This is a genomic window from Alienimonas sp. DA493, from assembly GCF_043951915.1.
Taxonomy (GTDB): domain Bacteria; phylum Planctomycetota; class Planctomycetia; order Planctomycetales; family Planctomycetaceae; genus Alienimonas.
Genome location: NZ_JBINJD010000027.1, coordinates 1 through 45,871 on the forward strand (window position 1 = coordinate 1; position 45,871 = coordinate 45,871).

The following is a 45,871-nucleotide window of genomic DNA, read 5'->3' on the forward strand; positions in this document are numbered from 1 at the left end:
CTCCACCCGTAGACCTCTCGACGTCAGACGGCGAACGTCAGCGCGTCCGCCAGCAGCCCGACCGCCGCGGGGCCCGCGGCGTTCAGGGCCGCCTCGCGGGAGGCGTGGCGGGTTTCGAAATCCGTCTCCACCGGCACGCCGCCGCTACGGAGTTTTTCGACCAGCAACTCCGCCCCGGGGAACCAGACCTCGCCGGGATCGCAGGCGACGTGCAGCCGTTTGGGGCGGGCGAGGGGGTTCACGTCCGTCAGCACCCCGGCGACCCGGGCCTGCTCCGCGTTCTCGAAGAGCCCGTCCAGCGTGCTGCCGCGGCCGTACACGGCGTCCAGCGCCACCGCCGGGGCGTATGTCCAGACCGCCGGCGTGCCCCTCGTTTTGAACCCCGCCCGCAGCGCCGCCTGCCCGCCGGCCCCGGCGCCGGCCCAGGCCAGCGGCCCGCCGCACCGCTCCGCCGCCCACGGGGCCAGCGCTTCCCGCAGCCAGCGCCACGCGGTCCAGCCGTCGTCCCCCTGAAACGCCGGGTCCGGCCGGTCGAGCCACCAAGTCGGCCCCGGCTGGGGGCAGACGACCTGCACGCCCCGGCGGCTCAGCGCCTCGGCCCAGCCGGGCAGCGTTTCGGGGATGAGGCCGTCGAAGTCCGCCAGCCAGACGACGCCCCCCGCCGGGGCCTGCGGCGGTTCGAACAGGCGGATCGCCGCGCCGGCGACGGTCTCCGCGGTCCAGCGGGCGGCGGGCGGCGGGGCGGGGGCCATGCGGGGCGGGGGTGGAGGAGGGCGGGGGCTCACTTTAGAGTGGACCCGCGGCCGTCGCGCCCGCCGTCGCCGTCCCCCGTTCCCCCGCTGTCGGGGACTTCGCCGTCCCCTCCGCCCCCACCGTGACGCCGCCGGTTTTGTGAAGACGTTGATTACGCAGGCCGAAATCGCCGAGGCCGTCGACCGCCTCGGCGCCCGCATCGCCGAGGACTACGCCGACAAATCGCTGACCTTGCTCGGCGTGCTGCACGGCAGCCTGCCGTTCGTGGCGGACCTGATGCGGCGGATCGACGTGCCGCACCGGGTCGGCCTGGTGCAGGCCAGCAGCTACCGCGGCACGGCGACCACGCCCGGGGAGATGCGGATCGACACGAACCTGCTGCCGGACATCACCGGCCGGGACGTGGTGCTGGTGGACGACATCTTCGACACCGGCCGCACCCTGACGGCGCTGATCGACCGCCTGGCCGCGGAGAACGTCAACAGCGTCCGCACCTGCGTGCTGCTGTGGAAGGACCGCGACCCGGCCGAGGGCGTGACGCTGACCCCGGACTACCACGCCTTCCGCATCCCGGACACCTTCGTGGTAGGCTACGGCCTCGACCACGACGACGAATACCGGCATTTGCCGTTCATCGGCGAACTGCCGGTGGAGTGAGGCGGCTCCGGCCGATCCCAGAACAGTTTCGTGCATCGGCGCGCCACTGGCGTCTCGCCAGTGCGGGCGACGCGGTTCGCGGTTCGGTCGTCGCTCAGTTCCGCAATGCCACACTGCACTGGCAGAATGGCAGTGTCACCCGCCCGCTGAAAAACAATGACACCAGCCACGAAAGCTGATTGGGAGGCGCACGATCTCCCGTCACGTAAGCAGACCGTCCGCCTGGATCGGATGTTTTCGCCGCAGGAGATTGAGCGGATACGACTAGGTCTGGTGCCCGGGCAGATGGAAGATAAATGGTTTATCTACTGGCAAGATGACGCTCTGTATTTTCATCGCAGCTGGACGGGCATCTGCGTTTACGTCGTTCGGTTCGAGATTGACGGCGATTCATACCGGATGTGCGAGGCTGACCTGAATCGGGAGCCGAGCCAGTACAGCCAAACGAACGACGATCACGACGCGGCGATGATCTCGTACCTGATCGACGTGCTTCTGCTCGAACGGGAGGCGGAGTTTCCCAGCGAAGCCGCTGACGAGGGGAAAGCCGCTCTTGAGCAGTGGAGCTCGGTCGGCCGTGCGATGCTCGACGAGCCCCGCGAGCAGTCTCTCGAGGAGTTTCGTTGGGCCTACGAAAACGGGCACGTCGAGTTTGGCCCCACCGTGGTGGCCACGGGCGAGCTTTACGAACAAGTTGCCTCCTCAAATACCGCGACGCAGATGGACAGCGAGACGTCTCTTCCGATCTCCTCCGGTCAAAGTGTCATCCTGAGCGAAGAGGATACGCAGCACGCTTCACTGTCCCTATCGGCTCTGCTACGCGGAGCTGGTTTGGAACCGTCCGAAGTCTTACTCCTTCGCCACAAAGACAATCGGGCGGCGAAAGGTCGTTCGCCGTACGAACTCTGGAGGGACGACCGCCGGCAGTTCCAAAGCTATCAGTCGGTGCAAAGAGTGAAATACCAGAAGATGTTCGGTAGACCCTACTGGGCCGCATTCGTTGTCAACGCCTTTGAGGAGGAGGTTTTTGCCGGCATCTGGAAGAGCGCACGGCAGTATACCATTAAAGAGGCGCGACCTGGCATATCCAACCCCCAGATTATCGACGCCCCCGAGACGTGTGACCAATATGACACGATTCTGACTCAACGTTTAAGCGAGTTGATTGGGAAGCTGATCATCGACTGGGGGCGAGGCAAGATCGCATGGGCACAATACGCGGACAAAAACGAGAAGAGGGTCCTGGAGATTCGCCAAAATGAGGACGATCCCTTTCCCGGCTTCACCAATTTCCGGGAGCCGCTGTGGCGAATCCCGCGTCTGCCGCAGACTTGGATTTCGGCTTTGGCAAATTGCAAAGGCGTTTACCTCCTGTCCAGCCCGAAGACGAACCAACAGTACGTCGGTTCTGCCAGCGGCGAATCCGGGTTTTTCGGCCGTTGGTCCGACTACGCAGCCAGTGGGCACGGCGGGAATGTACAGCTTAAGGATAAAGAGACTAGGGATTGGCAAGTAACGATCTTGCAGGTGGCTGGATCTGCGGATACCGAGTCGGACATCCTCGCATATGAGGGCCTTTGGCAGACTAAGCTTCAGAGTCACCGGTTGGGGCTGAATAGTAGTCTGGCCTCGACACCAGCTGCTTAGGTGGGTGGCCGGGGGCGGCCCGCTGGGGCGGGCGCTCGCGGGGGGGGCGTGGGGCAAGGCCGCCCCCGGGACGGGCGGGGGCGGTAGGATGGGGCGGTCCGATGTCCTTCGGGGAGTCTGGCCGTGAACCGCCCGTCGCGCCTGTCCCGCCTGTTTCGCTCCTACACCGCCCTGCGGGTCTGGGCGGTCGTCGGGATGCTCTGGACGGCCTTGGCGGCGGCCGTGGCCGTGTTCGTCGCCTCCGCGGCCCTTTGGCAGTACCTCAACCGGGTGGAGTACGTTTACGTCCCGCCGGGGCGGCCGTCCTTCCCCGAGGCGTCGCCGAGCCTGCGGGAGTGGGTCGAGGCCGCCCCGCCGCCCGGCGTCGACGTGCGACAGACGGGCAGCGGGGCCGGCGGCGGCGGCGGCGGCAGCCGGGACGTCACGCCCCCGGGGGCCTGGCACACGGTGATGCTCCAAATGGAGGAGAACCACGCCCACGGCAACTTCACCCTCCGCGGTCCCGCCGACCGCGCGGCGTTGCGGGCGTACTACGACGGGCCTTTCCGAGACGCCGTGCAGGCCGCCCTCCGGGCGTGGGAGCCGAACGTCGCCGTGACCCCGCTGGACGACCCGGCCCGGCCCGACCGCGCCGCCCTTCCGGACGACGCCGACGCCGACGTGTGGGGCGCGGCCTACGCCGCCACGCGGGCGGGCGTCGTGTCCGAGGGGACCGTCGTCTGGTCGCTCGCCCCGTCCCGCCGAACGGTCCGACCCGGCGATCCGGACGAACAGCAGTTCGACCTGACCGTCGAGGCGACCGAGGAGCGCTGGGCCGACCGATAGCCGGAGGTCCGCGGCCGGGCGGCCGGTTCGTATCCGGAACCTTTAGGGCGGCAACGGGTTCGGACAGAATAGGTCCCGGACCCGCCTAGGGTGAGGGTCCGACCGTTCGCCGTCCGCACCGGACGCGGGCGGCGGTCGGGCCTCTCGCGGGGCGACGGGGAACGGCCGACGTTGGTGACGGACGCCGCTCCCCCCGCCCCCGCGCCGGTTTGGCGCGGGGGGCGAACGGCGACGGGCCGTTCGCCCCCCGCACGCGCAGCCGAGCGGCGCGATCCGCCCCCCGCCCGTCGGCACGGACGCCGACCCCGCCGCGCGACCGTCCGGGAGAGCCAACGAGCGTTCCGCTCGTCCGGCCCCGGGCGCCGCGGGCGGGCGCGACCCCGCGGCCCCGGCGAGCGCCGGACGCCCGTATTCCCCCCTCACTTCCCCCACCCCGGCGTACACCGGCCGGGCCGACGATCCGTCGGGCGGGGCGGCGACCGAACCGCGTGCGACGAGAACTCACGGCGACAACCCGAACCGGCGGCCCGTCCGCGAACCGTTCCCCGTTGGGGAGCCCCCGCGGTCGGGTTCGCCGCTGCGCGGTCCGCCGCACGGAGCGGGGGGCGTCGCTTCCCCAGGCCCTCCGGCCCGCCGCGAAGCGGCGGGACGCGAATCGCTCCAGGGGCGTTACACTGCCCCGATCGCCTCACCCCCGGCCCGCCCCCGATGATCCGCGATTCCGCACCCCTGCCGACCGACGCCCGCACCGCGGAGGTGGACGGCGTTACGCTGCACCTCTCCCGGCCGGACGCTTCCGAGGGGAAGTGGATCGGGCAGGACGAGGTCCTCAAGCAGATCCACGCCTGTTGGCTGGTCGTCGGCGAGGGCGATCGGCCGCTGACGCCCCGGCTCGTCGGCACGCCGGGCATCGGCAAGACCACGCTGGCCGTCGCCGCGGCCCGGCAGCGGAACCAGCCGCTCTACATCTACCAGTGCACCGCGGACACCCGCCCCGAGGACCTGCTCATCACCCCCGTGCTGGCCGAGGGCGGGGGCATTAAATACCACGCCAGCCCCTTGGTCACCGCGATGCTGACCGGCGGCGTCTGCCTGCTGGACGAGGGGAACCGCATGAGCGAGAAGAGTTGGGCCAGCCTCGCCCCGCTGCTGGACCACCGCCGCTACGCCGAAAGCGTAATCGCCGGCGTGACCCTGCACGCCCACGACGACTTCCGCTGTGCGGTCACGATGAACGCCGACGAAAGCACCTTCGAGATCCCGGATTATATTCTCTCCCGGCTCCAGCCGACGCTGACCATCGGCCACCCGGAGCGGGAGGACGAACTGGCGATCCTCAAATATCACCTGCCGTTCGCCGACGACGAGGCGCTGGACCTGACGGTCGAGTTCCTGCAGAAATCCCACGAGTTGAAGCTGGACTTCAGCACCCGCGACGGTCTGAACGTGCTGCGATACGCGATGAAACGACTCGCCGCCGACCCGGAGCACCCGGTCGCCAAGGACGTGGCCTGGCGGGAGGCGCTGATCGCCTGCCTCGGCGAGGAGGCCGCCGACCTGGACGACCTGGCCGGCAAGAAACGTCGCAGCCTGGGCGGCGGGGCGGTGCCGATGGGTTTAGGAGACTTCTTCTTCGACCCGGACGACCCGCTGCACCCCGACGCGGACGACGAGGATGACGACGACGACTGACCCGGCCGGCCCCTCCGCCGACCCGTCGCTCTGGCGGGAGGCCGCGGCGGCGGGGGCGTTCGTGCTGGCCGCGGCGATCGCCGGCGGGGCGTTGGCGGGCGGGTTCACCGCGATTGCGGCGGGTTCGCCTCACGGTCAGGCGGCGGTCGCGGAGCAGTGGGAGGTAGAGACGTCCGGCTCTCGGGGGCCCCTGACAAGATATGCCCGCGTAGCCAATCCGCGGACCGGGTTCGCGCTGGGCGTTTGGCGGGGCGTTCGATTCGGCGCGGCGGCGGCGGGGCTGGCGGTTCTGTGCACAGCATTTCCCGGTCCGCCGCAGGTGCGGCTGTGGGGTGCCCTCCCGCTGATCGCCGTCGTCGCCGCAGGAACGGTCGTGACGACCGCGGCGGCAGCGGGCGTGGGTTTTGTCCTCGGGAGCACCATCCCGCGTACGAGTTTCAGCTACGTCGACGGTGCCTTCCGCCAACTAGACCGGGACGAAGCGGCGTCCGCCCTGTTCGCCGCGGCCGCCGTGGGGCGGGAGGCGCTGTTTTGGGGCGGCGTCGGCTGGTCGGCGTTCGCCGCCCTCTGGCTGCGGACCGCCGCCCGCCGCGGCGCCGACTGATGCGGCGCCGACGTTCAGATCGCCGGCCGGCCATCCGCCGAGTCGTAGGTGCGGACCTCCTGATGGGGGCCGCCGACCGGCGGCCGGGCGATCGAGGACAGGTGCACCACCCAGTACGCCGCGGCGACCAGCGGGCCGCCCAACAGCGTGGCCGCGATCCACACCCACGGCGGGACCAACTCCGTCCGCCGGCCGCTCGTCGCGGTCCACACGCCGACCGTGAACATCACGTGCACCACGGCCGTCAGCACGAACGTGGCGAGCACGTAGCAGATCATCACCGGGGCGAAGTCGCCGCCGAGGTTCACGTTCATCAATCCAAAATTCGGGCGGGGGAGCGAACGAAAAACGCCCCGGGCGCCGTGGGGCGGCCGGGGCGTCGGAGAGAGCGGCGAACCGCGGCGGCGGGGGGCTCAGACCTCGTAGTCGTAGCCGTCCCGCTTGGTGCGGGCGGTCATCGACTGGGCCTGATCGTCGCCGACGATCTTCTGGGCCTTGGGGTCCCACTCCAACTCGCGGCCCAAGCGGATCGCGATGTTGGCGAGGTGGCAGGTCGTCAGCGCCCGGTGGTGGCTGAACACGTCGGAGATCGGCTCCGCGTCGCCGTTGCGGGCGGCGAAGAAGTTCTCCATGTGGCTGCCGGCCACCGGCTGGTTTTTGTAGGCCCGCTCCAGGGCGCCCTCGGGCAGCGGGTTGTCCTTCAATTCCTCGACCGGCGTGCCGGTGAGGTCGCCGCGGGAGACGAAGATGCGGCCCTTCGTGCCCTCGATCAGCAGACCGTTCCGGGCGTCGCTGGAGATCACGACCTCCACGTCGTTCGGGAAGAAGGCGGTGACCTCGAACTTGCTGGCGGCGTTGTACTTGTCGTCCTCCACCGGCATGCCGTTCTCGTCCATCCCGGCCGGGTGCACGACCTTGTCCATGTTGGGGACGATCTTGGTCGGGCCCTGGCCCTCGCCGTTCTGGTCGAGGACCCACTGGGCGATGTCCACGTGGTGGGCGCCCCAGTCGGTCATCTTGCCGCCGCTGTATTCGTACCACCACCGGAACTCATAGTGGCAGTTGGTCTGGCGGCCGTCCTTGCGGAAGGGGACCTCGGGCGTCTGGCCGAGCCACTTCTCCCAGTTCAATTCCTGCGGCGGGTCCACCGCGGGGATCTCGCCGGAGGTGGGGGCGCCGCCGATGCCGCAGGTGATCTTCTTCACGTCGCCCAGGCGGCCCTCGCGGACCAGCGCCACGGCGGTGAGGAACTTGCGGCCCATCTCGGTCCGCTGCTGCGTGCCGACCTGCACGGTACGGCCGGTCTCCTCGACCGCTTTGCAGATGTCGATGCCCTCCTGAATGGTGAGGGTCAGCGGCTTCTCGCAGTAGACGTCCTTGCCGGCCCGCACCGCCTCGATCAGCGGTTTGGTGTGCCAGTGGTCCGGGGTGACGATGACGACGACGTCGACCTCGGGATCGTCGATCACCTTGCGGTAGTCGTCGGTCAGCTCTGGGTCGTCGCCGTACTTGTCCTTGATCTTCTTCGCCGCCGCCTCCAGGTGGCCGCGGTCCACGTCGCAGAGAATCTTGGTCGTGCCGCGGCTGGCGGCCTGCATGCCGGGACCGTTCCACCGGCTGCCGGTGCCGATATGGCCGATGACGGGCTTCTTTTCGCCGTCTTCCTGCCGGACGCGGGCTTGGGCGAAAGGGGCGGTGCCGGCGATCGCGGCCCCAGTGAGGGTGACCGCACCGGCGGTTTTCAGGAAGTCGCGGCGGTCGGCGGGGGGAGTGGCGGGGGCGCTCACCAGGCTCTCCGGGAGGGGGCGGGGTTAACGGGGGAACATAAAAAAACGCCGCCCGGGGTCGGGCGGCGTGGCGGGCGGTTACTTCAGGTTCTTGAAGGCGGAGAGCTTGTATTTCAGCTCGCCGAGGTCCGTCTTCTCGTCGGCTTTGACGTCCACCGTCAGCGCCCGGTCCAGGAAGCCGGCGGACTCCTGCCAGACGATGAAGGTGTGCTTGCCGACGGGCAGGCCCTCGATGGTGAACTCGCCGTTCTCGTCGGTGAGGGCGGCGTAGGGGGTGTCCACGACCAGCCAGTTGGCCTTCATCCAGGGGTGGAAGTCGCACAGGGCCGGGATCGGCACCCGCTGGGCCCGGTTGAACTGGACCTCCACGCCCTTGCCGCTGCCCGGGGGGGCGTTGGCCGGCACGGTCACGTTGATGCCCGGGTTGCCGAAGGAGGTAAACCGCACGTTGTGGGCCACCGGATCGGAGTTGAACATTTCCAGCGGCTGGCCGGTGCGGACGATCACCGCGTGCGGCTTGAACACGCAGCCCTTCTGGTCGAACACGATCGGGTCCTGCGGGGCGTCCTCCAACTCCGGCTTCGTGCCGCGGATCGGGCGGGCCGGGTAGAGGAACACGTTGGCGATGCCGTTCCCCTCGCCCACGACCAGGCTGAAGTTAGGCACCGCGTCGACGGAGCAGGTTGCGGCGTCTTTAACGGCGGCGCCCTTCTCGACGCGGGGCTCCAGCTCCGGCGCTTCGCCGTCCAGCACGACTTTGCCGGTCACGTCGCCGTAGTCGGCGGCGGAGGTCGGAGCGGGCGCCAGCAGGGCCGCGGCGGCGACGGCCGCGGCACAGGAGGCGAAGCGGATTCCAAGGCAGCGAGGCATCAAAACAATCCGGGCAGGGAAGGGAGATGGGGCGGGAGCGACGGCCGCGCACCCCTGTCGGGACCCCCGCACGGGCTGTCGGGACCCCCGCACGGGGAACGGCTCGCCGCCGGACCGTTCACTCTATCCACCCCCACCCCCCGCCGGAAAGCGGGCACGGATCAACGAGACGGAATGCTCGCCGCTCCGCCGGTCCCGGCCGCGGCGACCGCCTCTGAATCGCAAAAGTCTATGAAAACAGGGGGAACGCCGTCGGGGGCTTCGGCCGCCGTCCGGGCGGTCCGGGGCGGTCGTGCGAAAAATCGATCGACGTTTACGCAATCTCGACAGCCAAGTCGGTCCCATCGGCCGCCGTCAACGCGAGCACGCCCAAGCCGTAGAAGGTGTATTCGGCGTCGGCGTTCACATCCCAGGCGGCGCCGCGGAAGCCGCCGGTCGGCAGTTCCAACTCGGTTTCCACCCACCGCTTCATCGCCCCGGCCGGAAGCGGGGCCGGCAGGCCGAGGTCCCGGCACATCAGCAGCGCCGTGAAGGTGCTCAGCCCGTCGGGGAAGGGGATGCGGGTGTTGGCCCGCACCCCGCCGGCGGGGTCGGTCACCTCGGTGAGGAACCCCCGCAGGTCCGCTTTTAATTCGTCGTCCGCGTGCCCGAGCAATTTCAGCAGCACGGCCGCCGCCGCGGTCGGGTTCGTGCCGCTGCGTTTGACCGGGGCCAGTTCCACGAATCCGCCGTCGTCCCGCTGCATATCGAACAGGAACTGCGCCAGCCGCCCCGGGGCCGGCACGTCGCGGCCGATTAATTCCAACGTCAACGCCACGAGAAAGGACGTATACGTGCTGCCCGCGGCCCCGGCGGGCGTTTTGGCGTAGCCGCCGTCGGCGCTGCGGTTTTGTTCCAACCCGGCCGCCAGCCGCTCGGGCCAGTCGGGCGGGGCCTCGGCCAACGGGTCCCCGCCGCCGGCGGCCTGCACCACCACGGCGCTATAGAGCCAGCTGACGAGATCGATCGCTCCCAATCGCAGCGGGTCATGCGCCTTGAGGAACCGGGCCACCTCCGCGGCGGTCGGTTCGTCGAACGCCCCCAGCACCGCCAGCGCCCGCACGGCGAAGCCGGTGTAATAGAGATCGCCCGGCAGACCCTCGTTCTCCAAGTCGCGGCCGCGGAAGCCGCCGTCCGGCGTGCGTTGGGAGAGCAGAAAGTCCCGGTGCCGGGCCCGCCGCTCCGGGCTCAGCGACGCCACCCCCCCGGCGAGGCGGTCGGCGAGGGAGAGGAGGTAGGACAGGGGACGAGGGAGGGGGAAGGAGGGAGGGGGAAGGACGGGAGTCTACTCCTCCCTCCTCCCCCATCACCCCTTCCCGGACCTACCCGTCCGTGCCCGTGGCCCGGAGGGGGAGGATGTTGCGGCCGTCGTCGTCCTCGTCGTCGTCGGCGTCCTCGGCGACTTCGTCCGGGTCGAAGATCTGGCCGACCGAGGCGTAGTGGTAGGCGACCGGGTCCGGCTGGAAGCCGACGTCCCGCTTGCGGTCGGACTTGTGGTCCGCGGGATCGTACTGGTCGATCTCGTCCGCGTCGAAGTTGATCGCCCCGGGGTGCAGGCTGGGGGACCGCATCGGGCGGTAGTCGGGGCGGCTTTTCGCGACGGTCTTCTCGCGGCGGGGGGCGGCGTCGGGAAGACCGCCGTCGTCCGTCTGGGCTTCGTACAGGCTGCGGTAGGCGGCGTTGCTCTCCAGCAGCTCGGCGTGGGGGCCGACGCCCGCCAACTGGCCGTGCTCCATCACCGCAACGCGGGTGACCAGTTCCAGCAGGCTGCGGCGGACGGTGTGGGTGACGAGGAACACCGTGCGGCCCTCGGCGAACTCCTTGAGCGCCTCGTGCATCAGCTGCTCAGAGAGCGCGTCGACGGCGCTGGTGGCCTCGTCGAGGATCAGGATTTCCGGGTCCCGCAGCACGGCCCGGGCGAAGGCGACCCGCTGGCGCTGGCCGCCGGAGAGGTTCGAGCCGCCGCTGCCGACGATCTCGTCCAGCCCGTTGGGCAGGTCGTCGGCGAAGTCGACGACGCGGGCGGTGACGGCCGCGGCGCGGACTTCCTCGTCGGTGGCGTCCGGCTTGCCGAGGCGGATGTTCTCCGCGATCGACTCGTCGAACAGCAGGGTTTCCTGGGTGACCACGCCGATCTTCTCCCGCCAGGCGGCCGGGTCGAAGTCCCGCAGGTCGGTCCCGTTGATCTTCACCGCCCCGTGGGTCGGGTCGAAGTAGCGGGGGAGCAGTTTGAGCAGCGTGCTCTTGCCGGAGCCGTTCGAGCCGACCACCGCGACGACCTCGCCGGCGTTCACGGTCAGGTTGACGCCGTCCAGCACGGCGCCGCGGGCGGCGCCAGCGTAATGGAAGCCGATCTTCTCGAACTTGACCGTGTGGACGCGGTCCGGGACGGGGGTCGCGACGTCCGGGGCGGCGACGGCGGGTTCGCGGTCGAGGATTTCGAACAGGCGGTCGGCGGCGGCGGTGCTCCGCTTCAGCTTGGAGAAGACTGCGCTGAGCTTCCGCAGCGGGTCGAGGGTGCCGGCGAGGAAGCTGTAGAACACGGCCAGTTCGGCGAGGTCCAGCTGCCCGTTGGCCAGCCGCATCCCCCAGATGCTGTCGGTCTGGCGGAGCATCAGGTAGGCCGCCGGCAGCAGGGCGCCGAAGGCCGCAAGCATGCCGAGCGTTTCGGTGGTCGGGCTGGTCAGGGCGTCCACCCGGACGATCTTCATCGCCTTTTGCAGATAGGTGCGGTTCTCCTTCTGGAACCGCTCCGCCTGCCGGTCGCCGGCGTTGAAGGCGGTCACGACGGCGGCGCCGTCGAAGGTCTCCTCCATCGTTTTATAGAGCCGGGACATGCTCTCCATCGACCGGCGGCTGGCCTTTTTGAGGCTGCGGCCGATCTTGCCGAACACGTACGCCGCCAGCGGGGCCAGCACGAAGGCCAACAGCGTGAGCTGCCAGCTGACCAGCATCGCCCCGAAGATGCACGCCGCCGCCTTGAGCGGCTCCCGCACGACCTTCCCGCCCAGCAGCCGCAGGCCCCCGGCGAGCTGCTCCAGGTCGTTGGTAAACCGGCTCATCAGGTCGCCGGTGCCGCTGGCGTGCAGCGTTTGGATGTCCAGTTTGAGGGCGTGGGCGAACAGCGCCTCCCGCAGGTCCGCGACGGTCCGCTCGATCACCGCCCCGACCAGCACGTCCTGCGTCATCACGCACAGGCCCTTGAAGATCGTGGCGAGGAAGATCACGCCCAGAATGCTCGCCAGCAGGTCGAACTTGTCCTCCGGCAGGATCGGGAGGACGTACTGCTGCACCCAGTTCAGCGCCTCCAGCTTGCGGGCCGCCATGGAAAGCCGGTCCTGGGCCTTGGCGGCCTCGGCGGCGGCCTCCACGGTGTCGGACCGGCTGGCCCTGGGGTCGGCGGCGAGGCGGGCGGCTTCGGCCTCGGCGTTCTCCAGCTTGATCGTCCAGTGATCCTGATCGCCCCTGGCGACGGCGATCTCGTGCTCGACGTAGCCGGTCACGCTGTCGTCGCCGGCCAGCACGTTGATGACCGGCAGGATCAACCCCAGATTCGCCCCCCAGAACAGCGCCACCAGGACGGCGAAGCCGACGCTCCAGAACAGCGTGACCTTGTGCGGCTTGATGAACGGCACGACCCGCAGCAGGCCGCGGGCCCGGTCCGCCACCGGGGCGCCGGCTTTGACTTTCTCTCCCAGTTCCGCCGCGGACCCGCCGCGCGACGGGCGCTCCGCGATCGGGATCGTGGACACGGGGGGAGCGGCGGGAGGAGCGTCGGGCACGGCGGGGTCGTCATTGGTCCGGCGGTGAGGACCGGACGGTTTAGTGCCTGGGCGTGGCCGGGTCGAGGCGGGTTCGGTCCGGGGCGCACGGCCGCCGGGGGGAGCGTCGGGATCCCGCGGCGGCATCTTACCTTCGCCCCCGGCCCCTCGCACCCCTCGATAGGCCGCCGGCCGCATTGTTCGCCGCTCCGTCCGTGCTTCCGCCCCCCCGTCCCCGCCCCCTCCGAAATGCCCCACGAAATCGTCGCCGGCGACCTGCTCGATCAGCCGACCGAGGCGATCGTCAACGCCTGGAACCGCAATCTCATCCCTTGGTGGCTGCTGGTCCCCCACGGGGTGAGCGGGGCGATCCGCAAGCGGGCCGGGACCGCGCCGTTCCGTGAGTTGGCGAAGCGCGGCGTGCTCCCGCTGGGCGGGGCCGTCGTCACCGGGGCGGGGCGGCTGCCGCACCGGGCGATCGTCCACGTCGCCGGCCTCGGCCTGCTGTGGACGACCTCCGAGTTCGCCGTGCGGGAGGGCGTGCGGAACGCCCTGCGGCGGGCGACGGAGCGCGGCTTCGCCTCGATCGCCTTCCCCCGCCTCGGCGCCGGCGTGGGCGGGGCGAATCCGGAGCGGGTCGAGTCCTGGATGACGGAGGAGTTCGCCGCCGCGGACTACTCCGGCCGCATCCTGCTGGTGCGCTACGAACCGCTGAAATCCGCAAACCAGCCGCGGACCAGCCGGCGCCGTTCAGGTAATTCCTGACCCCGACGACCGTGCAAAGGAGGTGATTGATTCTTAAAAGCGGCGCGGCATCATATCGTCTTCTCTTGGTCGCCGGCATGACGGGCTCTCCGCCGGCGGCTTTCCCCTCTCGGCCCCGTAAGTTCCCCTGCATGTCCCGCCCTATGGGCCGTTCGGCCTCCGGCCGCGTCGGCTTCACGCTCATCGAGCTGTTGGTGGTGATCGCGATCATCGCGATCCTGGTTTCCCTGCTGCTGCCGGCCGTGCAGCAGGCGCGCGAAGCGGCCCGTCGGAGTCAGTGCCAGAACAACCTGAAACAGCTGGGGCTGGCGGCTCACAATTATCACAGCACGTTTAACGTCTTCCCGATGGGCGCCGGCGGACCCGGCGGACCGGCGCCGGCCGGACAGGAAAACATCAGCATGGAAGGCTGGCTCAGCTTCCTCCCCCCGCTGATGCCCTATATGGACGAGTCGGCCCTGTGGAACCAGATGAGCCGGCCCCTCGCCCAGTCGTATAACACCACGACCAACCAGTTGGAGCCGAAAAACCCGCCGTTTCCGGCATTCGGTCGGTACGACACCGCAACGTATCCGCCGGCCCGCCATCAGGTGACCAGCCTGCTGTGCCCCAGCGACGGCGCCCCCAGCGGGACGTACGGCGACACGAACTACGCCGGGAATTACGGCGACAACGTCACCGGCGTGAACGACACCAGTTCTTCGAAGAGCCGGGGGATGTTTATGCGGCGCCAGAACTTCGGGGTGCGGGACGCCCGCGACGGCACCGTCAACACCCTGCTGTTCGCGGAAATCGGCCGGCAGGAGGACCGCAGCTACCAGGGCGCCGTGATGCTGAACGTCTCGGCGATGAACTTCGTCGAGGCGACCGGCGTCTCGGCTCCCAGCGCCTGCGTCACGCAGGCCACCGACCCCAACAACCCCGGGTACTATCCCGCCTCCGCCACCCTGTTCAACCAGCGGGGGGATCAGTGGATGTACGCGGTCGGCCGTTACACCGGCTTCACGACCATCCTGCCGCCCAACGGTCCGAGTTGCAGCAGCGGGGCCTTCTCCCGTGAGAACGTGCTCGTGACCGCCGGCAGCTACCACACCGGCGGCGTGCAGGTCTGCCTGGTGGATGGCAGCGTGCGGTTCATCTCCGAGACGATCGACTCCGTCACCCCCAACCGCGCCAGCGAAGCGAACGTGGTCAGCGGCCGGAGCCCCTACGGCGTCTGGGGCGCCCTGGGCACCCGGTCCGGCGGCGAAGTCGCCGCCGACTTCTGAGCCTCGTTCCCATCGACGGCGTCTCGCACGCCCCGCCGGCCCAAAGCCGGCGGGGCGTTTTCGCGTCGTCCGGGACGAACCCCCCTCGGCGGCGGGCGTTCGGGCCGACGGACGGCTGAACCGCGAACCCTCGGGCGACGTTCCCGCCGGCGGGCCGGTAGACTGCGGCCGGCCCGCCCGCGTCGTTCTCGTTCGCACCCACGCCCGCCCCGCCGCCCGCCATGACCAAAGGCCGGATACTCGCCGTCTGTCTGATCTGGCTGGGGATCGTCGGGCTGGGGGCGGTCGCGTGGAAGGTCCTCGTCGCCCCCGCCCGGGAGCGGGCCGCCGCCGAGGCCCTCGCCGAACGGCAGCGCCTTCAAGAGGAAGCCGAGGCTCGCCAGCGGGCCGAACGCATCCGGGCCACCCGCGACCCCAGCCGCTACGACGCCTCCGTCACGCTCGCGCTGGACAGCTTCAGCGGGTACGCGGCGCTCCGCAGCGACCGGTTCCGACAGGAACTGGCCGACCGCGGCGTCCGGCTGACGTTGAAGGACGACGGGGCCGACTACGCCGCCCGCCTCGCCGCGCTGGCCGACGGCACGGCGCCGGTGGCGGCTTTCACGGTGGACGCGCTGCTCAAACACAGCCATTTGCGGGGCGACAGCCCGGCGGTGATCGTCGCGGTCCTCGACGAGAGCCGCGGCGGGGACGCGATCCTCGCCTATCGAGACGCCGTCCCCAGCCTCGACGCGCTCAACGACCCGGCGGCCCGGTTCGTCCTCGTGCCGGACAGCCCCAGCGAAACCCTCGCCCGGGTGGCGATGGCCCGGTTCGATCTCTCCGACCTGCCGCCGGACCCCTTCGAGCCCGTCGCCGACGCCGCGGAGGTGTTTCGGGCGTATCAAAACAGCCCGGCGTCGGCGAAGCGGGCCTATGTGGCGTGGGAGCCGCAGGTCTCGAAGATGCTGGAGAACCCCGCGATGCACCGGCTGTTCGACAGCGGCGTGCGGGGCTATATCCTCGACGTGCTGGTCGTCAGCCGGGACTATTTAAGAAAGAACCCGGAGACGGTGCGGAAGGTGTTGGAGGCGTACTTCACGGCGAACCACGTGTTCCGCAAGGATTATTCGGCGCTGGTCGCCGCGGACGCCGTCGCCGCCGGGGAGCCGCTGACCCCGGAACAGGCGGACGCCGTCGCGGACGGCGTGTGGTGGCACAACGCCGCGGAGAACTACGCCCGGTTCGGCCTGTCCGAGGACCGCGACGCCCGGCGGGTGCAGTATTTAGAGGACGCGGTGACGAATATCGCCGGCGTGCTGCGACGCACCGGGGCGACGGACGGCGACTCCTCGGGCGGGGACGCGGCGGCGTTCTTTTATTCCGGCGCGCTCAAGGCGCTGCGGGACGAGGGCTTCTCCCCCGGCCCGGGCGAGGAGACGGTCCGCAACGACGTCGCCGAACTGCCCCCGCTGCCGGAGGAGGGGTGGGCGGGGCTGCTTCCGATCGGGGAGCTGGACCTGCCGGACCTCTCCTTCGCCCCTGGCCGCTCCGCGTTGTCGAACCGCAGCGAACGGGTGTTGGACAATCTGGCCGAGACGCTGGCGGACTTTCCCACCGCCTACGTGACGGTCCGCGGCAACGCCGCCCGCCGCGGCGACCCGGAGGCGAACCGTCTGCTCGCCGAGGCCCGGGCGCAGGCGGCGGTCGAGTATTTGGTGCGGGCCGGCGTCTCTCCGAACCGTCTGCGGGCCGAGGGCGGCGAGCCGAGCGGCTCGCGGACCGTCTCCGTGCTCGTCGGCCGCCCGGCGTATTAAACGGCCCGCGGGGGCGGCTTGTTCGGCGGCGGGGCGGGGGATAGCGTCGGCGCTCCGCCGCCGGCGTCGTCCCGAGGCCGCCCCGCCGCGGTCCCGCCCCGCCTCCCCCGGAGTCGCCCCGTGAGCGTCCCCCGTCGCCGGTCCGCTCGACCCGGGTTCACCTTAATTGAACTGTTGGTGGTGATCGCGATCGTCGCGATCCTCGTCTCGCTGCTGCTCCCCGCGGTGCAACAGGCCCGCGAGGCGGCCCGGCGGGCGTCCTGCAAGAATAATCTAAAACAGCTCGCCCTCGCCTTTCATCATTACCACGGCACGTATCGCGCTTTCCCGATCGGGGCGGGGGGGACGAAGGACGCCCCGGGCGCGGACTCCGACCCGGACAACGAGTACCGCCTCGGCCCCTACGTGCCGCTCCTGCCCTATCTGGATCAGGGGGCGATGTGGAACGCCGTCCTCCGGCCGATGGACGGCTTCGATTATTCCGGGTCCACGCGTCACCCGATCACTTGGCCCCCGTACGGCCCGAAGCCGGACGAGGCCCATTATCCCCCCTGGCAAATCGAGATCCCCACGCTCCGCTGCCCCAGCGACGGCGCCGAGGGGGACGACCGCCTGGAGAACGTAAACTACGCCATCAATTGGGGCGACAACGGCCACGCCGTCCGGCAGGAGCTGGACGCAAAACGGGGCGTCGTCCGCGGGATGTTCGCCCGCGGGGCCAGCTTCGCCCTGCGGGACGTCCGCGACGGGACCGCCTCGACCCTGCTGCTGGCCGAGATCGGCAGCGACGGCGGGGACAATCTGTATCAGGCCTACGTGCTGGACGATGTCGGCCGCACGGACCTGCCGTGGAACGCCAACGTCGGCTACACCGATCCCGCCCGGTGTCTGGAGGTCGCCCTCGACCCGGACAACCCGGGCCGATACCCGTTCCCGGTCGGCTCCACGAAGCTCGACAACCGCGGCGAGCACTGGCCTGACGGCAACGGCAACGACACCGGCTTCGTCACCGTGCTCCCTCCCAACGGACCCAGTTGCACCGAGAACAAGTCGTACGAGGACGTGCTCGTCACGGCCGGCAGTTACCATGCCGGCGGCGTGAACGCGGCCCTCTGCGACGGCAGCGTGCAATTCCTTTCCGAGACCATCGACACCGGGAGCCTGAGGGATCCCGACAGGAACGCCGGCGTGAACTCCGGCCGCAGTCCCTATGGCGCTTGGGGCGGCTTGGGAACCCGCGCCGGCGGCGAGGTGGTGAGCGAGTACTGACCGCGCCCCGCACGCCGCACGCCGTTCGGGACGCGTTCGCGTCAGGACGGGACGCGTTCCGGGCGCTCAGGCGGCGCGGAGACGCAACGCGTCCTTCGTCAGACCCTTTTCCAGCGCCTGCGCCTGGGCGGCGCTGGCGTCGCAGGTGAGGGTCAGGTCGACCGCCCAGCGGCCGTCGGCCGGGACGATGAACTCCCAGTGCGGCACGACGGCGCAGCTTTGGAACACGCTCTCGAAGCCGGCTTCGCTGCCGGAGACGGTTTCGACCGGGTGCGTCCAGATCCCGCCGGGACCGCCGCTGCTGGCCGTGCCCAGCTCCAGAGCGGCGTCGAGGCCGAGCCACTCGTCGCACAGGCCCACGCGGTTCGTCGCCGGCAGGTTGAGGGCGGTGTCCAGCGTGCCGCGGCGGACGCCGTGGGCGTCGTAGAAGTACCGGTCCTCGGCGCTGCCGGCGAGGCCTGCGAGGTGCACGGCGGTGGCGAAGTGCACCGGCCGGCCGGCGGGCAGACCGCTGAACTGATAGCGGACCGACAGGGCGTTCGACCCGGCGGCCAGCGTGATCGTTTTGTGCATCCGCACCGCGAACCGGGCCAGCCGGGCGGTGCGACTCATCATCACCGTCGCGGCGGCGGCGGAGCGCTTCAGCGTCGTCTCGAACACGCCGGTCGGGCAGTCGGACAGCTCCCCGCGGCCGGCCCGGAACTCCTCGCGGGTCAGGCCCGGTTCGAGGAAGTGATCCACGAACGCCTTGGTCGGGTACAGGTCGTAACCGAGCTTCTGTTCGAGGTTCGGCTGTTTGAAGTGGACCAGATCGTGAATCGAGACGCTTTCCTCGCCGTCGTGGGCCGCCGCCGCGATCTGCGGGTTGGCGGCGTGGGCCAGGATGCGGGCGTGATACGGCTCCGGCCGGCGGTCGAGGGTGGCCAGCAGGTTGTGCCCGGCGCCGCGAACGTCCAGTTCGTAGCAGATCCCGCCGCGGCTGGGCTTGAGGTAGGCGATCAGCTTGTCGCCGGCCAGCCGGACCTCCTTGCGGGCGTCCAGGTCGTAGTCCTTCGCCGCGACCGCGCACCACCGGCCGGTGCGGCCTTCCAGCTCGTCCAGAATGCTGTCGGCGGAGATCAGGTGGTCGTAGACCGCGTTCCGCAGGTGCGGCAGATAGAGCCCGCCGAACGCCCCGTGCCAATATGGGCAGTTGCACTGGGCTTTATAGAGGTGCGTGCGGGCCTTGTCGAGCTTCGCTTTATCGAAGCCCTCGGCGGTTTGGGCGAAGGCGTCCAACCGGGCGGAGACCTCCGTCATCCGGGCGTACATTTCCCGGGCCTCGGGATACTTGGTGCGGAAGTTCCGCCAGTTGCCGCCGCGGATGTAGGGCTTCAGGGCGCTCCAATCCGCCTCGGGCGTTTTCGCCTCGACGAGGTCGTGCAGTTCGGTTTGACGCTGGGTGTTCAGCGCCCACTCGGTCATTTCGCGGTAGGAGCAGTCCGGCACGCTGACCTCGCCGGCGGGGGGCACCGCGTCGAGGGTCTCGCTGAAGGTGCTCGTCTGGAGCCAGTCGCCGTTCTCGACGAGGGCTTCGAAGAACTTCCGCAGCCAGCCGCGTTCGTAGACGGCCTTTTTGGTGCCGGGCCAGGTGCCGAACTTCTCGCCGTCGTCGCCGAACACCACCGCGGTGCCCTGCGGGGCGCCGGCGGCCTCGCGGGCGGCGGCGATGTGCTTGAGGTAGTTGATCGTCTCCTGCGGCGGCCGGAAGGGCATCAGGTAGCGCAGGTGCTCGTCGCCCGGGAACAGGGCGATCAGGCGGCCGTCGTCCTCGGTGAGGAAGTGGCCGTTGAGGTCCTCGTCCCGCAGGCCGGCGGCCCGCAGGTGGCCGTCGTCCAGCACGCAGTACTCCAGCCCCGCCTTGGCGATGTCCCCGGCGAACTGCTGCTCCCAGACCCGCTCCGGCAGCCACATCCCGCGGACCGGCTGGCCGAACAGGCTTTTCAGGTGGTGGGAGTACCGCGTCATCTGTCCGACGCGGTCGCGGCGGGGGATGCCGGCGAGGATCGGTTCGTAGAACGGCCCGCCGAGGATCTCCACACGACCGGCCTCCACCAGGTCCCGCACCCGCCGCAGGTACGCCGGGCGGTTCATCTCCAGCCATTCCAGCAAACTGCCGGAGATGTGCAGGGCGATCCGCAGGGACTCGAACGGCTCGAACTCGTCCAGGAACGGTTCGTAGCTGTCGCGGAAGGCGGCGGCGAACACGCCGTCGAAGTTGCCGACCGGCTGGTGGTCGTGCAGGCAGAGGATCAACCGCAGCCGCGGGCTGCCCACCGGAAACGCCCCCGGGCCCGGGGTCCCATGCCCGAAGGAGGACGGATACGGCGGGGAGGGCTGGGACATCGTGCGACGCGGCACGCGGCCGGGGCTGGGGGGGACGGGGGGCGGCCGTGCGAGCGGCGCCGTCGGCGGGGGTGTCGTTCAGAACGACGGTGGCGGTCCACCCCGAACCCGGCGGACGGAGCCCGCGCACGTTGCCGCGGAGCCCCGTGCGTGGGAAGCGAGCCGGCCGACGCCCTAGGATAAACGCCCCGCCGGTTCCCGTAAACCGGACGCGTCTTGCCTGATTCTTGCCTCTCCTCTACGCAACTCAGACTACCCAAAGTCCCGGCTCGAACGCAATCGACGACTTGGAACTCCCCGTGTCCGCCCCCGCGGCGACCGGGGCGTGGTCCGAGGCGGCGTTCGGCTGGGGCTTCACGGAGGACGGGCCGGACGCCCTCGCCTTCGACGGCGCCGGATTGGACGGCGGTTCGACCGCCGCCCCGTCGGCGAGCCGGGCGCCCCCGGGATTACTCCGCCGCGGCGGCGTGCAGCTTGGGGCGGTAGTGCCGCAGGTGGCCGGCGACCCGCAGGGTCCGGCTGCCGCGGCGGAGGCGCCGCAGGGCCTTGGCCCAGCGGCCCGGCTTCGGCCCGGTCCGCGGCTTCTCCAGGTAGCGGCCGCGGCCGTGACAGACGTATTCCTCCCCCTCGACCCAGCCGTCCGGACCGCCCGGGGCCTCCAGCCCGGAGGTGAAGTTCCATTGCGGATCGAGGTCGCCCACCGCCCCGGTCTTCCGGGCCAGATAGATGAAGTGGCCGTTCTCCCAGAGGTTGCGGTCCCGTTTCGGCAGCCAGACGGGCGGGACGTCCGCCATGCGACAGAGCCGACGGAAGAACGCCCGGGCGTCGTCCGCGGCCCGGACCAGCAGCACGCCGGAGTTGTACCGCCCGGTATGATCCCTCGCGGCGAGGATGGAGAATCCCGCGTCCGTCGGCGCCGCCGGGGCGTGCGGCCGCACGGTGGCGTCGGCGTCCAGAAACACGACGTGGGCCACCTCCGGCCGGTCGAGCAGCTCTCGGATTGCGAAGATTTTCAGCCAGGCAGACTCCGCCCCGTCGATGCCGCCCGGCGGGGCGCCGTCCAGCACGAGATAGGCGTAGCCGTGCCGGTCCGCCCAAGCCCGCTGGCTCTCCAGGCAGTCGGCGAAGGTTTGGTCGTAGCCGTTGGTGGCGACGGTGAACGCCACCGTCCGGCCGGGAGAGCCGTCCGCGGCGCCGTCCGGAGCGGCGGGGCGGGGCGGTTCTTCGCCGCCGGTCGACGGGGGGGCGGTCGTCACGAAACGAGTTCGGCTGGCGGTCGGCGGCGACGGGGGGAACCGGCCTGCGTGCGGGCCGGTTCGGAACGGGAGCGGGCTAGCGGGCGGCCAGCACGGCCTCGGCGGCGCGGCGGCCGCTGGCCATGGCGCCGTTGACGCTGGGATCGGTCCGCCAGTCGCCGCAGACGAAGTGGCCGTCGGCGGTCGTCGGCGGGATCTCCGCCGGCGGGGTCGTGGGCGGATCGTAGGCGGGCAGGGCCTTGGGAATCGCGATCGTCTTCAGGTGCTCCCAGCGCTCCGCCTGCCGGCCGAACCAGACGGTCGCCTGCCGGCGGACCGCCTCGACCAGCTTCGGAGTCTCGGCGGCCTCGCCGACGACGTTCACGCTGATCAACTCCTTCCCCCCGCTGGCGTAGGTCGGGCAGACGCGGGAGAGGAACGACAGGTTGTTGATCGGCCCCCCGCCGCCTTGGCCGGCGTCGGGCCCGTCGCCGTTGAGGATCAGGATCGGCTCGTTCACCGGCGCCCGGTCCGCGGTGAAGTACAGGCAGGTCGTGCCGTGCCACTGCGTCGGGGCGGGGCGGTCCAGTTTCACGCCCAGCGTCTCCGTCGCCTCTCCGCCGGCGGCGAGGACCACGGCGTCGAACGGTTGCGGCTCGGACCCTTCCACGGTCACGGAGGTCTTCGTCACGGCGGTCACGGTCTGCCGCAGTCGCACGGACCCGTAGGGCAGGCGGTCGGCGAGCTGCTTCGGCACGGCGCCCATCCCGCCGCCGGGCAGCGTCGCCTGGCCCTCGCCAAACATCCGGAACACGAAGTAGAAGAACCGGTTGCTGGTGGTCAGCTCCCGTTCCAAAAAGACCCCGGCGAGGAACGGCCGCAGGAAGCCGTTCAGCATCTCGTCGGAGAGCCCGGCGTTGTCCCGCAGCGCGGCCAGCGTGGTGCGTTCGGGCAGGTGGAACAGGTGATCGATCGATCCCGACAGCGCCGAGGCCCGCAACTGGCCGACCTTCAACTTATCCAGCGGCGAGCCGACCCCCAGGGCGGCCGTCTTCATCACGTTCAACGGCTTGTTCCAGCCCCGCCACGGGTCGTCCATCCGCCGCAGCTTGCCGTTGTGAAACACCAGCGCCCCCGGTCGGAAGGGGTGCAGGTCGAGCTGGGAATAATCCAGGTGCCGCTTCGCCTCCGGGTAGGCGGTCAGGTGCACCTGAAAGCCGCGGTCCAGTTTGAACCCCTGATAGCCGTCGGTCCGCACCCGGCCGCCGACGCCGTCGGCCTGCTCGAAGACGGTCACGTCGGCGCCGCCCTCGTGCAGGACCTTGGCGCAGGTCAACCCGGCCATCCCGGCGCCGACCACCGCGACGGACTTCTTGGAGGGGGCGGTGGGGGAATCGGCCATGAACGAACGACGGGCGGGGCGAAACGGGGACGGGGCGGCGTGGTCCGATTGTGCGGCCGATCGCCCGGCGAGGGTAGGGAACCGGATCGCCGCGGCCCTACACTGGGGCTCGCCCCCCGCATGGACGCCCCCGCGATGCCCCGCCCGAGCCCCCCGTCCGCCGCCGCCCCCGGGAGCGCGCCGCCTCACGGCGACGGCGAACCGGACGCGCTCGACCGGCTGCTGCCGGACACCGCGGTGCAGCCGCGGCCCTATCAGGCCCGCATCGTGCGGCAGGCGCTGGACCACTTCGCCGGTCGGCACGTGGACTCCGGCGGCGTGCCGTCCCCCGCGGCCCGCAGCGTGCTGATCGAATCCCCCACCGGCAGCGGCAAGACGGTGATGGGCCTCCTCATTGCCAAACTGCTCCAGGAGGAGTTCGGCGTGACGGTTGGCTGGGCGGCGATGCGGCGGAACCTGCTCTCCCAGACCGAAGCGGAGAACGCCGCCAAGCGGATCGGCGTCGACCCGCTGGTCACGGTCAGCATGTTCGACAAGAACCCGCCGCCGGGGCTGGAATTATTGATCGTCGACGAGGCCCAGCACGACGCCGCGGCCAGCATGGCCCACCTGCACAATCAACTGCGGCCCCGCTGGATCCTCGGCCTGACCGCCACGCCCTACCGGACGGACAAGATGAAGCTCTGCTTCGACCGCGTATTGCGGGACGCCGGCATTCATCAATTAATCGGCGACGGCTATCTCAGCCGCTACGACCATTTTAGCATCCCGGCACACACGCCGACGGGCGTGGCCCAGACTTACCTCCGCAACCCAGACCGCTGGGGCAAAAGCATCGCCTTCTTCCGCACCCGGGCGGAGTGCGCGGAATTGGAAGAACAATTAAACTCCGGCGGGGTCCGCTGCGAAACCGTCACCGGCGACAGCGACCGCGACGCCCAACTCGCCCGCTTTCAATCCGGCGAGACCCGCGTCTTAGTGAACTGCATGGTGCTCACGGAGGGGTTCGACAGCCCGGATTTACAAACGGTGTTCTGCCGGGACAGCGCCAAGGGCCCCACCGTGCAGATGTGCGGCCGCGTGTTCCGCACACACCCGGCCGTGCCGATCAAACAGATCGTGCAAAGCCGCAGCACGAAATGGCCCTTCACCCGCGTCGCCGGCGCCCGCCGGCAGTACCTGTGGGAACCCGGCGGCGCCGCGGACGATCTCATCCCCGACGACGAGCCGGACGCCTTCGGCTGGCGGAGCCTGACGGCGAACCCCCGCATTAACAAAGTCAGCGCCCGCACCCGCCTGGCGATCGCCAAGACGAACGTCCGCCTGCCGGAAGTGCTGCGTCCGGCCCCGCGGCCGTTCGGGCGGTGAGGTGAGCCGCGAAGTCGGGCGGGGCGGAACGTGCGGGCGGCGGGCGTTCCGATTGGCGTCCGCAGCCTTCGGCGTGCGGCGTTCGCTTGACAGCCCGGTCCGCTCCGCAGTGTCATTTTTATCGCCCCGCTTTTCGTCCGCCTTCGGGAAAACCGATGACCGTCCTTCGCGTCGCCGTCCGGGTCGCCGCCGTCGGGGCCGTCGCGGTGTTCTGCGGCTTTCAGCCGCCCGAGCCGGACGAATTCGACGAGGCGTACGACGCGCACGTGGAGGCGATGGACGGGCACCGGGAGCGGCTGCTCGCCGCGTTCGAGGCGGAGGAAAAACTCGTCCGGGCGGGGCGGATCGACGGGGGCGTCAAACTGTCCGTCGAGGAGTCCGCAGGCCTGCTCCGCACGATGCAGGAGGAGAAAAAAGCGTTCGAGGAGGAGGGGCTGATCCCTCTGTCGATCCAGATGCGCGAGCACGCCGGGGAATTTCTCACCCGGGGCGCCGAGTCCGAAAAGCGCCTCCGGCGGGCCGCCGAACGCTGCCTGCGGCGGGCGCTCCGGGACGACCCGGAGGCGGCCGCGGAGATCCAAAGCCGGATCACGCTCTACCTGACCCCCCGCGTCGTGGCGGTCCTAAACGTGAGCGTCGGGTCCCGCAGCGACGAGGACGTGGCGCTCTGGTCCGACGGGACGGCCGGAGAAGACCGCGACCTGCGTTGGACCTGCCGGCGGGGCGTGCTGTCGTTGTCCGGTCAGGAGCCCGGCACGGCGACGGGCTACCGCCTCGACCGCATGCGGCTCTCCCTCGACGGCCGCTCGATGAACGGGGTGGACGAGAAGGGTAAAATCAAAACGGCGACCCGCGTGAAGTAAGGCGGCGGGGGCTCGTTTCAGTCCTCCACAATACTCCGATATGCCTTTCGGAACCGCTGCGCGTCTCCGCCGGAGTAGAATTTGTCGTCGAGCAGGACATGGACTTCGTCGTCCACCAAAGCGATTTGAAGGTCCGCGACGTTCCCGGCGGCCATGATCGACAAACGATAGGGATAGACCCCTGCATGAGGCGCCGCATCGATCCGGCTGGGCGACATCGCCTCCAGCAAAGTGCGAGCGTCCTCCCGGGTGATCGACTTCATGTCGGCGGAAAGGCTCGGCCCGCTCAACTGTGCCGTCTGGATTGATGTGACCCGCAGAACGTCGATCGGATTTTCAGAGGACCCGCCGCAGCCGCCAAGCAACACGCAGGCGACGGCGTACGGCGTCAGTCCGCTGGCACGAGCGGATCGGATCATTCGACGGGTTCGCACGGCACGACTTCGTCCAAGTCGCTCAGCATTCGCAGGGCGACCGGCTCCGCGGCGGGCGTCCCGTCCTCCGCCGTCCGGTACCACTGCTCCCGGATGCGGTCGACGACGCGGACGCCGCCCGGGAAGCGGAACGCCACGTCCTCCGGTTCCACGTCGTCGAACGACAGCGACTTCACGACGGTATCATATAATGCCGGCCGGATCTTGCCGGACATGTTGCTCTGGATCGTTTGAAACGCGGTCGGCATCCACACGCCGTCGGTCTCGGCGGCGGAGAGGACTTCGAGCCGCTCCAGCCAGACGGGCTCTTTGCTGTGGTTGACCCGGCGAACCTCGTGTCGGACCGGCATATAGTCCTTCGCCGGGTCTAACCAGACCGTCAGCCGTTCCGGCTGTCCCGTCGTGCCCGGATCTCGATGCTCCAATGTCGCCACGACGAGCCGGTCGGGACCATCGTCCGCCTCGAAGGTGACGGCGTTAAAGCGTTTGAGCAGCACGTCCACCGCGGTGACGCCCTGCCAATGGCGGAAGCCGGGCATCCAATAAAGCATCCGGTCGCCGAAGGTGACGTGGTCGGGCTCGTCGTCGACGACGGCGTGGGTCTGGGCGTCCTCCCCGAAGAACTGATTGAGGATTCCCCGGCACTCGCCCGACTCCGCGTCGTAGACGTTCACGAGTCGTTCGCTGCCCTGGGACTCAGGCGCCCCGCCGCCCTCGGGGACTTTAAAAAATTCCCTCGTCATGTCGACCTTCGTCGAGCCCTGATGACGCGTCCTCGCAAATTGATAGACCGCGAAGGTCGGTTCCTCCGGCTCGGACCCGGCGCGGTCGAAAAACGCGTTGGTCTCCAACGGCCACGCCCGGAGCTCCGTCGTGGTGGCGTACTGATAATTCGCCGTTCGCTCGACCCGGGACGCGAGTGCTGCCCGGATCTCCGCCCGCAGGCCGTCGGGGGATTCGTCCGCAACTCCGCTCGGGAGGGCGGTGCAGGCGAGAAGCAGGACGACGACCGACGAACGCATCGGAGCACCATGTTCTAAAGAGCGACGGGACCGATCGTCCGGCCTTGTCCCTCCGCACGCAAGCATTCACCCCGCCCGCTGGCCGCGCAGCACGTCCAAAAACGCCTTCGTCAGTTTGCTGACGTAGCGCTCCGGGTCCCAGGCGGCGACGACGGTGCGGGTCGGGCGGTCGCCGGTCAGGCGGCGATAAACGATCCCGTCGTCTTCGCCCGCGGCGGCGGCGGGGATCAGGGAGACGCCGTGGCCGGCGGCGACCAGCGCCTTCACCGTCGCCAACTGGCTCGTGCGTTCCAACACCACCGGCTGCACCGCCGACCGCCGGCAAAACGACAGCACCTCGTCCGACAGGCAGTGCGCCTCGCCCAGCAGCACGAACGGCTCGCTCTGCAAATCGTTCACCGTCAGCGACGGGCGGGCCGCGGCGTCCGCCAACCGGTGGCCGGCGGGCAGGGCGGCGAGCAGTTCCTCCTCGTACAGCCGCTCCACGTGCAGGGCGGGATCGGGCACGGGGTTGGAGAGCACGGCGAGGTCGCTCTCGCCGGCCCGCACCTTGCGGACGCATTCCGCGGTGACTGTCTCCGCGACCCGCACCTCCGCCTCGGAACGAATCGCGACGAAGTCCCGCAGCAGGCCCGGCAACAGGTGCGGGGCGAGGGTGGGGATGACCGCCAGCCGCACCGCCCCGGTGCGGCCGTCGTCGACCAGCTCCGCCCGGGCGTCGTCCGCCAGGCCGACGATCCGGGCCGCCTTGGTACGAAAGGCCCGGCCGGCGTCGGTCAGACGGACGCAGCGGCCGTCGCGCTCGAACAGCGGGCGGCCCAGTTCCTTCTCCAACCCCGCCACCGCCCGGCTCAGCGCGGGCTGGGAGACGCTGAGATCCTTCGCCGCCTGGGTAAAATTCTCCCGGTCGGCGGCCCGGAGGAAGTAGCGGAGCGGGGTTAATTCCAAGGCGTTGCGGCGGGTACGAACGGACGACGGGGCGGCCGCCCTCGATCGATGCGTCGGACGCATCGCGGCGGCTCCCCAGTCAATCACGGCGGGCCGCGTTGGCAACCCATACGCCCGACGCATGAGCGATCGATACGCGTCATGCATGGACGGTATGCGATGTTTGCGGGCGAATCGGTCCGCGGGCTCCCTATCATGGGAGCGTTCAGACCTGGAACACCCCGCCCTCTTTGCCCTCAGGAGCGAGCATGATGACAAGATTTCTACCCCTTCGACCGACGGCCGGCGTCGCCGCCCTCTGTTTCGCCGCCTCCGCGTTCGTTCAACCTGCGTTTGCGCAGCAGGGGCCGACGGTCACCAAGCCGGGCACGCCGCCCTCGGAGTCCGGCCCGCCGCCGGGCGAGGTCGCCGGCGAGAAGCCGGTTCCCGCGACCCCCGGCGACGGCGCCCCGGCGGAGGGCAAGGCGGGCGACGGCGTCTGCCCGGTGATGGGCGACGTGAGCGGCGCCGGGGCGGGGCCGTCCACCGCGGCCCGCTCCCGCACCACCGGGCCGTACAGCAACCGGGAGTGGTGGCCGAACCAGCTGGACCTGTCGATCCTGCATCAGAACCCGCCCTCGCTGGACCCGCTGGGCGAAGAGTTCGACTACGCCGCGGAGTTCGCCACCCTCGATCTGGAGGCCGTCAAGAAGGACATCAAAGCCCTGATGACGGACTCGCAGGACTGGTGGCCGGCCGACTACGGCCACTACGGCCCGTTCTTCATCCGCATGGCTTGGCACAGCGCCGGCACCTACCGCACCTTCGACGGCCGCGGCGGGGCCTCCTCCGGCACGCTGCGGTTCGCCCCGCTGAACAGCTGGCCGGACAACACGAACCTGGACAAGGCCCGCCGGCTGCTCTGGCCGATCAAGCAGAAGTACGGCAAGAAGCTCTCCTGGGCCGACCTGATGATCCTCACCGGCAACTGCGCCCTGGAGGACATGGGCCTGGAGACCTTCGGCTACGGCGGCGGCCGCGAGGACCTGTGGGAGCCGGAAGCCGACATCTACTGGGGCTCCGAGACCGAGTGGCTCGGCCGTGAGCGCTACACGAAGGACGAGGACTCCGGCGAGGAAACGCTGGAGATGCCGCTGGCCGCTTCCCAGATGGGCCTGATCTACGTCAACCCGCAGGGCGTCGACGGCAAGCCGGACCCGCTGGCCAGCGCCATCGCCATCCGCGAAACCTTCGGCCGCATGGCCATGAACGACGAGGAAACCGTCGCCCTGATCGCCGGCGGGCACACCTTCGGCAAGGCTCACGGCGCCGGCGACCCCAACGAGTACGTCGACGTCGAACCGGAAGGCGCCGGCCTGGAGGAGCAGGGCCTGGGCTGGAAGAACAAGTACGGCGCCGGCCACGGCGACAAGACGATCACCAGCGGCCTGGAGGGCGCCTGGACCAGCACCCCCACGCAGTGGTCCAATGGCTACTTCGACAACCTGTTCGGCTACGAGTGGGAATTGACCAAGAGCCCCGCCGGGGCCTGGCAGTGGAAGCCGAAGGGCGACGAGGGCGCCGGCACCGTGCCGGACGCCCACGACCCGACCAAGTCCCACGCCCCGATGATGTTCACCACGGACCTCGCCCTGAAGATGGACCCGATCTACGGGCCGATCTCCAAGCGGTTCCACGAGAACCCGGACGAGTTCGCCGAGGCCTTCGCCAAGGCCTGGTACAAGCTGACCCACCGGGACATGGGCCCGGTGGAGCGGCTGGTCGGCCCGGAAGTGCCCCCGGCCCAGATTTGGCAGGACCCGGTGCCCCCGGTCGATTTTGAACTGGTCGACGCCGACGACGTGGCCGCCCTCAAGCAGAAGGTGCTCGAGTCCGGCCTGTCCACCCAGGAACTGGTGAAGACCGCCTGGGCCAGCGCCTCCACCTTCCGCGGTTCCGATAAGCGGGGCGGCGCCAACGGCGCCCGCATCCGCCTGGAACCGCAGCGGGACTGGGAGGTCAACGAACCGCAGCGGCTCGCCAAGACGCTCCAGACGCTCGAGGAGATTCAGACCGAGTTCAACGACGCCCAGACCGGCGGCAAGCGGATCTCGCTGGCCGACCTGATCGTGCTGGCCGGCGCCGCCGCGATCGAGGACGCCGCCAAGAAGGGCGGCTTCGAGGTGACCGTGCCCTTCGTGCCCGGCCGCACCGACGCCACCGCGGAGATGACCGACGCGGAGAGCTTCGACGTGCTCAAGCCCGCCGCGGACGGCTTCCGCAACTACCAGGACCGCACCGTCACCCAGCCGGGCCCGGAACTGCTGGTCGACAAGGCCCAGCAGCTCACCCTCAGCGCTCCGGAGATGACCGTCCTGGTCGGCGGCATGCGGGCGCTGGGCGCCAACGCCGGCAGCGGCCCGATGGCGGACCTCGGCGTGCTCACGGAGACCCCCGGCACGCTCAACAACGCGTTCTTCAAGAACCTGTTGACGATGGACACCGTCTGGAAGAAGGCCGGTTACTGCGACTACGTCTATGAGGGCTACGACCGGGACACCGGCGAGCAGAAGTGGACCGCCAGCGGCGTCGACCTGGTGTTCGGCTCCAACGCCCAGCTCCGCGGCATCGCCGAGGTCTACGCCGCCGACGACGCCGACGAGAAGTTCGTCCGCGACTTCGTCAAAGCCTGGACGAAGGTGATGACCCTGGACCGCTTCGACCTGAAGCGCTCCGTGGAACCCGGGGCCGACCGCGTCGCCGTGCGGTAACCCCGCCGACCGCTCCCCGGAACGACGCCCGACCGTCGCGGCCCCGCCGCGGCGGTCGGTTTTTTATGCCCGTACTTGATGAGCCCGGAGCGCGAGCCCCGGCCTTGCGTCCGTCGCGTTTTACTAACCCGAAGCGTCAGCGAGGGCGTCGGCCGCAGGCCGACGGGCGCTTCCCGACGCCGCCCTCGCTGACGCTTCGGGTGATTTCAGCGATCACCCGCTCCGTCTCCCCCCGCCGGCGCCGCGAACGTGCCGTGCTCGATCAGCCAGTCCGCCAGCTCGTCGATCGCCTCCGGCGTCTGCAACCCGTGCGGGTGATGGCCGAGGCCCGGCTTCCAATACACCTTCACCGTGCCGCCGGCCGCCCGCAGTTTGCGGATCATCACTTCGGCGTTCTCCGCCGGCGGGACGACCTCGTCCGCCCCGTTCAGCACGAAGACCACCGGCGCCGGCGGCTCCCCGTGGGCCCGCGGGCCGGCGAGCCGGTCCGTCAGCCCGACCGGGCTCCCTTCGAAGTCCGCCAGCGTCTCCGGCGTCACCCCGTAGGCTTTCAGGCAGGCGGCGCTGGTCGCCCCGTTGTCCGTGCCCGGCCAGGAGCGGATGTCGCACACCGGGTTGTCGCCCAGCACGGCGGCGACGGTCTCCGGATATTGCGCCGCCCAGGCGAAGATCGGCAGCCCCCCGCGGCTGAGCCCCTCGAAAATCCCCCGTTCGCCCAGCCCCAGTCGGCGAATCTTCTCATAGAAGCCCCGCCACCGCTGCATCGCCCTCGGGCCGCCGAAGTCCTGGGCGACGTCTTGATAGACGACGTGAAAGCCGCGGTTCAGCAGTTCCACGTCCAACTCCGTCGCCACGCCGGGGAACCGGGCCCGCCACACCCAGGCCCGATCCGCCCGCGGGGTCTTCGGGGCGACGATCCACTCGTCGCTGTCCGCCGCGGTGAACGTGTAGCGGGTGAAGCCGTGCCAATCGTCGGTTTGGTAGGACAGGTCCTCCGCGGCGAGGCGGTCCTCCAGGGAGAACGCTTCCGCGGGCTCCCCGGCGCCGGCGGGAGCCCCCCACGTCGCAATCAGCCCCAAGGCGGCGAGGGCGACGCACTTCGGGAGGAACCGGGAGGGAACGGCGACGGGCGGCGACATGAACGGGGCTCCCACGGAACGGGCGAACGCGGACCGGGCGACCGTACCCGCCGGCGCCGCCCGACCGCACCCCCGCCCGCCGGGGGGGCGCTGCGGTGCAGGGCGGGGGCGGGGGCGCTAGGGTCGGAGAATCCCGATTCGTTTCGGGAGCGGACAACCCCCTGACGAGTTATCGAACGTGCCACGCAAACAGGCCGCCCCGGACCGCCCGCCCCGCACTCGGTTCCCGTTCGCGGCGGTCTGCTCCGCGGCGCTTCTGCTGGCCCCGCCGGCCCCCGCGGCGGAGGGCGACGGCTCGCTGCACGACCGGCTCCGACAGGCCGACCCCGCCCTCGTCGCCCGGGAGGCCCGGCTGCGGGGCGACGCCGCCCGCGGGGCCCTCGTTTATTACACCTCCGCCGCCGCCTGCGTGAATTGCCACGAAGCGGAGGGGAAACGCTCCCCGCTGGGGCCGGACCTCACCCGGATTGAAGAGGGAACGACGGACGTCTATCTCGTCGAGGCCCTGCTGGCGCCCTCCAAGGCGATCCGCGAGGGCTATCGCACCCAACAGATATTAAAAGAGGACGGACAGGTCGTCAGCGGGATGTTCGTGCGGGAGGACGACGCGAAAATCGTGCTGCGGGACGCGGAGAATTTGGAGAAGGAGATCGTCGTCCGGAAGAGAAACGTGCTGGAACGGGCCGAGGCGGAGACCTCCCTGATGCCCGCCAGCCTGGCGGCGACGCTGCCGTCCGAGCGGGCGGTTCTCGACCTTTTAAAGTACCTGTTCGCCCTGCGGGACGGCGGCCCGGCCCGAGCGGCGGAGTTGAAGCCCCCGGCGGAGCAACTCGTCGTTCAGGACGATACGGCGAACCTCGATCACGCCCGCATTATCAAACAGGTGGAGAACGGCTCGCCCCGCCGCGGCCGCGACCTGTATCGGTCGAACTGCGAGCAGTGCCACGGCCCGGACGGCGACACGCCCTCCCTGGCGACGGCCCGGGCCTTCGGCAAGGAGCCGTTAAAGTTCGGCGGCGACCCCTACGCCATGTTCCAAACGCTCTCCCGCGGCAACGGCCTGATGCGGGCGATGCCCTCCCTCTCCCCGCGGGAGCGGTACGAGGTCGTCGGGTACATCCGCAACGAGTTCATGAAGGGCTCCAACCCGAGTTACGAGCCGGTCACGGAGGCCTATCTCGCCTCGCTGCCCCAAGGGACGGAGGACGGCGAGTTCGAACCGCCTGCGGACCGCGACTACGGCCCGGCGCTCGCCTCGCAGCTGGGACGGGAGGTCGAAAGCGCGCTCACCGTCCGGCTGGGGGCGCTGTCGCTCAGTTACGATTTGCACACGCTGGATCAGGCCGGACTCTGGTCCGGCGGCTTTCTCAATCTCGACACGACCCAGCACAAACGCCTGCGGGGCGAGGGCTACGCCCAGCCCGACGGCGACCCCGTGCCGGCCCTCGACCTGTGGCGCTGGGGCCACGACGGCACGCTGGACTACCCGACCGACGACCTGCTCCCCCGCGGCCCGCTGCCGCGGCGCTGGCTGGATTACCACGGCCATTATCTGCACGGGGACCGGGTCGTGCTCTCCTACGCGATCGACGGCCGGGAGATCTTAGAAACCCCGTCCCCGACGAACGGCCGCCTCGGCGTGCGGCACACGCTGCGGATCGGCCCGGGCGAGGCGCTCATTCTCGCCGTCGGCCGGTCCGGACCCGACTCGGTTCCGCCCAGACTGTTCGGCGACATTGACGGCGTCCTGCAGGAGGTGGACGGGCAGGGCCGGCGGGTCCTCAAAATCCCCGCCGACGAGCGGTCGCGGCTGCTCGACGTCCTGCGGTTCGCCGGGGCGGAAGACGAAGGCGAGGCGCTCGAACCGACCCCGCTCGACCCGGCTCGCCTGCTCTCCGGCGGGGAGCCGCTGTGGCCGGAGACGTTGGAGACCGTCGGCCTCCGCGGCCTCCAAAGCGGCGCCTACGCCGTCGACACGATCACGCTGCCGGAGTCCTCGCCGTGGAACTCCTGGTTCCGCACCTCCGCCCTCGACTTCTTCCCCGACGGCCGGATGGCCGTGGCGACCGTCGGCGGCGACGTCTGGATCGTCTCCGGCGTGGACGACGATCTGCTCAACCTCCGCTGGCGGCGGTTCGCCGGGGGGCTTTACGAACCGTTCGGGCTGAAGATCGTCGACGGGCAGATGTACGTCACCTGCAAGGACCGGCTCACCCGGCTGCACGACCGCAACGGCGACGGCGAGGCGGACTTCTACGAGAGCTTTAGCGCCGACGACGACGTCTCGACCTTCTATCACGCCTTCAACTTCGACCTGCAAACCGACGACGAGGGGAACTTCTACTACGCCAAAAGCGGTCAGTACACCGACTACAAACTGCCCGGGGCGGTGGTGAAGGTCTCGCCGGACGGGGCGCGGCGGGAGGTCGTGGCCACCGGCTTTCGCACGCCCAACGGCATGGGCGCCCTGCCGGACGGGCGGATCACCGTCAGCGACAACCAGGGCAACTGGATGCCGGCCTCCAAGATTAATCTGATCGAGCCCGGCGGCTTTTACGGCTACGTGCAGACGCACGCCACCGGTCGCTGGGCGCCCGACGGCGGGGCGATCGATCATAAAAAGGTCGTCCCGCCGGAGAGCTTCGCCCCGCCGATCCTCTGGATGCCGCAGGAGGTGGACAACTCCTCCGGCGGGCAGGCGTTCGCGGGCGACCCGCGGTTCGGCCCGCTGTCCGGCCGCCTGTTGCACACCAGCTTCGGGCAGGGCCGGCTGTTTTATCTCATGACGCAGGAGGTCGCCGGCCAAATGCAGGCGGCGATCGTGCGGTTCCCGCACGACTTTTCCACCGGCATTATGCGGGCGAACGTCAACCCGGCGGACGGGCAGGCGTACGTGACCGGGATGAGCGGCTGGAACGCCAACGGCCGCGGCAACCTGGACGACGGCGGGGTGTTCCGCGTCCGCTACACCGGGGCGCCGCTCCGCATGATCGCCGACTGCCGCGTCGTGCCGGAGGGGCTGCAACTCGTGTTCAATTTCCCGCTCGATCCGAACGTCGCGGAGACCCTCGACGGCCTTTCGGCGACCGTGTGGAACTACAAATGGACGGCCGGGTACGGCTCCCGCACCTACCGCCCGGACACCGGCGAGCCCGGCGAGCAGGAACTCGAGATCGCCGCGGCGACGCTCAGCGACGACGGCCGCACCCTGACGCTCCGCACGCCGGACCTGCGGCCGGTCGATCAACTCCACCTGCAACTGAACCTCCGCGACGCCGACGGCCGGTCGTTCGCGGAGGAGGTGTATTGGACGATTCACAACCTTCCCGCGGCGCCCTGACCCGCGGCCCGGGCGGGCCGCGGGGCCGGCGCTCGCCGCCGGTTCAGGCGGAGAGCCGGTTCAGGCGGAGAGCCGGTTCAGACGGAGAGCCGGTTCTCGCCGGCGTTCTCCGCCTGGTGCAGGGTGACGGGCCAGCCGGGGAATTGGTTGGAGGGCTGCCCGTCGGTCGCGTCGACGAGGAAGCGGAACGACTCGATGCGGTAGGTCTTCGCCTCGGTGTCGATCGTGACGAGGCCGAACCCGCTGCCCTTCTCATGGGCCCGCTCGTAGCGGTTCTTCTTGGAGGCGACCTCCGGATTGCCGACGGCGTAGACGAACACGAAGTTGCCGAAGCCGTCCGTATATTCGCCGGTGTGGGGGATGCCGTGGGCCGGACGGTTCTCGTAGGGCATGCCGACCTCGTCCGGCCGCCACCAGCGGGGATAGCCCGCGGAAATTGCGGGGGTGCAGAAGGACCAGAACCCGTCCCGCTGTTCGTCGACGCCGTATTGCACCAGCGTGGTGAGGTGCTGGTCGCCGTTGATGTGCAGCGGTTTCGCCGCCTTGGCGATCCGAATCGCCCGGTCCCGGGCGGTCTGCGGCCAGGCGCCGCTGTCGAGGTCCGCCTTGAGGTAGCCGTCGTAGCCGCCGTGGTGCGTCGCGACGCCGGCGAACACCGTCTGACTCAGCAGGACCTTCATCGAGCACCCCCGCCAGTCCTCGGCCCAATTCTTCAAAAACTCCTCCTGCCGTTCGCCGAGCAACACCAGCCCCGGCTTGTCGAGCACGCTGGTGTCGAAGTCCGGGTCGGAGACGTGATCGGCCCGGCCGGAGCCGGTGTCGACGCGCTCCGGGCCGCTCTTCCACTGGCGATCGGCGACGACGGCGAAGCTGACCCCGCCGTACACCATGTCGCCGTAATAGACGCTGATATCCTGCTTGACCGGCGCCGGGTCGAAGGCGTCCGGGTGGTGGGCGACGGTGGTTCGATGCACGGCGTTCACCATCCGGGCCGGTTCGATATAACCGCCCTTGCTGGAGGCGCCGCCGTCGGTGACGTCCATCGGGGCGCCGGCCTCGCCCCAGATGTTGCCCTGGAACACGTCGTGATCGTCCGGCAAACAGAGCGTCGGGGCGTCCCGCATCGCCTCGCGGAACGACCACCCGTGCATGTAATACTTGCGGAGGTAGTTCAGGATCGCCGGCTCGGCCGGACGGCGGATCAACCCGTAGCCGCCGTGGCTCTCGTAGATCTGATCCCCGGAGAAATACAGCAGGTCCGGCTTGAGCCGCTTCAGGTTCTCCGCGACCGGTTCGTAAGGGAAGCCGTAGTCGTTCTGGCAGGTCAGCGCCCCCATCCGCAGCGGGCGACCAGTCGGGTTCGCCTGGACCGTGCCGGTCCATTCGTGCGCGGTCGTCACGCCGCTGCGGCCCTGCTCCCGGTACACCACCTTATAGGGGATGTCCCGCGAAGCGTCCCAGTGGGGGACGCGGAAGACGGCGACCCAGGCGTCCGTGTCGAGCGTCGCGGTTCCCAGCGGCTTCCATTCGCCGTTCTGTTGGGCGAACAGCTCCACGTCGTGATTGTCCTTCTCCCCGAGCGGACCGGTGAGGGCGCTCAGTTTGAGGACGAAGCCGTCCTCGCCGCGGGAGTCGGATAGCGTATACATCGACCACAGCAGCGGGCCGAACCGGCGCTCCGGCGTGACGGTGAAGGCGTCGCCGGCGAGGGTCCAGTCGTTGAACCGGTAGCGGCTCCCGCGGCCGCCGCCGTTGGCGCCGGCGGGGCGGGTCTCCCGACCGAAGGAGTTCACCAGGGCCACGTTGCCGAGCACCTGCTTCGCCGGGACCGTCGCTTCGACGGCGCCCAGTTCGTTCCCGTCGGCGTCCGCGGCGGTCAATTTTAATGCAAACCGATCGCCCTCGCCGCGGCCGGTCAGGGTGAGCTTGAGGTTCTGCGGGTCCTCCAATCCGTCGGTTTGTTTGGACGTCTGTCCGATGAACAGCGTCCTGTCCCGCACGCCGGCGTCCACGCCGCTGCGGGCGAAGCAGTTGCTGCGGTATTCGTCCAGTTCGCTGCGGATGCCGACGCGGAAGCCGGCCCCCAGATCGACCTCCCGCAACTCCGCCCGGGAAAGGACCACGGAGGTCTCCAGCGAGCCGGAGGGGTTCGTCAATTGATGGGTGATGCGATGCACGTTGCGGTTCGTCGCCCGCGTCGCGCACTCGGCCATGCCGTCTTTGACGACCCAGTCCTCCATCGGGTTCGCCCAGCAATCGCCGTGCAGGAAGACGCGGTCGTGGGTGTCGCCGAAGGAGACCGTCGCCGCGGGTGGGGCCTGCGCGGCGTCGGCTGAGGCGGCGTCCTGCGCCCGCCCGAGCGACGGCAACGTGAGCGCGGCGCCGCCGGCGCCGAGGCTTTTCAACAGGGAACGACGGCTGGCGGACGACATAACGACAGATTCCGTGAGCGAAACGAACGGGCGAACCGATCGGACGCCGCCCCCGCGGAGGGCCCCGTTCGGTCCGTCGCCTCAGGATGGTCGGACGGTCAGGCCGGCGGTAGTCCGCCCGGACCGCCTGGCCGGAGCGTGGGAGCCGCAGGACTTCGTAAAACCGTCCCGTCGCACTTTGGGCGCCGGGGCTCCCGGCGGCAACTCCTGCCGCGTAGTGGGCGCCCGAGGCGTCTTCCGGCGACGGTTCGCTCTGGAAAACGCGCTGCGTCGTGCGTTCGTCGTCGTCGCGGAGGGGAACGGCACGGCGGGTGCGTTGAAGCGGTTCGACCCGGTCGCCGATCGGGCGACTGATCCCTCCAAGGACGTGCGTGATGAAAACCCTCTTCGCGGCCGCCGCGGCCGGCCTGCTGGCGTTCGATTCCGCGGCCCCGCCGCCGCTCTCCGCCCAGTCATTGCCGGCTCAAACGCAGTCGGCGCCCGCCGAGCCGTTCTACGACGACTTCGGCGCCGACCCGTTCGGCGCCGGCCCCGCAGACCCGTTCTCATTCGACCCGGTCCCGCTCGACCCGGCCGACGGCCCGTGGTTCAACGATCGGCGCCCCGAGGACGGCGCCGCCGGGCGTCCCCGCCGGGAGCGGCGAGAGGGCGGCGGGGCCGAACCGGCGCCGGCCGACCGCGGTTGCTGGGGCGTGCCCGGGCAACGCGGGGTTCGTCGCGAGCGCTCCCGGCCGGACATCCTTGATCCGCAGTTTGAGGCGACCCGCGACGGGCGGCGGCCCGCGCTGCCGATCTCCGGCCGCCGCACACGGCCGGCGGACGACTTCGGCGGGCGCCCCGGCGACGCGGCACGGCGGTCCCGGGATCTTCCGCAGCGGGAGCCGCGGACCGATCCGACGCCCCGCCCGGACCTCGCGGCGGACTTCGATCCGTCCTTCGACCCCGCGGAGCCCTGGCTCCGAGACGAGACGGCTCTCCCGTCGCGGCGGATTCGCTAATTGGACGGCGTCCCGGCGGCCGGTTTCCCCGGCCGTTTGCGGACGGGGTTCGGCTCAGCGGGCGCCGGCGGGGGCGGGCAGTTCGAGCCGGCAGCAGCCGAGGTTCAGGTGGTCGGCGTCGGCGGCGGGGAGCAGGTCGGCGGGGAGGGAATAGACCACCTTCCGCCCGGCCTTCTTGCGGTCCACCAGCGCCGCGTGGGCGAGCACCTGAAGGTGATGGGAGGTTGTGACCACGGGCAGGCGGAGGGCCGCGGCGATCTCGCTGACGTTCGCCGGCCCGTCGCGGAGCAGGTCCACGATTCGCAGCCGCGTCGGCTCCCCGAGGGCCTTCAGCTTCTCCGAACACACCTCGCTCTGCAGCCGATCCCCCGGCGGCGGAGGATCCTCAGGGGGGCGTGCGTCCGCGGTCGGCATGGCCGCAGTCTACCCCGCGTCCGGCGACCGGGCGAGCGGCGGTCCGACCGATCGCCGCGGCCCGACGGCCCGCCGCTCACTCCCTCAGCGTGCCCCGGCGCCGGCCGCGACGGGGGCCTCCTGCGGGGCTGCGGAGCCCGCCGCCACGGCGCCGGTCGCCGGCGGGGAGGCGGGGGCGTCCAGGTCCGCGGCGGACTTCTCGGGATCGGGCCGGCGGCCGCGGGCCCATTCGTCCAACCGCTGGAACAGCACGTAAAACACCGGCACGAAGAACACCGCCAGCACCGTGGCGGCGAGCATCCCGCCGAACACCGCCGTGCCCAGCGCCTGCCGGCCCGCGGCGCCGGCGCCCTCGGCCAGCACCAGCGGCACCACGCCCAGGATAAAGGCGAAGCTGGTCATCACGATCGGCCGGAACCGCATCTGGGCGGCCTTCACCGCGGCGCCGAGGATCGTTTCCCCCTCCGCCCGCAGGTCCCGGGCGAACTCCACCACGAGGATCGCGTTCTTCGACGCCAAGGCGATAATGAGCAGGATCCCCACCTGGGTGAAGATGTTCACGTCCTGCCCCCGCACCGCCACGGCGGCGACCGCCCCCAGCAGCCCCAGCGGGACCACCAGCACGACCGCGATCGGCAGGATCCAACTTTCGTACTGGGCCGCGAGCACTAAATACACCAGCAGCACGGCGAAGCCGAACACGAAGAAGGCCTCGTTGCCGACGCGTTTCTCCTGGAAGGACATCCCCGTCCACTCGTAGCCCATGCTGGCCGGGAGGGTGCCCTCGGCGATCTGCTCCATCAATTCCAAGGCGTCGCCCGTGCTGGCGCCCGGCGCCGCGGAGCCGCTGACGGAGGCCGTCGGGTAGAGGTTATATCGTTTGACGACCTGCGGCCCGAAGCTGCGGCGAACGGTCGCCAGGGTGCCCAGCGGGACCATCTCGCCGTCGGCGTTCCGCACCTCCAGGCGTTCGATATCCTTCGGGTCGGCCCGGTCGGCGGCTTCGGCTTGCACGCGGACCTGATAAACCCGGCCGAATTTTTCGAAGTCGTTCACGTAGGCGGAGCCGAGGTAGGCCTGCAACGTGCCGAACACGTCCGCCAGCGGGACGCCCAGCGTTTTGGCCTTTACGCGGTCCACGTCCACGGAGAGCTGCGGCACGCCGGGGCGGAACGCGGTGTTCACCCCGGCAAGATTCGCCTGCGAGTTGGCGGCGGCGACGACCTCCTGGGCCACCTGTCCGAGCTCCGCCAGGCCGACGTTCCCGCGGTCCTCCAATTGGAGTTCAAAACCGCCCCGGAACCCGATGCCCTGAATCGCCGGCGGGGGGAAGGCGAAGATCGTCGCCTCGCGGATCCCGGCGAGCCGGCCGGCGACGCTGCCGAGGATCACGTCCTGCGTGAGCCCCTTCTCGTAGCGTTCCTCCCAGGGTTCGAAGGTGAAGAAGATCGTGCCGGAGTTCGGGGCGCTGCTGCCCTCGACCAGCGACAGGCCGCCGATCGTGATCCAGTCCGCCACGCCGGGGGTGTCGGCAAGGATTTCGTCGACCTGGCTCAGCACCGCCGCGGTCCGCTCCTGGGAGGCGGCGTCCGGCAGTTGCACGCTGGCCAGCGCGTAGCCCTGATCCTCCGTCGGGAAGAAGCCGGTCGGCTGCTGGAGATACAGCCACGCCGTCCCGGCCACCAGCAGCGCGAAGACCCCCGAGGTGAGCCAGAGGTGCCGCACCAGGCGTTTCGTGATCACGACGTAAACCCGCTCGAACCAGCCGTAGACGGCGTCGAACCAGCGCCAGAGGAACAGCTTTTTGCGGTTCGGGTCCAGCGGGCGCAGCCACAGGGCGCTCTGGGTGGGCTTCAGCGTGACGGCGTTAATGGCGCTCAGCAGCGCCGTCGCGGCGATCGTCAGGGCGAACTGTTGATAAAGCTGCCCGGTAATCCCGCCCAGCAGCGACGCGGGAATAAAGACCGCCAACAGCACCAGCGTGATGCCGATAATCGGCCCGGTCACCTCGCTCATCGCCCGGATCGTCGCCTCCTTGGGGGACTCGCCGCGTTCGATGTGGTGCACGACGTTCTCCACCACGACGATCGCGTCGTCGATCACGATGCCGATGGCGAGAATTAATCCGAACAGCGTCAGCGTGTTGATGGTGAAGCCCAGCGCGTACATCGCCGCGAACGCGCCGACGATCGTTACCGGGACCGTCGTCGCCGGGATCAGCACGGCCCGCCAGTCCTGCAGAAAGGCCATGATGACGATCAGCACGAGCACGCCGGCCTCGAACAACGTCATATAGACCTCGTGGATCGAGGCGTCGACGAACAGCGTGGTGTCCAGCGGCACGTCGTAGGAGATGCCCTCCGGGAACTTCTCGGACAGTTCGTCCATCACCGCTTTGACGTCCTCGGCGACCTGCAGCGCGTTCGCCCCGGGCAACTGATAGATGCCCACGTTGGCGTTCTGCCGGCCCTGTTTCTCGGTGAACTGGTCGTAGGACTGACTGCCCAGTTCGACCCGGGCGACGTCCTTGAGGTAGACCAGTCGGCCCTCCTCGGCGGTTTTGAGGATGACGTTTTCGAACTGCTCGGCTTCGCTCAGCCGGCCCATCGCCGTGACGGTGTATTGGAAGGACTCCCCGGAGGGCGCCGGCGGCTGGCCGATCTGGCCGGCGGCGACCTGCACGTTCTGCTCGCTGAGGGCGGCGATCACGTCCTGGGCGGTCATGTCCCGCGCCTTGAGCTTCTGCGGATCCAGCCAGACCCGCATGCTGTAGTTCGCGGTGCCGAACACCGTGACCTCGCCCACGCCCTTCACCCGGCTCAGTTCGTCCCGCAGCCGCAGGTTGGCGTAGTTCGCCAGGAACAGCGAGTCGTACTCCGGGTCCTCGCTGATTAAAGAAAGCACCAGCAGAATGCTGCTGGACTGCTTTTTGACCGTCACGCCCTGCCGGCGGACCTCCTCCGGCAGGCCCGGCTCCGCGATGGCGACGCGGTTTTGCACGAGCACCTGGGCCTGGTCGAGGTCGGTGCCGATCTCGAACGTGACCGTCAGCGTATAAGACCCGTCGCCGGAGCTGGTGGAGGACATATAGAGCATGTCCTGCACCCCGTTGACCTGCTGTTCGATCGGGGAGGCGACCGTGCTGGCGAGCGTGGCGGCGTTGGCGCCGGGATAGACCGCCTGCACCCGGATCGTGGGCGGGGTGATCTGGGGGTACTGCTCGATCGGCAGGACCCACAGCGCCACCGCCCCGACCAACGTCATGACCACCGCGGTCACGTTGGAGAGGACGGGGTGTTCGATAAAAAACTTGGCGAACATGACGCGTGATGAAAGAAGATGCGGCGCCGGCCTCGTCGGCCCGCCGGGGGGCGTGCGTGCAGGGGGCCGGGCTCAGCCGTCCGCAGAGCCGGCGGCGACGGGGGCCGCGTCGGGATCGGCGGCGGTCGCGTCGGCCTCGACGGAGTTCGCCTCGAACGCCGCGTCGTCCCCGACCTCCGCGGCGGGCGCCGGCCGGACGACCTCGGCCGGCGCGTCGTCGGCGGGCGGTTCGTCCGCCGGTTGTTCCTCGGCCGGTTGTTGCTCGGCCGGCTGGTCGTCGGCGACCTGGAAGGCGCCGGTGGCGGCCTCCGGGTTGGGGGTCATCTCGCCGGGTTCGGGGGCGACCTCGGCGCCCGGGCGGGCCCGTTGCAGGCCGTTCACCACCACGCGGTCGCTGGGGTTCAGGCCGCTTTCGATCACCCGCAGGCCGGCGTCGGCGGGGCCGACGGTCACGGGGCGGTATTGCACCGTGTTCTTGTCGTCGACGACCAGCAGGTAGTCGCCGCGCTGGTCGGCGGAGATCGCCCGCTCCTCGACCAACAACCGGGGCCGCGGCTCGCCCACCGCCGCCCGGATGCGAACGAACAGGCCGGGGATGAGCCGTTGTTCGTCGTTGTCGAACTCCGCCCGTCGCACCGTGGTGCCGGTGGAGGGGTCGACGCCGAACTCCCGGAAATCGAGCGTGCCCACGAAGGCGAAATCGCCGCTCTCGCCCAGCGCCGCCTCGATCGTCGGCGGGTCGGCGTCGCTGATCTTCAGCGTGCCCTGGCGGTTCATCTCCAGGAAACGCAGCAGGTCGGCTTCGCTGAGGGTGAAGTAGACGTGGATCGGGTCCACCGCTTCGACCCGGGCCAGCAGGGTTTGCTCCGGCTGGACGAGGTTGCCGACGTCCACCTGCCGCCGGCCGATCCGGCCGTCGATGGGAGCTTTGATGTCGGTGTACTCAAGGTTCAACTCGGCGGTCGCCACGTCGGCCCGGGCCGCCTGGACGTTCGCCTCCGCGGTGCTGACGGCGGCTTCGGCGGCGGCCTCGGCGGCGTCGGCGGCGGCGACCTCGGCGGCGGCCTCCTGCCGAGTCGCGGCGGCGGTTTCCAGGTCCGCCTCCGTATTCGCCCCGCGTTCCCGCAGTTGGCGGGCCCGGCGGAACTGCCGGTCCGCCAGCGCCAGCGCCGCGGTCGTCACCGCTTTGCGGGCGCTCGCCTCCGGGACGGCGGCCTTGGCCTCGGCGACGGCGGCCTCGGCGGACTTCAACTTGGCCGTCGCCTGGGCCAGGGCGGCTTCGAAGGGCCGTTTGTCGAGGGTGAACAGCTTCTCGCCCCGCTCGACGATCGCCCCGTCCTTGAAGTGGATCTCCTCCAGATAGCCGCCCACCCGGGCCCGCAGGTGGACCGACGCCGCCGCCCGGGTGTTGCCGGTGGTACTGAAATATTCAGTGACGTCCCGCTCCAGCGGCGTCGCCACCGTGACGGCTGGGGGCGGGGGCGGGACGAACTCGTTCTCGCGTCCGCAGCCGATCGCGGTCACGCAGAGCAGCGGCCACACGACCGACCGCAGGCCGGAACCGCGAACGGGGGGCGGGACCGGGGCGGTCGTCGGACGAGACATGGACTCCGGGGCGGCGGGACGCGGAAAACGACGGAGCGGACGGCTCACTCCAGCACTGTAGGGGGCCCCCCCCGTTCGGCGAGCGCCCCCGATTCCTGTCCCCGTCGCGGCTCCCGCTACCGGGCGTGCTCTTTCCAGCGGAGAATGCGGAGACCGCCGCCGGGCTCCAGATATTCGTAGGCCCCCAGTTCGCAGCGGCCGAAGCTGGGCCGGGCGGCGCCGGTCAGGTCGGCGGCGACCGGGGCGCTCAGCGTCCGGCCGGCGTTGATCGCCGGGGAGCCGGCGGCCAACCGCAGATCGCCGGCCGCCCGGTCGCGGAACCGCGGGTCGGTCAGCAGGTCGTTCGGCCCGGGGACGACGCCCCCGGCGGGCGTGGGGGCGTGCAGCAGAACGTGGTCGAGCGTCAGCGTTCCCGCCTCCCGGCGAACGCCGTGCGACCCGCCGACGAACACGCTGTTGACGGCCGTCGCCGTCCCCCCGGCGACGTGCAGGCCGGCGTCGGCGGCGTCGACCGTCACATGCCGCAGCGTCGTGGCGCACGCCGCCCCGGTGCGGACGCCGCACGGCACGCCCAGGGCGAGGAAGTTCGTCACGGAGGCCCGGAACGGCCCGTCCGGGTCCGGTCCGGCGCCGCCGTCGTGGACGCGCAGCCCGTCGGCGGGGCCGAACGCCGCCGCACAGCGGTCCACGGTCGCCTCGGCGCAGCGGGCCAGGGAGAACCCGGGCAGGACCTCCGCCGTGCCGAACCCCTCCACGGTGCAGTCTTCCAGGGCCGCGTCCGTTTCGGACAGGTCGAACCCGGCGCCGCCGACGGACGCGGCCGTGCAGCCTTGGAACGCGGCGAACCCGGAGAGGGTTCGGAACCCGTCCCCCTGACAGCCCGCGGCGACGCAGTCGGTGCAGATCGCCGTCACGCCGCCGGCGATCGACAGCCCGTCCCCCGCCGCGTCCAGCGTCGTGCAGCGGAGCAACGCCGCGGTTCCCCCGAACGCCGGGTCCGCGGCGAGGTGGAAGCCGTCGCCGCCGGCGGCCTCCACCGTGCAATCCGTCAGGGCGGCGTCGAACGGCGCCCCCGGCGCCCCGACCAGCAGCAGGGCGTCGGCGGTCCGCGAGGCGAACGTGCAGCCCGTCAACATCGCCGGGCCGGCAGTGTGCAGGGCGAGGGCCTCGTCCCGGCTGATCAGGCGGCAATTCGACAGGGCGACGGGGTGCGTCCCCGCGGCGACCGCGACGGCCCGGCGATTCGTTTCGTTCGTCCAGTCAGCGATCGTCGCCGCCCCGTCGGCGACGGACAGCGCCGTGCCGCAGCGCTCCACCGACAGGTTCATCGCCCCGGAAACCGTCGCGTCCCGCCCCCGCACGTCCACGCCGTACGCGCAGCCGGAGATTGCCAGGTCCGTGTGCAGCGCCGGGTCGAGCGGGCAACGATCAAGGTACAGCCCGATTCCCGTCGTCCCGACGGCGTACCCGTCGGAGTCCACCGCCGCCGTTCGGGCGACCGTGAGGCGGCGGAGTTCGAGTTCGCCCACCCCCGCCGCGGCGTCGGCCCCGCGGCGATAGCCCAAGCCGGTCCCGCAGTCGAGCGCCGTGAAGTCGAACGCCGCGACCGGCCGGGGCGCCGTCTGGCCGGGGGCGCGTTCGAGATACAGCCCGTAGTTCGCACAGCCGTTCGCCGTGCAGTCTTCCAGCGTGGCGTCGAGGGGGGAGAGGACCTCGAAGCCGACGGCGGCGTCGTTCACGGTCGCCCGGCGCCAGCGGGCGCGGCCGCCGACGGCGATCAGCCCACGGCCGCCCGCCGCGGCGCCCGGGCCGACGACCGTCACCCCCGCGGCCCCGCCGTCGACGGTCCAGTCGGCGCCGTCGCCGATCACGCCGACGTGATTGCCCGCGAACGTGAGGCCGTCCGTCGCCGTCCAGTTCCACGACCCGCCCCGCAGGTCCAGCGCCGCCCCGCCGCAGTTCCGGAAGGCGGAGGTGCGCAGGTCCGGATCGCTCGCGTCCCGCACCCGCAGCCCGACCTGGCCCCGTTCGAAGTCGCAGCCGCTCACGGCGACGGCCGCGGCGTGCAGGTCCGCCCCGGCGCCCTGATCGGCGGGGCTGCCGTTGTCGAGGAACCGGCCGTCCCGCAGCGCCACGGCGCCGCCGTTCTCCACGAGCAGCCCCGTCTCCGCGTTCGCCAGCGTCGCGTTGCGAAGGATGACCGACTCGACGTGGTCGGTCTTCACGTGGATCCCGTTGTCGGTCCAGTCGGCGCCGTCCACCGTCAGGGTTTGGGCGAGCTCGGGGTCGCCGTCCCAGGCGAGGCCGATCGCATTGCCGGAGGCCAGCGTCCTGTCGGCGGCGTCCAGCGTGAAGGCGGGCGCCGTCGACGCCACGCGGAGGGCGGCGTTCGTGTGGCCCGTGATCGTCACCCCGTCCAGCGTGAGGTCCGCCCAACCGTGGGAGAGTCCCACCACGCCGTCGCGAATTGCGGTCTCCCGCA

Annotated in this window: 32 protein-coding genes; 14 read left to right on the top strand and 18 right to left on the bottom strand. The window is 70.3% G+C overall.

Features of this window, described 5'->3' with window-relative positions; translation table 11 throughout:
• Positions 1-23 precede the first annotated feature (23 nt).
• Positions 24-752: a hypothetical protein gene (locus ACG2DA_RS06300; RefSeq protein ID WP_395254634.1), complete on the bottom strand. Its 729-nt coding sequence runs from the start codon at positions 750-752 to the stop codon at positions 24-26.
• 139 nt (positions 753-891) lie between these two features.
• Between ACG2DA_RS06300 and hpt the strand changes: the two genes are divergently transcribed.
• The 5 genes from hpt to ACG2DA_RS06325 all read left to right on the top strand — a co-directional run bounded on the left by hpt (position 892) and on the right by ACG2DA_RS06325 (position 6,178).
• Positions 892-1,410, top strand: a complete 519-nt coding sequence (hpt, locus tag ACG2DA_RS06305) for a hypoxanthine phosphoribosyltransferase (RefSeq protein WP_395254635.1) — start codon at positions 892-894, stop codon at positions 1,408-1,410.
• A 231-nt stretch (positions 1,411-1,641) separates the two neighbouring features.
• On the top strand, positions 1,642-3,057 hold the full coding sequence (locus tag ACG2DA_RS06310) for a hypothetical protein (protein WP_395254636.1): 1,416 nt from the start codon (positions 1,642-1,644) through the stop codon (positions 3,055-3,057).
• Between the two features lie 123 nt (positions 3,058-3,180).
• Positions 3,181-3,882, top strand: coding sequence for a hypothetical protein (locus ACG2DA_RS06315; RefSeq protein WP_395254637.1), 702 nt, complete (start codon positions 3,181-3,183; stop codon positions 3,880-3,882).
• 708 nt (positions 3,883-4,590) lie between these two features.
• Positions 4,591-5,574 carry an AAA family ATPase gene (locus ACG2DA_RS06320; protein WP_395254638.1) on the top strand — a complete coding sequence of 328 codons (984 nt, stop codon included), beginning with the start codon at positions 4,591-4,593 and terminating at the stop codon, positions 5,572-5,574.
• Entirely contained in the window at positions 5,558-6,178 is a 621-nt protein-coding gene (locus tag ACG2DA_RS06325; protein ID WP_395254639.1) for a hypothetical protein, read from the top strand. Before ACG2DA_RS06320 ends, ACG2DA_RS06325 begins: the two co-directional genes overlap by 17 nt.
• A 14-nt stretch (positions 6,179-6,192) precedes the next feature.
• On the opposite strand, the gene ACG2DA_RS06330 is transcribed toward ACG2DA_RS06325, so the two are convergent.
• From ACG2DA_RS06330 to ACG2DA_RS06350, 5 genes are all read right to left on the bottom strand, one after another.
• A complete protein-coding gene (locus ACG2DA_RS06330) occupies positions 6,193-6,492 on the bottom strand; it encodes a hypothetical protein (protein ID WP_395254641.1) in 300 nt (99 codons plus the stop codon).
• Between the two features lie 99 nt (positions 6,493-6,591).
• Positions 6,592-7,965, bottom strand: a complete 1,374-nt coding sequence (locus ACG2DA_RS06335) for a Gfo/Idh/MocA family oxidoreductase (RefSeq protein WP_395254642.1) — start codon at positions 7,963-7,965, stop codon at positions 6,592-6,594.
• A gap of 78 nt (positions 7,966-8,043) precedes the next feature.
• Entirely contained in the window at positions 8,044-8,835 is a 792-nt protein-coding gene (locus ACG2DA_RS06340; RefSeq protein WP_395254643.1) for a hypothetical protein, read from the bottom strand.
• A 313-nt stretch (positions 8,836-9,148) separates the two neighbouring features.
• Positions 9,149-10,075: a prenyltransferase/squalene oxidase repeat-containing protein gene (locus tag ACG2DA_RS06345; RefSeq protein WP_395254645.1), complete on the bottom strand. Its 927-nt coding sequence runs from the start codon at positions 10,073-10,075 to the stop codon at positions 9,149-9,151.
• 121 nt (positions 10,076-10,196) lie between these two features.
• Positions 10,197-12,626: an ABC transporter ATP-binding protein gene (locus ACG2DA_RS06350; protein WP_395254646.1), complete on the bottom strand. Its 2,430-nt coding sequence runs from the start codon at positions 12,624-12,626 to the stop codon at positions 10,197-10,199.
• 258 nt (positions 12,627-12,884) lie between these two features.
• On the opposite strand from ACG2DA_RS06350, the gene ACG2DA_RS06355 reads away from it, so the two are divergent.
• The 4 genes from ACG2DA_RS06355 (at position 12,885) to ACG2DA_RS06370 (ending at position 17,733) form a co-directional block, all read left to right on the top strand.
• Positions 12,885-13,400, top strand: coding sequence for a macro domain-containing protein (locus ACG2DA_RS06355; protein ID WP_395254647.1), 516 nt, complete (start codon positions 12,885-12,887; stop codon positions 13,398-13,400).
• Positions 13,401-13,531: 131 nt separating this feature from the next.
• A complete protein-coding gene (locus tag ACG2DA_RS06360; RefSeq protein ID WP_395254648.1) occupies positions 13,532-14,668 on the top strand; it encodes a DUF1559 domain-containing protein in 1,137 nt (378 codons plus the stop codon).
• Positions 14,669-14,889: 221 nt separating this feature from the next.
• Positions 14,890-16,464, top strand: coding sequence for an OmpA family protein (locus ACG2DA_RS06365; protein WP_395254649.1), 1,575 nt, complete (start codon positions 14,890-14,892; stop codon positions 16,462-16,464).
• Positions 16,465-16,584: 120 nt separating this feature from the next.
• A complete protein-coding gene (locus tag ACG2DA_RS06370; protein ID WP_395254650.1) occupies positions 16,585-17,733 on the top strand; it encodes a DUF1559 domain-containing protein in 1,149 nt (382 codons plus the stop codon).
• Positions 17,734-17,799: 66 nt separating this feature from the next.
• On the opposite strand, the gene ACG2DA_RS06375 is transcribed toward ACG2DA_RS06370, so the two are convergent.
• The 3 genes from ACG2DA_RS06375 to ACG2DA_RS06385 all read right to left on the bottom strand — a co-directional run bounded on the left by ACG2DA_RS06375 (position 17,800) and on the right by ACG2DA_RS06385 (position 22,755).
• A complete protein-coding gene (locus ACG2DA_RS06375) occupies positions 17,800-20,118 on the bottom strand; it encodes an alpha-amylase/4-alpha-glucanotransferase domain-containing protein (protein ID WP_395254651.1) in 2,319 nt (772 codons plus the stop codon).
• A gap of 449 nt (positions 20,119-20,567) precedes the next feature.
• Positions 20,568-21,374, bottom strand: a complete 807-nt coding sequence (locus ACG2DA_RS06380) for a hypothetical protein (RefSeq protein ID WP_395254652.1) — start codon at positions 21,372-21,374, stop codon at positions 20,568-20,570.
• A 76-nt stretch (positions 21,375-21,450) separates the two neighbouring features.
• On the bottom strand, positions 21,451-22,755 hold the full coding sequence (locus ACG2DA_RS06385; RefSeq protein ID WP_395254653.1) for an NAD(P)/FAD-dependent oxidoreductase: 1,305 nt from the start codon (positions 22,753-22,755) through the stop codon (positions 21,451-21,453).
• Between the two features lie 135 nt (positions 22,756-22,890).
• Here ACG2DA_RS06385 and ACG2DA_RS06390 point away from each other — a divergent pair, with 135 nt between their 5' ends.
• On the top strand, positions 22,891-24,123 hold the full coding sequence (locus ACG2DA_RS06390; protein ID WP_395254654.1) for a DEAD/DEAH box helicase: 1,233 nt from the start codon (positions 22,891-22,893) through the stop codon (positions 24,121-24,123).
• Between the two features lie 155 nt (positions 24,124-24,278).
• Positions 24,279-24,986, top strand: coding sequence for a hypothetical protein (locus ACG2DA_RS06395; protein WP_395254655.1), 708 nt, complete (start codon positions 24,279-24,281; stop codon positions 24,984-24,986).
• A 17-nt stretch (positions 24,987-25,003) separates the two neighbouring features.
• Here the strand turns inward: ACG2DA_RS06395 and ACG2DA_RS06400 are convergent, their stop codons facing one another.
• The 3 genes from ACG2DA_RS06400 to ACG2DA_RS06410 form a co-directional block, all read right to left on the bottom strand.
• Positions 25,004-25,405, bottom strand: a complete 402-nt coding sequence (locus ACG2DA_RS06400; RefSeq protein ID WP_395254656.1) for a hypothetical protein — start codon at positions 25,403-25,405, stop codon at positions 25,004-25,006.
• Positions 25,402-26,442, bottom strand: a complete 1,041-nt coding sequence (locus tag ACG2DA_RS06405) for a hypothetical protein (protein WP_395254657.1) — start codon at positions 26,440-26,442, stop codon at positions 25,402-25,404. Before ACG2DA_RS06405 ends, ACG2DA_RS06400 begins: the two co-directional genes overlap by 4 nt.
• Before the next feature lie 66 nt (positions 26,443-26,508).
• Entirely contained in the window at positions 26,509-27,390 is an 882-nt protein-coding gene (locus ACG2DA_RS06410; protein WP_395254658.1) for a LysR family transcriptional regulator, read from the bottom strand.
• Positions 27,391-27,641: 251 nt separating this feature from the next.
• Here ACG2DA_RS06410 and katG point away from each other — a divergent pair, with 251 nt between their 5' ends.
• Entirely contained in the window at positions 27,642-30,140 is a 2,499-nt protein-coding gene (katG, locus tag ACG2DA_RS06415; protein ID WP_395254659.1) for a catalase/peroxidase HPI, read from the top strand.
• A 206-nt stretch (positions 30,141-30,346) separates the two neighbouring features.
• Here katG and ACG2DA_RS06420 read toward each other — a convergent pair whose 3' ends face one another.
• Complete coding sequence (locus tag ACG2DA_RS06420; protein WP_395254660.1) at positions 30,347-31,279, bottom strand: alpha/beta hydrolase family protein; 933 nt, start codon at positions 31,277-31,279, stop codon at positions 30,347-30,349.
• Positions 31,280-31,457: 178 nt separating this feature from the next.
• Here ACG2DA_RS06420 and ACG2DA_RS06425 point away from each other — a divergent pair, with 178 nt between their 5' ends.
• Complete coding sequence (locus ACG2DA_RS06425) at positions 31,458-34,619, top strand: DUF6797 domain-containing protein (RefSeq protein WP_395254661.1); 3,162 nt, start codon at positions 31,458-31,460, stop codon at positions 34,617-34,619.
• Positions 34,620-34,696: 77 nt separating this feature from the next.
• On the opposite strand, the gene ACG2DA_RS06430 is transcribed toward ACG2DA_RS06425, so the two are convergent.
• A complete protein-coding gene (locus ACG2DA_RS06430) occupies positions 34,697-37,051 on the bottom strand; it encodes an alkaline phosphatase D family protein (protein ID WP_395254662.1) in 2,355 nt (784 codons plus the stop codon).
• A gap of 374 nt (positions 37,052-37,425) precedes the next feature.
• Here ACG2DA_RS06430 and ACG2DA_RS06435 point away from each other — a divergent pair, with 374 nt between their 5' ends.
• Positions 37,426-38,049, top strand: a complete 624-nt coding sequence (locus ACG2DA_RS06435; protein WP_395254663.1) for a hypothetical protein — start codon at positions 37,426-37,428, stop codon at positions 38,047-38,049.
• A gap of 54 nt (positions 38,050-38,103) precedes the next feature.
• Here ACG2DA_RS06435 and ACG2DA_RS06440 read toward each other — a convergent pair whose 3' ends face one another.
• The 4 genes from ACG2DA_RS06440 to ACG2DA_RS06455 form a co-directional block, all read right to left on the bottom strand.
• Positions 38,104-38,463 carry an ArsR/SmtB family transcription factor gene (locus tag ACG2DA_RS06440; RefSeq protein ID WP_395254664.1) on the bottom strand — a complete coding sequence of 120 codons (360 nt, stop codon included), beginning with the start codon at positions 38,461-38,463 and terminating at the stop codon, positions 38,104-38,106.
• An 84-nt stretch (positions 38,464-38,547) separates the two neighbouring features.
• Entirely contained in the window at positions 38,548-41,784 is a 3,237-nt protein-coding gene (locus tag ACG2DA_RS06445; RefSeq protein ID WP_395254665.1) for an efflux RND transporter permease subunit, read from the bottom strand.
• A gap of 72 nt (positions 41,785-41,856) precedes the next feature.
• Positions 41,857-43,389 (bottom strand): efflux RND transporter periplasmic adaptor subunit, encoded by a 1,533-nt coding sequence (locus ACG2DA_RS06450; RefSeq protein WP_395254667.1) that lies wholly within the window; start codon positions 43,387-43,389, stop codon positions 41,857-41,859.
• A gap of 116 nt (positions 43,390-43,505) precedes the next feature.
• On the bottom strand, positions 43,506-45,871 hold a 2,366-nt coding region (locus ACG2DA_RS06455), incomplete at its 5' end, for a right-handed parallel beta-helix repeat-containing protein (protein ID WP_395254668.1).

Coding starts and splice junctions, on each gene's coding strand:
- ACG2DA_RS06300 (WP_395254634.1), bottom strand. CDS start 752: ATGGCCCCCGCCCCGCCGCCCGCCGCCCGCTGGACCGCGGAGACCGTC.
- ACG2DA_RS06310 (WP_395254636.1), top strand. CDS start 1,642: ATGTTTTCGCCGCAGGAGATTGAGCGGATACGACTAGGTCTGGTGCCC.
- ACG2DA_RS06320 (WP_395254638.1), top strand. CDS start 4,591: ATGATCCGCGATTCCGCACCCCTGCCGACCGACGCCCGCACCGCGGAG.
- ACG2DA_RS06325 (WP_395254639.1), top strand. CDS start 5,558: ATGACGACGACGACTGACCCGGCCGGCCCCTCCGCCGACCCGTCGCTC.
- ACG2DA_RS06330 (WP_395254641.1), bottom strand. CDS start 6,492: ATGAACGTGAACCTCGGCGGCGACTTCGCCCCGGTGATGATCTGCTAC.
- ACG2DA_RS06340 (WP_395254643.1), bottom strand. CDS start 8,835: ATGCCTCGCTGCCTTGGAATCCGCTTCGCCTCCTGTGCCGCGGCCGTC.
- ACG2DA_RS06355 (WP_395254647.1), top strand. CDS start 12,885: ATGCCCCACGAAATCGTCGCCGGCGACCTGCTCGATCAGCCGACCGAG.
- ACG2DA_RS06360 (WP_395254648.1), top strand. CDS start 13,532: ATGTCCCGCCCTATGGGCCGTTCGGCCTCCGGCCGCGTCGGCTTCACG.
- ACG2DA_RS06365 (WP_395254649.1), top strand. CDS start 14,890: ATGACCAAAGGCCGGATACTCGCCGTCTGTCTGATCTGGCTGGGGATC.
- ACG2DA_RS06375 (WP_395254651.1), bottom strand. CDS start 20,118: ATGTCCCAGCCCTCCCCGCCGTATCCGTCCTCCTTCGGGCATGGGACC.
- ACG2DA_RS06385 (WP_395254653.1), bottom strand. CDS start 22,755: ATGGCCGATTCCCCCACCGCCCCCTCCAAGAAGTCCGTCGCGGTGGTC.
- ACG2DA_RS06390 (WP_395254654.1), top strand. CDS start 22,891: ATGCCCCGCCCGAGCCCCCCGTCCGCCGCCGCCCCCGGGAGCGCGCCG.
- ACG2DA_RS06395 (WP_395254655.1), top strand. CDS start 24,279: ATGACCGTCCTTCGCGTCGCCGTCCGGGTCGCCGCCGTCGGGGCCGTC.
- ACG2DA_RS06400 (WP_395254656.1), bottom strand. CDS start 25,405: ATGATCCGATCCGCTCGTGCCAGCGGACTGACGCCGTACGCCGTCGCC.
- ACG2DA_RS06405 (WP_395254657.1), bottom strand. CDS start 26,442: ATGCGTTCGTCGGTCGTCGTCCTGCTTCTCGCCTGCACCGCCCTCCCG.
- katG (WP_395254659.1), top strand. CDS start 27,642: ATGACAAGATTTCTACCCCTTCGACCGACGGCCGGCGTCGCCGCCCTC.
- ACG2DA_RS06420 (WP_395254660.1), bottom strand. CDS start 31,279: ATGTCGCCGCCCGTCGCCGTTCCCTCCCGGTTCCTCCCGAAGTGCGTC.
- ACG2DA_RS06430 (WP_395254662.1), bottom strand. CDS start 37,051: ATGTCGTCCGCCAGCCGTCGTTCCCTGTTGAAAAGCCTCGGCGCCGGC.
- ACG2DA_RS06435 (WP_395254663.1), top strand. CDS start 37,426: ATGAAAACCCTCTTCGCGGCCGCCGCGGCCGGCCTGCTGGCGTTCGAT.
- ACG2DA_RS06440 (WP_395254664.1), bottom strand. CDS start 38,463: ATGCCGACCGCGGACGCACGCCCCCCTGAGGATCCTCCGCCGCCGGGG.
- ACG2DA_RS06445 (WP_395254665.1), bottom strand. CDS start 41,784: ATGTTCGCCAAGTTTTTTATCGAACACCCCGTCCTCTCCAACGTGACC.
- ACG2DA_RS06450 (WP_395254667.1), bottom strand. CDS start 43,389: ATGTCTCGTCCGACGACCGCCCCGGTCCCGCCCCCCGTTCGCGGTTCC.